The 57671-nt window shown below is 40.3% G+C and carries 44 protein-coding genes (1 of these 44 running past the window's edge); 34 read left to right on the top strand and 10 right to left on the bottom strand.

What is annotated here, in order from left to right; genetic code table 11:
• The 11 genes from AACZ73_RS15330 to AACZ73_RS15280 all read left to right on the top strand — a co-directional run.
• Positions 1–1759: the 3' portion of a hypothetical protein gene (locus AACZ73_RS15330; RefSeq protein WP_339879175.1), read on the top strand. It extends 149 nt beyond the left edge of the window; 1759 of the gene's 1908 nt are visible here — the last part of the coding sequence; its start codon lies beyond the left edge, outside the window; its stop codon occupies positions 1757–1759.
• A gap of 390 nt (positions 1760–2149) precedes the next feature.
• Complete coding sequence (locus AACZ73_RS15325) at positions 2150–4552, top strand: ABC transporter permease (RefSeq protein ID WP_339879174.1); 2403 nt, start codon at positions 2150–2152, stop codon at positions 4550–4552.
• A 351-nt stretch (positions 4553–4903) separates the two neighbouring features.
• Positions 4904–5365, top strand: a complete 462-nt coding sequence (locus AACZ73_RS15320; protein WP_339879173.1) for a PA2169 family four-helix-bundle protein — start codon at positions 4904–4906, stop codon at positions 5363–5365.
• Between the two features lie 419 nt (positions 5366–5784).
• A complete protein-coding gene (locus tag AACZ73_RS15315; protein WP_339879172.1) occupies positions 5785–6111 on the top strand; it encodes a hypothetical protein in 327 nt (108 codons plus the stop codon).
• Positions 6112–6146: 35 nt separating this feature from the next.
• Positions 6147–7130 carry a 2,3-diaminopropionate biosynthesis protein SbnA gene (sbnA, locus tag AACZ73_RS15310; RefSeq protein WP_339879171.1) on the top strand — a complete coding sequence of 328 codons (984 nt, stop codon included), beginning with the start codon at positions 6147–6149 and terminating at the stop codon, positions 7128–7130.
• A 29-nt stretch (positions 7131–7159) separates the two neighbouring features.
• Positions 7160–8974: an FAD/NAD(P)-binding protein gene (locus AACZ73_RS15305; protein ID WP_339879170.1), complete on the top strand. Its 1815-nt coding sequence runs from the start codon at positions 7160–7162 to the stop codon at positions 8972–8974.
• Positions 8974–10410, top strand: coding sequence for a Y4yA family PLP-dependent enzyme (locus AACZ73_RS15300; RefSeq protein ID WP_339879168.1), 1437 nt, complete (start codon positions 8974–8976; stop codon positions 10408–10410). The genes AACZ73_RS15305 and AACZ73_RS15300 overlap by 1 nt, the downstream gene beginning before the upstream one ends.
• An 11-nt stretch (positions 10411–10421) precedes the next feature.
• On the top strand, positions 10422–11192 hold the full coding sequence (locus AACZ73_RS15295; RefSeq protein WP_339879167.1) for a DUF3891 family protein: 771 nt from the start codon (positions 10422–10424) through the stop codon (positions 11190–11192).
• 258 nt (positions 11193–11450) lie between these two features.
• A complete protein-coding gene (locus AACZ73_RS15290; protein ID WP_339879165.1) occupies positions 11451–11654 on the top strand; it encodes a DUF2188 domain-containing protein in 204 nt (67 codons plus the stop codon).
• Positions 11655–11693: 39 nt separating this feature from the next.
• Positions 11694–12194, top strand: a complete 501-nt coding sequence (locus tag AACZ73_RS15285; protein ID WP_339879163.1) for a DinB family protein — start codon at positions 11694–11696, stop codon at positions 12192–12194.
• Positions 12195–12421: 227 nt separating this feature from the next.
• Positions 12422–12772 (top strand): hypothetical protein, encoded by a 351-nt coding sequence (locus AACZ73_RS15280; RefSeq protein WP_339879162.1) that lies wholly within the window; start codon positions 12422–12424, stop codon positions 12770–12772.
• A 25-nt stretch (positions 12773–12797) separates the two neighbouring features.
• Here AACZ73_RS15280 and AACZ73_RS15275 read toward each other — a convergent pair whose 3' ends face one another.
• The 4 genes from AACZ73_RS15275 to AACZ73_RS15260 all read right to left on the bottom strand — a co-directional run bounded on the left by AACZ73_RS15275 (position 12798) and on the right by AACZ73_RS15260 (position 17153).
• A complete protein-coding gene (locus AACZ73_RS15275) occupies positions 12798–14105 on the bottom strand; it encodes a M23 family metallopeptidase (RefSeq protein ID WP_339879161.1) in 1308 nt (435 codons plus the stop codon).
• A 340-nt stretch (positions 14106–14445) separates the two neighbouring features.
• Entirely contained in the window at positions 14446–15159 is a 714-nt protein-coding gene (locus AACZ73_RS15270) for a VTT domain-containing protein (RefSeq protein WP_339879159.1), read from the bottom strand.
• Between the two features lie 395 nt (positions 15160–15554).
• Positions 15555–16781 (bottom strand): hypothetical protein, encoded by a 1227-nt coding sequence (locus AACZ73_RS15265; RefSeq protein ID WP_339879157.1) that lies wholly within the window; start codon positions 16779–16781, stop codon positions 15555–15557.
• The gene (locus tag AACZ73_RS15260; RefSeq protein WP_339879155.1) at positions 16782–17153 is read right to left on the bottom strand and encodes a TlpA disulfide reductase family protein; all 372 of its coding nucleotides are present in this window, start codon (positions 17151–17153) and stop codon (positions 16782–16784) included.
• Between the two features lie 540 nt (positions 17154–17693).
• Between AACZ73_RS15260 and AACZ73_RS15255 the strand changes: the two genes are divergently transcribed.
• From AACZ73_RS15255 to AACZ73_RS15230, 6 genes are all read left to right on the top strand, one after another.
• Positions 17694–19505: a carboxypeptidase-like regulatory domain-containing protein gene (locus AACZ73_RS15255; RefSeq protein WP_339879154.1), complete on the top strand. Its 1812-nt coding sequence runs from the start codon at positions 17694–17696 to the stop codon at positions 19503–19505.
• Positions 19506–19536: 31 nt separating this feature from the next.
• Positions 19537–20967 (top strand): glycoside hydrolase family 76 protein, encoded by a 1431-nt coding sequence (locus AACZ73_RS15250; RefSeq protein ID WP_339879152.1) that lies wholly within the window; start codon positions 19537–19539, stop codon positions 20965–20967.
• Between the two features lie 97 nt (positions 20968–21064).
• The gene (locus tag AACZ73_RS15245; RefSeq protein ID WP_339879150.1) at positions 21065–24295 is read left to right on the top strand and encodes a TonB-dependent receptor; all 3231 of its coding nucleotides are present in this window, start codon (positions 21065–21067) and stop codon (positions 24293–24295) included.
• A 132-nt stretch (positions 24296–24427) separates the two neighbouring features.
• The gene (locus tag AACZ73_RS15240) at positions 24428–26485 is read left to right on the top strand and encodes a RagB/SusD family nutrient uptake outer membrane protein (RefSeq protein WP_339879148.1); all 2058 of its coding nucleotides are present in this window, start codon (positions 24428–24430) and stop codon (positions 26483–26485) included.
• 30 nt (positions 26486–26515) lie between these two features.
• Positions 26516–27328, top strand: coding sequence for a DUF3823 domain-containing protein (locus tag AACZ73_RS15235; RefSeq protein WP_339879146.1), 813 nt, complete (start codon positions 26516–26518; stop codon positions 27326–27328).
• Between the two features lie 72 nt (positions 27329–27400).
• Positions 27401–29605 (top strand): hypothetical protein, encoded by a 2205-nt coding sequence (locus tag AACZ73_RS15230; protein WP_339879144.1) that lies wholly within the window; start codon positions 27401–27403, stop codon positions 29603–29605.
• A 21-nt stretch (positions 29606–29626) separates the two neighbouring features.
• Here the strand turns inward: AACZ73_RS15230 and AACZ73_RS15225 are convergent, their stop codons facing one another.
• The 5 genes from AACZ73_RS15225 to AACZ73_RS15205 all read right to left on the bottom strand — a co-directional run bounded on the left by AACZ73_RS15225 (position 29627) and on the right by AACZ73_RS15205 (position 36527).
• Positions 29627–32146, bottom strand: coding sequence for a DNA-binding transcriptional activator (locus AACZ73_RS15225; RefSeq protein ID WP_339879142.1), 2520 nt, complete (start codon positions 32144–32146; stop codon positions 29627–29629).
• 373 nt (positions 32147–32519) lie between these two features.
• Positions 32520–33287: a LytTR family DNA-binding domain-containing protein gene (locus AACZ73_RS15220; RefSeq protein ID WP_339879140.1), complete on the bottom strand. Its 768-nt coding sequence runs from the start codon at positions 33285–33287 to the stop codon at positions 32520–32522.
• A gap of 10 nt (positions 33288–33297) precedes the next feature.
• Positions 33298–34347: a histidine kinase gene (locus tag AACZ73_RS15215; protein WP_339879139.1), complete on the bottom strand. Its 1050-nt coding sequence runs from the start codon at positions 34345–34347 to the stop codon at positions 33298–33300.
• A complete protein-coding gene (locus AACZ73_RS15210; protein WP_339879138.1) occupies positions 34344–35369 on the bottom strand; it encodes a histidine kinase in 1026 nt (341 codons plus the stop codon). Before AACZ73_RS15210 ends, AACZ73_RS15215 begins: the two co-directional genes overlap by 4 nt.
• Positions 35370–35414: 45 nt before the next feature.
• Positions 35415–36527, bottom strand: coding sequence for a hypothetical protein (locus AACZ73_RS15205; protein ID WP_339879137.1), 1113 nt, complete (start codon positions 36525–36527; stop codon positions 35415–35417).
• Between the two features lie 131 nt (positions 36528–36658).
• On the opposite strand from AACZ73_RS15205, the gene AACZ73_RS15200 reads away from it, so the two are divergent.
• Complete coding sequence (locus AACZ73_RS15200) at positions 36659–36781, top strand: hypothetical protein (protein ID WP_339879136.1); 123 nt, start codon at positions 36659–36661, stop codon at positions 36779–36781.
• Positions 36782–36811: 30 nt separating this feature from the next.
• On the opposite strand, the gene AACZ73_RS15195 is transcribed toward AACZ73_RS15200, so the two are convergent.
• The gene (locus AACZ73_RS15195; protein WP_339879135.1) at positions 36812–40927 is read right to left on the bottom strand and encodes a two-component regulator propeller domain-containing protein; all 4116 of its coding nucleotides are present in this window, start codon (positions 40925–40927) and stop codon (positions 36812–36814) included.
• A gap of 536 nt (positions 40928–41463) precedes the next feature.
• Here AACZ73_RS15195 and AACZ73_RS15190 point away from each other — a divergent pair.
• The 16 genes from AACZ73_RS15190 to AACZ73_RS15115 all read left to right on the top strand — a co-directional run bounded on the left by AACZ73_RS15190 (position 41464) and on the right by AACZ73_RS15115 (position 57603).
• Complete coding sequence (locus tag AACZ73_RS15190; protein ID WP_339879134.1) at positions 41464–42711, top strand: glycoside hydrolase family 76 protein; 1248 nt, start codon at positions 41464–41466, stop codon at positions 42709–42711.
• A 74-nt stretch (positions 42712–42785) separates the two neighbouring features.
• Positions 42786–43340 carry a hypothetical protein gene (locus tag AACZ73_RS15185; RefSeq protein ID WP_339879133.1) on the top strand — a complete coding sequence of 185 codons (555 nt, stop codon included), beginning with the start codon at positions 42786–42788 and terminating at the stop codon, positions 43338–43340.
• Positions 43341–43349: 9 nt separating this feature from the next.
• A complete protein-coding gene (locus AACZ73_RS15180; RefSeq protein ID WP_339879131.1) occupies positions 43350–43694 on the top strand; it encodes an AraC family transcriptional regulator in 345 nt (114 codons plus the stop codon).
• Positions 43695–44369: 675 nt separating this feature from the next.
• Positions 44370–45551, top strand: coding sequence for an efflux RND transporter periplasmic adaptor subunit (locus tag AACZ73_RS15175; protein ID WP_339879129.1), 1182 nt, complete (start codon positions 44370–44372; stop codon positions 45549–45551).
• A 127-nt stretch (positions 45552–45678) separates the two neighbouring features.
• Entirely contained in the window at positions 45679–48846 is a 3168-nt protein-coding gene (locus AACZ73_RS15170; protein ID WP_339879127.1) for a multidrug efflux RND transporter permease subunit, read from the top strand.
• Positions 48847–48874: 28 nt separating this feature from the next.
• A complete protein-coding gene (locus AACZ73_RS15165) occupies positions 48875–50350 on the top strand; it encodes a TolC family protein (RefSeq protein WP_339879126.1) in 1476 nt (491 codons plus the stop codon).
• 240 nt (positions 50351–50590) lie between these two features.
• Positions 50591–51481 (top strand): helix-turn-helix domain-containing protein, encoded by an 891-nt coding sequence (locus AACZ73_RS15160; RefSeq protein ID WP_339879125.1) that lies wholly within the window; start codon positions 50591–50593, stop codon positions 51479–51481.
• Positions 51482–51601: 120 nt separating this feature from the next.
• Positions 51602–52264, top strand: a complete 663-nt coding sequence (locus tag AACZ73_RS15155; protein WP_339879124.1) for an SDR family NAD(P)-dependent oxidoreductase — start codon at positions 51602–51604, stop codon at positions 52262–52264.
• A 225-nt stretch (positions 52265–52489) separates the two neighbouring features.
• Entirely contained in the window at positions 52490–53380 is an 891-nt protein-coding gene (locus AACZ73_RS15150; RefSeq protein WP_339879122.1) for a glycerophosphodiester phosphodiesterase family protein, read from the top strand.
• Positions 53381–53760: 380 nt separating this feature from the next.
• Positions 53761–54129: a hypothetical protein gene (locus AACZ73_RS15145; RefSeq protein WP_339879120.1), complete on the top strand. Its 369-nt coding sequence runs from the start codon at positions 53761–53763 to the stop codon at positions 54127–54129.
• A 149-nt stretch (positions 54130–54278) separates the two neighbouring features.
• Positions 54279–55040 carry a hypothetical protein gene (locus AACZ73_RS15140; RefSeq protein WP_339879119.1) on the top strand — a complete coding sequence of 254 codons (762 nt, stop codon included), beginning with the start codon at positions 54279–54281 and terminating at the stop codon, positions 55038–55040.
• Positions 55041–55087: 47 nt separating this feature from the next.
• Positions 55088–55435 (top strand): hypothetical protein, encoded by a 348-nt coding sequence (locus tag AACZ73_RS15135; RefSeq protein WP_339879117.1) that lies wholly within the window; start codon positions 55088–55090, stop codon positions 55433–55435.
• Between the two features lie 126 nt (positions 55436–55561).
• Positions 55562–56287, top strand: coding sequence for a hypothetical protein (locus AACZ73_RS15130; protein WP_339879115.1), 726 nt, complete (start codon positions 55562–55564; stop codon positions 56285–56287).
• A 147-nt stretch (positions 56288–56434) separates the two neighbouring features.
• Entirely contained in the window at positions 56435–56674 is a 240-nt protein-coding gene (locus tag AACZ73_RS15125) for a cytoplasmic protein (RefSeq protein WP_339879113.1), read from the top strand.
• The gene (locus AACZ73_RS15120) at positions 56675–56923 is read left to right on the top strand and encodes a restriction endonuclease (protein WP_339879112.1); all 249 of its coding nucleotides are present in this window, start codon (positions 56675–56677) and stop codon (positions 56921–56923) included. It begins immediately after the preceding gene.
• 86 nt (positions 56924–57009) lie between these two features.
• Positions 57010–57603 (top strand): hypothetical protein, encoded by a 594-nt coding sequence (locus tag AACZ73_RS15115; RefSeq protein WP_339879111.1) that lies wholly within the window; start codon positions 57010–57012, stop codon positions 57601–57603.
• The last annotated feature ends 68 nt before the right edge of the window (positions 57604–57671 follow it).

Below are 57671 nucleotides of genomic sequence, written 5' to 3'. Positions count from 1 at the left end.
GGAACAACAGGAGTCCGAGTTAGTTACCCTATCAACAGAAGAATTGTTGACAACTTTACCTCTAGAAATCACCAATCACCTCCGGCAGCATCAAAGCTTTGGTTTTGCAGTTTTGGGAGGAATGTTAGTCGCTATATTTTCAGCTATTATTTGGGCTATTATTTCCGTCACTTTTCATTATCAGATAGCTTGGATGGCTATTGGCGTAGGATTACTGGTAGGATATTCAATTCGTTTCTTTGGAGCGGGAGTAGATAAGAAATTTGGTTATCTGGGAGCGGGCATTGCAGTATTCGCCTGCCTATTGGGGAATCTATTGACTGAGGTGGGTTTTTATGCAGATGAGCAATCAATCACATATTTAGAAGTATTGGGTTATCTCACACCTCTGATCAGTATACAGATTATCATGGAAAGCTTTGTCCCAATTGATTTGCTTTTCCTGGGATTGGCAGGGTATGAGGGATATAAATTTTCATTCAGAACTATTCCTGCTACTCTGGAAAACCAGAAAAATTACGAGCCACCGTTTGCAAAATTAAGGCTACCGTTGGCTGCCGTATCTGCGGTCATGATTGGCATATGTATGTTTACAATATCTAGCAGTTCTGAAGCAGAAAGTACCAATTATTATGAATCAGGCAATTTGCTTTCAAAAGGAAAACTCTTGCATGGCATTGCGGATGGTGAATGGGAATTTTACTATGAGGATGGAAGTGTAGTTGCGAAAGGCAATTACTCAAATGGATTGGAGGAAGGTTTCTGGCAATATTACGATGAATCAGGAATGCTCAGTAGCCTTCAGCAATATCAAAATGGTTTTCTCCATGGGATGTTCACTTCGTATTATGGGGATAGCCTAATCAACCAGCAGGGTGAATATAAGTACGATAGGATGGATGGAGAGTGGACTACTTTTTACGAGGATAAAACAATCCAGGATAAGGGGAAATATTACCTGGATATGCCTGAGGGGGAATGGGAATATTTTCATGAAAATGGCGAAATTTATCAAAAAGGGAGATTTGAAAAAGGGGAAAAGAGAGGTGTCTGGAAGACTTGGGACGAGGAAGGGCAACTTTTGGAAGAGGTAAATCATATCTCTGAAAATGATGTGGAATGGATCACCTATAGAAGTACTGCTGACAAGCCTTCTGTGCAAAATGGAAACGGCGATTTTATTTCCTTTTACCCAAATGGAAAAATCTCAGTTTCCGGGTCAGTCAAAAACAAAAAAATGGATGGGGATTGGAAATTCTTTGATGAAAACGGGAAGCACATATCCACTATTCAATACAAAGAAAACACGGAAAAAACATTGACAGTCCGGGATAAAGACGGAGCTGTTATAGTGAATAATGGTAACGGTAGGTTTGTTAGCTATTATGAAAGTGGGAATATGCAAGAGGAAGGGGAATACAGCAACGGACTGAAACAAGGAGAATGGAAGACTTATTTTGATGCAGAGGAAAATCCTATTCTGGGCATTGTTAATTTCAAGGATGGACTAATGAATGGAAAATATCTCGCCTATTTCCCAGATGGTAAAGAACAACTGAAGGGGGATTTTCAAAACGGATTTAGAAACGGACTTTGGACATGGTTTACTATGGAAGGTGAAATAGAATCAGAAGTGCGTTTTGCAGATGGAAAAAAGACTGGAGATCAAATTTTCTATAATGAATTCAAGGCAATTACTAAGAAAGAAAAGTATGATAATGGAGATTTGGTAGAGACCATTCTTCCGGAAAACTTCTAGAGCATTCATGGGGCGAATCAATATTCGCCCCATCTAACTAATCAGCTACACCAGGTATATCTACTTTTTTACAAGTAAATAGGCAAAAGCAATCTAGGATATGTTTAGATTTATATTTGAGGCTACTTCTGTCATGGGTCTTCTGTCTTCCCACCAAATAAGCAAAGAATCTAAGGCGACTTGCACCATTGCGGATAATCGTATTTCTTAAATATTATCCCAGACAATTTATATTTTTTGATCGCTGTCGGTCAATTCTGTCCGAAAAATAAAGCTCTTAATTTTTGCATTGCCCCAATTCGGCAAGCTAGGCAAGTTTTTATTTTCGGTATAGATCTAGAGGTCACTTTCCTCGCTTGCTATCCGAAAACCTCTTTTTTGTTAAACCCTATGTTTCAAAACTATCTTACTTCCCTCTGGAGACACGTTTCCAAAAACAAGGTTTTTACTTTCATCAATATTGCAGGGCTAGCCATCGGGATGTTGGCTTGCATTCTCATTACCCAGTTTGTCTTGCATGAATTGAGCTATGATAATTTTCTGGATAAAAAGGACAGAATATTCAGAATACAACAAGACCGATATGACAAGGGAGAACTCTCCACCCAATGGGCTGCTGGAGCAGCAGGAATTGGGCCTGATCTAAAGGCAAATTTTCCTGAGGTCAAAGCATATACACGACTCACCAACAGGGGAGCTACTCTTTCTACAGGAGATACCTTCTTCAAGGAAGATAACCTGTACTTCGCATCGGAAGATTTCTTTTCTATTTTTTCGATAAAACTTCTGGAAGGGATAGATTCTATGGTGCTAAGGGAGCCTAATAAAATGGTGGTTTCCCAATCCACAGCTAAAAAGTATTTTGGAAGTGAGGATGTCGTTGGTAAAACTTTAAAGGCTAACGGAAATCTGGAGTTTGAGATTTCCGGGGTTTTTGAGGACCTGCCTGTAAATACACACATGAAAATTGATGTGTTGGGGTCTTTTATCACCTTGGAAAAGCTGTCGAATAATACTTTTATGACATGGGACTGGGATGGCTTTCTTACTTACATCCTTTTGGAGGAAAATGCCGATGCGGAATCACTGGAAGCTAAATTTCCGGACTTTGTCCAGAATCAACACGGAGTGGAACTGAAAAAATATAATGCAGGAATTGAATTCCACCTGCAGCCTGTCGCTGACATACATCTGGACTCAGATTATATCATGGAATTTAAAGCCAACGGCAATCGGCAGTCTGTAAATTTCCTGTCTGTGGTAGCACTATTGATAATGATCATTGCCTGGATCAATTACATCAATCTAGCTACCGCAAAATCAATCGAGCGGGCGAGGGAAGTGGGAATCCGCAAGGTAATGGGAGGATATAGAGCTCAGCTTATACAGCAATTCTTGACTGAATCACTTTTTTTAAATTTTATGGCAGTGGTTTTTGCTGCAGGCTTGGCCGTTCTTCTTACACCTTGGTTCAGTAGTCTCACAGGAAGAGAGCTCGGCTATCATCTGTTTTTGCAGCCTTCCTTTTGGATTATTTTACTTGGTTTGATTGTGCTCGGTGCAATTATTTCAGGCTTATATCCTGCATTTGTTCTTTCATCTTTCCAGCCGGTAGCAGTTTTGAAAGGGAAATTCAAAAATTCAGATGCTGGTGTTTGGCTTAGAAAAGGCATGGTGGTTACTCAGTTTATCGCTTCCATCACGCTGATGGTAGGTACATTCACAGTGTATAGACAACTTGTGTTTATGCGGAATCAGGACTTGGGTGTCAATATAGATCAGACAGTAGTACTTAATTCACCGAGTGTAACTGACTCTACTTACAAACAAAAGTATCAGGTCTTCAAACAGAATATATCCAGTCACACAGGGGTGATTTCCGTCACGGCATCCACTTCGGTTCCAGGAAGCCAGCCAGACTGGAATGCAGGTGGAATCCGAAGATTGAGTCAAGCCGAGGATGAGCAAAACCAATACAGAATCATCATGACCGATGGCTCTTTCAACCAAAGTTTTGGACTGGAAATGCTTTATGGAAGAGAGTTTTCCGATGATGTAGCCAATGAGGAAAAGAATGTTCTCTTAAATGAATCTGCCACGCGCCTGATGGGTTTTTCCTCGCCTGAAGAAGCCATCAATGATGAGATTTTCTTCTGGGGTGACACCTTCAATATCGTGGGAGTAATGAAAGATTATCATCAGGAGTCTCTTAAGAAATCATTTGATGCATTAATTTTCCGTTACAACGAGGCACCCAATGGCTTCTATTCCGTGAAAGTAGCACCGGGTGAAATAAAGGAATTGATGGGAAAACTTGAAGCTGATTGGCAGGAAGTTTTTCCGGGCAGTCCTTTTGAGTACTTCTTTTTGGATGAGCACTTTGATCAGCAATATAAGTCTGATCAGCAGTTTGGAACCATCTTCAGCATATTCTCAGCACTTGCCATTTTCATTGCAAGCCTGGGTTTATTTGGGTTGTCTTCACTCACAACCATACAGCGTACAAAAGAGATTGGAATCCGCAAGGTAATGGGTGCTTCACTGCCGGGTCTACTTCAACTGATCACCAAGGATTTTATTATTTTGATTCTCATTGCTATTGCATTTTCAATCCCACTTTCTATCTGGATCATGAACTCCTGGCTTCAGGATTTTGCAACACGCATACCTTTGTCCTGGTGGATTTTTGCTATTCCTAGTTTGGCTGTGGTGATTATCACTTTGATCACTGTCAGCGTGCACACCATCAAGGTTGCAATGATAAATCCTATAGAGTCTCTAACCTATGAGTGAGTTTAACACCTTTCTCACGGCGGATCTATGGGTTATAATCAAAATCACCATATAGTTTTTTGTTTAAAAAGCGCTATTTTGTTCAGAATATTGAGCCTTCAATTGCTGTTAAATTTAAGGTCTTGATAAGGAGTTTTGGAAGGAAGGGAACTAGAAGTTAAGCTTTCTATAAAAGGAAAAATCTTCTACATGATGAGGTTAGTTTTCCTAAAGATTTTTGATTGATTGTCGGGCTTTAAACAATTGATATCACTTTAATCCCTATTAAAGAGGGGCATAGCCTAGTTTGGTCAGCATGGTAAATTGTTTGTATTGAAAAAATATATTCAAACAATTTAAAATAACCACATTATGAAAACCAACAATGAAACTGCCGAAATTCTAAATGATCTGGTACAGATTAACAACGACCGAATCGAAGGTTACCAAACTGCTATTGACAACCTAAAAAGTGAGGATAACGATTTGAAACCTTTGTTTGTATCACTTATTGGTGAAAGCCAACAATGTAAGCAGGCACTTTCCAAGGAGCTCAGTTTGCTAGAGGAAGATACGGATGAAGGAACAACTACTAGTGGTGCTTTATACAGAGCATGGATGGATGTGAAGGCCGTCTTTACCGGACATAACAGAAAAAGCATCCTGGAGAACTGTGAATACGGAGAGGATGCTGCTCAAAAGGCATATAAAGATGCTGCGAAAGAAGAAGGATTGCCAATGCATCTGAGAGAATTGATATTGGAGCAGAAAGCTACTTTGAGACAGTCGCATGATAAGATAAAGCAATTGAGAGATCAGCTAGTAGAATCTTGATAGAGTAGCAATCTTTTCAATCAATCACGCCCTAATTCCATTGTGAAATAGGGCGTGATTTTTTTTGTTCGGTGATTTATTGATCATCTCTCACAAGAACAATTTTACCCCATCAGAAGGAAGTGTGATTTATTTAGGCACCTATTGGAAAAAACTATAAGGATGAAACAATGGAGTCGGTTCTGTCTAATACAACTTCTTCGACGGAATTATTTCAGTTAGTCTTAAAACAAATTACCTAAATAATTTAAGGCCTGACTTCTACAATATGAGTATTTATTTCCCTCAGAATTATAGTTGATCCAGTAGCTGTATCCATAGCAAATAGGCTCTGTTGTGTTCTGGATGCAGTAAATGAACTTTTACCTAGGATGGCTAAGTATTTGGATTTGTTAGGTTAGGAATTTAACCTGACCCTTATGACTAGTCTGACTCCTCTGAAAAGCGATTATATCCGGGTGCTGGAGCAGTGCATAGCTGATTGCCAGAAGTTTGTCAAGAATCACAAATACACTAGAGGTATGGAGAAATGCATAGATGTATGTCAACTCTGTATCGGAGCTTGTGTGGAATGTCTTGCAGCCTGCGAAGCTGGCCGACCGGATCGTGGGAAGATGATGCACATCTGTATGAATGCCTGTCAGAAATGTCTTGATGAATGTGAAAAGCACAATAATGAAGATTGCCAACGCTGTGCGCATTCCTGTAAGAATTGCATCGAGGAATTCAAATACATAATGGCCTAGTAAAGCCAACCAAACCTTTTGTAAAACTACCAACTATGACCTACCCACACCAACCTTACTATTCCAGAATTCTGGATGCAGTAGGATTCACGCCTATGATTAGGCTTAATCGATTATTCGCTGATTCCCAGTTTAAGATTTTTGCTAAAATGGAGTCTTTCAACCCTGGAGGAAGCATTAAAGACAGAACTGCATTACAGCTCATCACCCACGCCATGGAAAATGGCAAATTGAAAAAGGGCGATACAGTCGTGGAATCCAGCTCCGGAAACATGGCCATAGGACTAGCGCAAACCTGTAAGTATTTTGGATTGAATCTGGAAGTAGTTGTAGACCCTATGGTTAATAAGCTGAATGTCAAAATTATTAAAGCTTATGGAGGAAAAGTGAACTTTGTTGACACTCCTGCGAAAGTGGGTGGTTTTCTACAAGCTAGATTAGACAGGGTACAGGAAATCCTGGATTCCAATCCGAGAAGCTTCTGGACCAACCAATATGGGAATATCCAAAATCCAGCTGCCCACAAGCAGACCATGCATGAAATCATCAAAGACTTGGGACAGGCTCCCGATTATCTCTTTGCAGCTACCAGTACCTGCGGTACACTCATGGGATGTGTAGAGTATATCAAGGCCAATAGGCTTAAGACTAAAATTATTGCTGTCGACGCTTTAGGAAGTGTTATTTTCGGATTACCACCTGGTGAAAGAAAAATCCCAGGTCATGGAGCAGGCAGAAAATCCCAGTTCTTAAAAGTAGAATCCATTTTTGATGTCGTTCATGTAAGCGATGCGGAATGCGTGGAAGGTTGTCATAGATTGCTAAATACAGAAGCGATACTCTGTGGAGGATCTTCAGGTGCCGTCACATACGCTGTACAAAAACTTATTCCTTCCTTACCCACTGGTTCTACCGTCGCCATGATATTGTGTGACAGGGGAGAGCGTTATCTAGACACCATCTATAATGAAGATTGGGTAAGCGAAAATATCACCAAGCTAGAAAAGGTTCTGGTTTAACTATAAATTATCAATGAAAAACCAAATCAATGACTGAAGAGCCTTGCAAACTGAGAGTTGGAATAATCGGACTTGGTCCTAAGGGGCTTTACGGGTTGGAGCGTCTACTAGCCAATTTAGCTAGGATGGATGATCCTTTGCCTGTTGAAATTCATCTCTTCAACAAGTCGGATTCTTTCGGATCAGGATACGTATATGATAGCAGTCAGCCTTCGTATTTGATGATGAATTATGTAAATGGCTACATCAATATGTGGCCAGATCAGGATCCAAAGCCCATTGTTCCAAGTCCAAAATCTTTTGTTAACTGGCTTGAGGAGAAAGAGGGCGAATTTCCTGAGGCGAGTGCATATACTTTTTCTTCAAGAGCCACAGTGGGCAAATACCTATCCGAGGGTTTTTCAGACTTGTTGAATGCCTGTCCAGCTCAAGTGATTATTCATAAGCACATTGGCGAGGTTAAGGACATAGCAAAGCAGGAGGATATTTACCACATTAGCTACCAAGATTCTCTTTCGGGAAAAGTTATTTCAATCGAAAATTTCCATAATCTTCTTATAGCAACAGGACATCCCTGTGTAAATGATCCAGAATCACAAACACAAGCTAACCACATTGATTTTATTTATCCCGTGACGCGGCGCTTATCGCAGATAAAAGAAAGAAGTGCGGTTGCCATCAAAGGTAAGGGGTTAACTTTTATCGATGCAGTTCTGGCATTGACGGAGGGAAGAAATGGCAAGTTTGAAGAGGACGAAAAAGGAATACTTTCCTACATCAAGTCTGGCCAAGAGCCTTCAATAATTTATCCATTTTCCAAATCCGGTCTGCCAATGATTCCAAGAGGAAATACCTTTGGGAAACCTGATTATTCTCCCTTTTATTTTAGAAGTGAATCCCTCGAATATATGGAAGCCTGGGACGGGAAATATGATTTTGAGCGCCAGCTTTTGCCGTTAATTGAAAAGGAATTCACCTCTGTTTATTATTCCAAACTGTTTAAGGAAAAAGGAATTGAGCTTACACTTTCGCATGATTTCACCCAAGTAGAAATTCAGATAGAGAGCTTTCTTGAAAAGCATCCCGACACTCCGCGATTTGATTTTCATGACTTTCTGGAATCTCGTCTGCCTGATTCTGATGTTCATAATGCTACTGTGGAATTTATTGAAAAAGGTATTTTGGAAGCGGAGATCGGTCCGGAGGAAAGCGCTTTGGCTGCTACGTCCGAACTGTGGAGGCATCTGAGTGACTTCTTTAATGAACTTTACAAATTCGGCGGCCTAAAGCCGCAATCTCAAAAGGTATTTCTGGAGAAATATGCAGGCCACTTGAACAGGATTTCCTATGGGCCACCTATACAGAATATGAAGAAAATCCTGGCTATTGCGAAAGCCGGATTAATCGATTTCTCATTTGCCCAGAATCCGGAAATAGAAAATTCTAATGGCTATATCTTATTAAATAAAAATAAACAAGATGTGCATGCCGATTATCTGGTGGATGCACGAATACCCAAAATTCAATTACATAGATGCGCAGGAGAGTTCTTCGGAAACCTGCTGGAAAATGAGTTAATTTTTCCATACGTAAACCGTCAGGAAGGAAGACTCGATTACCGTCCCGGTTGTATTGCCATCAATGAACATGGAAACCCTATAGACAAATCAGGCTTAGCCAATACCTCCATCACATTTACTGGAACTCCCACTGAGGGCCTTACCTATGACAACGACACTCTTTCCCGAAAGAGAAATGATTTTGTTTCGGATTGGGCAAAGTCACTAGTGGAAAAATTATCAAAGATTCAGGAAGAATCAGAACTCAGATCAACATTTTATTAATGTCCAACCTACCCACATTAACACCCATCACTTCTCCATGGATGCATGAGCTCATGGCTGAAAAAAGCCTTTTGGATAAACTGCTTTCAAAATATGGTTCTCCAATCAACATTCACCATGCTGATTCTATGGAGGAAAACTATAAGTCCTATCAGACGGTATTTGAAGAATTCGGGCTGAAGTATAAAATCTTTTTTGCACGAAAAGCTAATAAGACAAAGGGAGTGGTGCATAAAGCACAGGAATTGGGAATGGGCATAGATACAGCGAGCCTTCAGGAATACACCCAGTGTCTGGAAATGGGAATTGCCCCGGAGGACCTCATCGTAACAGCTGCAGTAAAAAACACAAAGTTGGTGGAAAAGGCTGTGGCAAACGGAAGCGTGCTAATTCTGGACAATGTGGACGAATGTGAGCTGGTCCAGCAGGTAGCAGCAGAGCAAAATAGGAAAGCAAGAATCGGATTCCGTTTAAGTGGATTTTATTGCAATGAGAAAAAACTCTACAGCAGATTTGGATTTGATGTGCTTGATATACATAAGTTTATAATTGAAAATTTTGTGGAGTCGAAAAGATTCGATTTGCTTGAATACAAAGGCCTTCATTTTCATCTGAATGGTTATTCCATTGAGGAGAGGTCTATGGCGCTTAATCAGTGTTTGTCATTCTCCCAACTTCTTTCCAACAATGGTTTAAAAACGGAATTTATCGACATAGGAGGAGGTATTCTGATGAATTACCTGAAATATGAAACCGAATGGGATCATTTTAACGAGCAACTCCGCAATGCTGTAACTGGAAAAGTCGATCCAATTACTTTCGGAAATCAGGGATTGGGATTTGAAAGGTTGGATGATAATCTATACGGAGAGCTAAAAGCTTATCCTTTTTGGAATCCAGTCACTAAAGGCGATTTTCTACGGGAGATCCTTTCTTATAAAAACCCAGTGGAGGAATCCTTAGCTTCACTTGCAAGTAATCTGAATATCGAATTAAGAATGGAACCTGGACGATCCTTGCTCGATCAGGTTGGTATTACTATAGCCAAAGTTGCCTTTCGAAAACAGGATTCACTGGGGGATTGGCTTATAGGGCTGGAGATGAACATGACCCAGATGCTGAGTGGAAGCTCCGATTTTCTGTTGGATCCCTTTGTTTTATACCAGCAGGAGGAAGAAGAAATTCAGCCTGTGGACGTTTTCTTTACTGGTGCCTATTGTCTGGAAAGAGACTTATTGTTAAAGCGGAAAATAACCTTACCTAGACTTCCGGAAGTTGGGGATATAGTTGTCTTCGTAAATACTGCGGGTTACATGATGCACTTTTTCGAATCCAGCGCACATCTATTTCCATTGGCCACCAATCTTATATGGAATAGAACTACGGAAGACGGCAAAATCGAATTAGCTCACTTTCAAAACGATGCAAATCTCTAAATAACTATACTATGATAGTAAGTCCAATAAACAAAGGCTGGAAAATCATCTTTCACAAGGCACATGCTCTTCTGGCAATGGACATAGGTTTAAAGTTGGACCGTTCACTTTGGGCTATTCCCAAATACTGGGCTGCCGGAATGGAAAGTATAGGTGAGCACGACAACGATCAACCCAAGTGGAACGGACGGGACAATCTCACAGATTCAGGCGCTCCATTGGACTACCGTCAGCGCAAAGAGGTGGACTTGAAACAAGCAAAAGCCGTAGCCAAAAGTGCCAAATATAAGTCCGGTTTCATCGTGTTGATGGTTTCAGCACATTTTCACCAGCTATATGGGGAATCAAAAGAGTTGAAAGTTCTTAAATTTTTGGAGGAAATGGAACATAAGTGTGACGATATTCGGATGAATCTAGGCTTGGAAAAGGACCTAGTGTCACAGTGTTATAGCTTCATTAGATTTTGTGATGAACTCTCACTTGCCTTGTGCCAAAATGACTTTGAAAATCAAAAGGAACCAGTGAAGATAAAACCCATAGTGGGCGAATCAGAAATTTACCTAAGCCAACTTCCATCTGGTGAATTTCAGATTGAACCCTGGATTTTTGCGGAGGATAAGGTGGAATTCAACACTGAATGTTTCACAACCACTACAGATTTTTATAGCGAAGATGAGGAGCTGAGAAATGACCTGGACTTTCTTCATCCATCTGAGAAAACCTTTTTATTTAAAAAGAAAGATGTTGTTATAAAGTCTTTATTAGTGGAGGAAGAACATTAAAGTACAAGATTATCCGTAATGATGCTATTAGCTCTTCTAGATTCTTTACTTATATGGTGGAAGACCGAAGGCCGAAATAGCCCCAATTATAAATCTAAACATACCCTAGATTGCTTTTGCCTCTTGTATGGTATAAAAGCGGGTACACAAACTAGAGTTAAAAGCTTTGCAGTTTTACAGTAGATATTATCCTATAAAGCTGGTTTTCTCATTGCGCTTAAAATGACAAAATATTAAATTGGTTGTAAAGAATTGATTATGCCTTGGAATAATAATGATTACCCGCCATCCTATAAAAATCAGCCTACCCACATCAGGAATAAGGCCATTGAGATTGCCAATGAAATCATGAAAGAGAACGATGATGAGGGATTAGCAATTGCCACCGGGCTAAAGAATGCAAGAGAATATTTCTCGGATCATCCGGAAGAAGTAAGTAAAGCCAAGCGAAATTCAAAATAAAAAAATAGCTGTATTCAAGCGCGTTAAATAGACTGAAATATGATAGACTATTTGATACAGGAATTTGAAGATGAAGTCCTCAAAACCCGTCAACTATTGCAGGCAATTCCTGATAATGACTTGGGGTACAAACCATCTCCCACATCCTGGACTATGGCTGAGCTCGCTCAGCATATTGCCACAATATATCATTGGTATGAAGCAACTTTGACGCAGGACGTATTCGATATCACTAAAGATAACCTGGAACGTGGAGATCCAAATGATACCCAAGCTACCTTAACGCTATTTGAGCAAAATGCGGAGAAAGCCAGAGCTGCCCTAGAATCGCTCACTGAGGAAAAACTACAGGCTGACTGGACTATGAAAGCAGGGGAGAAGACCATTCTCGGTCCCAAACCTAGGTGGATCATAGCTAGATCTTTTCTTTTTAATCATATTTATCATCATCGTGGAGAGATGATAATCTACTTGCGGGCCACCGGTAATAAAGTACCTGGACTCTACGGACCTACATACGAGGAGGGAAAGGAGTCTTAAAAATCTTTCATTTGAATTTTAAGTGGATTTCCAAAATAGAACATGTTGGTGAATGATTGGAGCTCAGAACGTGCTCGAATTGTGGAGCTAATTTCCCTGGATGGAATTAATTGATATCACTTTTAAAGTCAACTTTTGCAGCAACCTATTGATTTACCTCAGGCAATACTATTTCATAAGTTTGCACAAGTCTTGTATTACTTTCTACATAACATTAGAAAGAAAACATGAGACAATCCTATTTTATACCTGAACTGCAATCCCTTGGTAAATTTATTCAGTTCTTTACCATTCCGACTGCATTGCTGGCATCTCTCTCCAATGAAAGATCCAATGCTGAATTTTTAATGAAAGTTGAAGAAAAAGATCCTCCGTCTGAGGATTTTCCAATGCCCGATGGAGATGAAATAAATCCGAATAAGGAGATTCCAGAAGAGGAGGAGTATTTGCCGGACGAGCAGGAAGTACCTGTGCAAGAACCTCCTAAAGAAATTGAAGAGGATCCTTATTTTCCCAGAAAGGGTGAAGGATTGCCACCAGAAAGAGAGGATGAGTTTCCTAAGACCGATCCAGTTTAGTAAAAGTCTATCGTGGAATTTACGTTTATGGCCTTTGCCTGTCAGAGGGCAGGTAAAGGATATTTTCATCCTTATCTATTATTACATCAAAGTTATCGTAGGTCCCTATTTTGCTAAACTGATCTAGATTTACCAGCAGGCTATCAGCGCTACTAAAGGAAGGAATATGGAGTGCATACGCGGAAGATTCTCGTAGACTAATCGGCGACAATTCAGAAATTAGACTTTTGGAAATAAATCCTGTTAATCCATTAACAGTCATAATCTGATACCAATCAGCTGTACCTCCAAGGATAAAAACTGGTGTTTTGGCAGGTAGAGTCGTTATTATAGTAGATCGTGTATTGGGCATGTCTCGAAGATTAGTCTGGGATATGCTGGACATCATCGTGGAGTATTGCTGATCTGGTAGGGGAGATGCGGTCTGAAAATCCGTTCTTATAGCTGGAAGTGGATTGATGGCTCCATTTTGATAAATTCCAAAGTGTAGATGCGGAGCGGTAGTTCTAGCGTTACCGGTATTTCCTACCAAACCAAGGGTATCTCCTGGATTTACCCGTTGTAGTTCATTGACTGTCTGGCTATCCAAGTGTGCAAAATAAAGCCGCCAGTTCCGCTCATTGTCCCTAAGCCATACTTGTTTACCTCCTAATCCTCTGTCTCTCACTGCTGTGACTATGCCGGCCACTGGTGCAAGAACAGGAGTTCCTCTTGGAGCGAAAATATCAACTCCTTCATGCGATCTAGCACCTCCATCCCTTTCAGCTCCCCAAAAACTTTGTATAGCGGCACTTTTCTTTCCCATCACCGGAAAAACTGCATAGGTTTGAGTTCCATTGACGACTATCTGATAATTACCTTCGCCAAGTAGTTCAGGCTGTATTCTAATCACATATTCACCTGTATTATCCGCTTCAAAATGTAAGGAGTCCAACTGAATCAATTCCGATTCGATTTCTTTGCCCTCAGAACTTTCCAGTAAATCCACAATTAATCTGCTGCTATCCACTGGTTGCCAATTCACCTCAATTGAAATTGATTCTCCTTGCTCCAGTTTAATTTTCCATGCATTTGCCTCAATACTTTTGGCTTTAAAACTTCCTTGAATGGCAAAAGGCAAATCCAATAAAGGAGCAGTCAATAAGACAGTATTTCCTTTTTCCTCCCATTCTTTGCCAATTTTAGTAGCACTGATTCCCGATCCTTGAAGTGTATTTACATATTGCTCTCTTGCTGAACTGGATTTGAAAATTCTAATGGATTGATTGGTACAGGAGCTTGCCAAAATACTGAAAATGGCAATTGCTATGATCGGTAGTTTAGAGGGCTTCATGTGGATTTATTGAGGTTGGACTGCGAATATTCTATCAGAAGATAATCTGAAGTGATCTTTACGCTCCAAAAACATTCCAAACTATCATGAAATAATCTGTCTTGAGATACAGGCCATTACAAAATCAAGCTATTTAGGGTATAGGTGTTTTGTAAAGAAAGTTTAGTATAAATGTGTCCTAGAGGAAATTATAGAAGTACTCTTCTTGGAAACGATGATGTCATCTGTTTTCCTCAATTTGAGCATAAATGTCAGGTGAATTAATTTTGTTGGCCATAAATAAATCCTGTCCAGCGAGCGACAAAATTTGATTACTCGCATCAGATCAAACCAAATCCATTCACTTCTTACGAGTTCTTTTTCGATTTCTATCCCAGAAAATATAGCCTGCAAAAATTAAAACACACACCAGCGAACCCCACATCAAGCCAGTTTTGAGGGAATCTGTATTTTCTCCTGTCACAGCTATCAGAAGGATAAGAGGGGTAATACCGAGCGCTGTAGCGCCAATAAACTTGCTGTAGTTCATTTTTAAGATTCCAGTGACAAAACTGATTGCATCATTGGAAAGAAACGGATTAATCCTGGTAATACTTACCGCCCAAAAACCATATTCCTCTATAAACTGACTGATTTTTTGGATAGTTTTTTCGCCTAAAAGTCTTATCACAAAGGATTTACCAAGTAATCCCCCGATAAGGTAACCCAAAGAAGAAGCAATGATAACTGAAGTGAAACTAATGACTGAACCCCAAATCGGACCATAAGCGAGCACTGCCACAATCATCAACAAAAGTGAGGGAATCACTAACAGGAACATCTGCACTACCATAGCAAGGATTATAAGCATTGGACCAATCCAGCCAAAATCTTCAACCCATTTTTTAATGGTTGCTTCATCATCACTGGTAAGCACACGCCATGCAGTCTTTATAAATTGATTGAAATCAGGTATTGCGAAGTAGCATACCACCAATCCTGTGACCAAAAGAATAGAAAAATAGAGTGGTAGGTTACTCTTTTTTGATGGTGTGCTGGACGTGGATTCTTTCATTCGTTGTTCTCGCTTGACTTTTTTAAAGTCTACTTACAAAAGTCAGGCTTAGTTGATTTTATTTTTAGTAAATAGAATTTTGATAATTATAATCTCAAAAGTTCTAAAGCATAATTTCCCTTTTTTAGCCTATAAAAAGCAATCTGGTTTCTTTCCATAATTATGTCAAAACTAATACTTAGTTCAGCAAATATTTATCCAGCTTGCTAGACAATAATCGTTCTTATTGATGCTTAGGTGAGTAAGGGGGGATTAAACCGTTACTTTTTTTGCCTCAGGACTAGTTATGTCTCCAATTTGGATGCTTCGAATGGCTCTAAAAACTAAAACTAAAATTCAGACAGAGGCATAAAAATCAAAGGCTTCGAAAAAGAGTTAGAGAAACTTCACTTTCTTCACTCAAATGCTGCGGTGGGCATGGTGGCTGTCTTTACTTGGGAAGTTTCCCCGTCTATTTCCGTCCATGCGAAGTAGACCTTGTCACCATCTATTTCCATTTGGGGAAAACCACTTTTACGTGCAGGATCCATTTGGGAAATTGCTATAGTCTTGCCCATTCCTGAATTAGTCACTTTAACTGCTTTAAAATAGCTTGCATCCTTGTCAGATTCCATCCAGCTTAGGATAGCTGATTGATCTTCCAAAAGAGCTACATCCACTCTTCCCAATGCATTTGTACTATTTACTTGGATTGGTTCACCGAATGATTCACCGGCATTTGATGAAAAAGCAACCTTCACTGTAGGCGAATCATTCACGCCCGTAAACCACGCTACTACTACTGCCTTGCCATCAGCATCCACCTTTGGTCCATTTACAGGGCAACCATTTATTTCCCAGCCATCAGAATGCACTGGCTTTGGTGTTGTCCAGCGTTCATTCACTAGTCTGGTGATGAAAATGTCCCGAACCTCAGTGTCGGAGCGATCTCGGTAAACTACGATAGGTCCATTCTCAGTCATGGCAGTGGTAGTCTGGCAGCAATCACAGGTTCTGGCATCCAGCTCAACCTCATCTGTGATACTTCCATCGGATTTCACTGTTGCCGCCCTGATGGTCATCGAGCCTCCATGTTCAGTATGCGCATTTCCTGCTGCCATACCGGTGTTTCTCCCATCCAGCCAGGTGACAACGAATGAATCAGCACCATATGGTACAGCGGACACAAAACCATGTTCGGTAAAAGTGGAATCTGTATTCAGGGCCAAACCTGTTTTCCATTCCTGATTCCCATTCTCCAAAATATTTAGCTTCACATCATAGGAATACTTTCCTTCCGATGATTTTTGAAGAAAATGAGTTAACAAGCTTCCCTTGTTTTCAGAAATTAAAGGGAAGTCTGCCCAATTCAAGAACCAATCTGATCCCTGGGTAATCTCCTTTGGTTCTTGCCATTTGTTCCTTTCCAGATGTGAATATCGAAGTTGGGATGTGGAATCATCAAGCATTTTGACCCAAGAAATCATGGGGCCTTCTGATCCCACAAAAAGATGGGGAAGAGAAGTCTGCCCAGTATCAGGAAAGGGGATAGTGTCGAGTACGGGTATGTTTTCCTTGGTTTGAGCACATGAAAACAAACTTGCTAAGGCAAGTACTAAACCAAGGTTTTTAAGAAACTTCATTTAATCAAGAGTTAGTATTTGCTGAATCTCTTCTTCTGAATCCCAAGCTATTCTTCCGGATTTATTGAAGATTTTGTCACCATGTTCATTAAATACAAATGTGGCAGGAAGGGCATGGATTTGTAGTTCTGTAAGAGCGCCGATATATCTGGCGGATTCCAATGGGATCCCCTTCTTGTTCAGATAAGATGCGATGTCTTCAGCCGATTCTTCCGATACCAGTATAACTCTAAACTTATTTTCTTCCAAAGTTTCCTCTGCCCTTACCAAAGCAGGCAATTCCTCCAGACATGGCTTGCACCAAGTTCCCCAAAAATGCAACAGGAGTTTTTGATCCTCGGATTCGGAAAGCGTTAAAGGGTTTCCATTCATGTCCTCCAGATTAGCCATAAGCTTCCCAGCTTCTCCAGTCGAAAAATTCTTTTGACAGCCAGATAGTGCTAGAGTTAGAAAGAAAAGGAAGTAAATGCGATAGGACAATGTTCTAAATTAATGATGGTAAATATTCAAAACTTACAGGGATGTTCCAACATTTTGGTTATAAAAACAACCATGAAATGCTCAAATCTTTCCAATTCACGTGAGCCAACAGAAATTTAAGACTACATATTTTTAAAATAAGGGAGATGATAAAGGCGGTCAAACTTAGCTAGGTTACCACGCGGCTTCCAGCTGTAAGTCCATGCCTGTGGAAATAATATGTTTCAAAAAATGGAACACACATATTAATTCATCTATAGCAACGGCATATATGCTGCTCAATTGTTGGATTAACAAATTTTTATTGGCTTTTAACCCTGATTTAACCAATTAATTAACCGCATCGCTTCTATTTTCATCAGTATCAATTGCTGAACTGATAAGCATTTCTGGTCAATTGGTATTTCAATTTAACCCATAATATCCTAACAGATGAGTAAAAAATTACGAGCGATAATTTACTTCGCCTTGTTGAGTACGTTTGTAGTATTCACATTCTCCTGTGTCGAAGAAGATGAGCCAAACGCCGAACCGCGAGGCACTATCACCGGTACAGTTACTGATAGCGAAGGTCAGCCTATTTCTGATGTAAATGTCCTGCTGGCAGGAATAGGAGAGGAAGAGATTTCTGTCACTACGGGAAGTGACGGGAAATATATTTTTGAAAATGTCACGTTGAAAACACGTGCAGTGAAATTTTCCAAAGCGGGTTGGCTAGCGGTCAGCCTGACCGTAAATCCTGATAAATTCAATAGTGAAAATATTGCCACAGCGGATGTCTCTTTGGTTTTTGCTTCCGCAAAGATCTCAGGGATCATAAAGGACGGCAAGAATGGTGATGCTCCGCTGGAAGGAGTGACCGTCAGCGTGGGAGTAGCCGGCACAGTGACCACAGGAAGCGATGGTGTATACATGCTCGAAAATCTGATTGTGGATGAATACACTGTCACCTTTACCAAAGCAAATTATGAGACGGTTACCAAAAATGTCAGTGAAGCTGATTTTGTGGATGGTGTCGCAGCACTTGACATCGTCATGGGAAGCAGTGAAATATTGCGGGGATTGACCTATGCAGATCTGCTGACAGCCGAAAAGTGGTATTACAATGAATATCGCGGAGGCAGGAATGCCGATGCTTATCCACGATGGGACTGGGCTTGTAATTATATGTCTGCGCTAGATTTCAGAGGCGCATGGCAGGAGCAGAATGAAGGTACTACCCTTCAAATCAGAAATAATGAAGCGGATCGCAGCAACCCTGCTGACCTCAATGTATTCGATTCCTATGTCTATGGAAGTAAACTGATCACGGAGGACAATAAGATCTTGTCTTTGAGAGTCAGCACGCATAATGCAGACGAAGCTAACCCTGCTTATTTCGGTGTTCAGATAGTGGATATGTCCGATGCCCAGCCTACTGCGGTGAAGATAGGCGAAAATAGAACCTATGCATCCGGAAGCTATGGAGACATAGAATTTGATTTAAGTGAATATGTAGGCAAAGAGGTAATTGTTGCAGTGGGTATCTACAGACAATCCACAGGTGATTATTGGAAGCAGTTGGTGCTTCGAGCGATCCGCTTTGCTGACCGAAAAGTGGAAAATTGGGATTGGCTACCTGGAACTGAAGTAGTAGAAGGCTGGAAACTGACTCAGGAAACTGTACGCTCCACTATGCCACATACCAAGAAGTCCTTTACAGGAATTAGCCCGGTAAGTGGAAACAGGGACAATTATGTGGATGCTTACCGCGCATGGAGAACAGTGGATCACGTGGCTGCTGAATGGTTCTTTGTCCCGCTGAAAAAAGATCCTGAGGTTTTTCCTTCTGAAGGCTATCTAATCAAGACCCGCAATACACCGGAAACTAGTACTCAAGTTCCTGAAGCCTATCTCTATTCGAAGTTTTCTATCAGCGCCGGAAGCAACCAGCTGACATTGAGCACCCGCAATTTCGGAGACAATTTTACCTACTTCAAACTTACTTCAATAGAAGACGACGGTACCGTGACCCATCTGGATCCACAGTCCAACACAGCAGATGAGGCTAGTGCAGCAGAAGAGGGAGTTTGGGAATTCAAGCACGGAGACGGAGGAGCAGGCAATCCTGAGGGTTACGCATCTTTCGTGTATGACCTTGCCCAGTTCAATGGTAAGGATGTAACTCTTTCCCTAGGAGTGTACAACGTGGAAGCCAATTCAGGGGAGAATAAACTGGTCATCCACAGGATTGATATGAACTAATACAATGAATCTTAACATGATACAAAATCGAATGATGATTACAATTTGGAGTTTGTGTATGCTGCTGTTTACGGCATGCACCGATAACTCGACTGACACCGACCCGACCGTCCCTCCAGTGGAGGTGAACGTTTCAGAGCAGAATCTTACGAGAGCGATGGAGCTAACTGATAAAGCTATTACTGCCCATTTTACAGGAACCGGAATGGCCATGGCCAGGTATTACAATCCCTACACGGGAGTTAGGTCCGATGAGACCGGTAGTGTGTGGATGTACACCTCTGCGATAGAAGCCGTGAATGCAATTCTTCAGGGTCTGCAGGTACAGAAGGATAATGGAAATACTGCAATTTATGATCAAAACTTTAATCGTTATGCTGAACTTCTCGGGCAGCTATACGACAATGTTGACTACTACCAAGGGACATTTGAACTGGTATCCTATACCCAGACAAAGGAATGGTCTATTTATGGAGTGAACCGTGGAAATGCCAAAGGAACAGCTAAAGTTGAAGGAATTGAGAATGTTTACGATGACCAAATGTGGCTTGTCCGTGAATTGCTTGAATCTTATAAAGTAACGGGAGAGGACGCCTATTTGGAAAAAGCAGAATACCTGACTGCTTATGTATTGGATGGATGGGATAGCACCCGGAATCCGGATGGAACTGAGCGAGGCGGTATTCCTTGGGGTCCTGGATATGTGACTAAGCATGCTTGTAGCAACGGTCCTATGGTAAGTCCATTGGTGTGGTTGCATGAAATTTACAAGGATAAAAGTGACGAGATCACCTACCGATATATCAATGCTGACGATCAGGAAACCCGGGAGACCACGTCAGTAAAGAAAAGCGCCTATTATGCGGATTTCGCGAAGAAAGTGTACGATTGGCAGCAAGATAATTTGCTTCGTTCGGATGGAGTTTATGATGATATGAGAGGTGGATGTTCTCCGGGAAATCCTCAAACAGAAACCATAGACGGGACAGTTTACCGCAAAGGAATCAATTGTCAGGATCGGGTAGGACCTGCAATTTCCTACAATACCGGCACCATGTTATCCGGAGCAGCGGATCTGTATAGAATGACAGGAGATGGTGCTTACCTGCAGGATGCACAAAAATTGTCCGACGACAGCTTTAATCATTTCGCAAAACTGGGACAGAATCAACCAGAGCTTTATTCCTACGATATCAGCGGATTTAATAACTGGTTCAACGGAGTCTTGATGCGTGGCTATGTCGATGTGGAGCCAGCCTACGGTACTGCCGCAGATTACATTGATACATTCCAAGAGAACCTCGATTATGGATATGAAAACTTCCTTTACGAAGGATTTCTACCTACCAACTTACTGGTAGGATGGAGTCTGACTCCTAATAATAACCGGACAGAGGGGATGTTCAACTTTGCGTTTGCAGCAGAATATGCCGTTTTATCACGGTACGAGCTTGCAAAATGATTTCGGTTTCCGGCTTCCTATTGAATTGGGAGCCGGGATTTTTACATGTTGCTACTGCCTCTGTGAGGCGACGATAAACCAAAATAGCCCAAAACATATGCAAAAGATATATAAGCATTTTTGCAGAGCATTGATCAACACTTCCCTATTGGGAGTGGGTTTACAATGCTTTGTATTTACACCTGTTTTTGCTTCAGATCTTACCACAAATAAGTATTCGATAGAGAAGCTTGGAACGCAGGAAAAAGATAGAATTGTCACTGGAACAGTGACCTTCTCCGAAGACGGTACCCCCATGCCTGGAGTAAATGTTTTACTTAAGGGAACAGTGGTAGGAACTACATCGGACATTGATGGAAAGTACCGATTGACTGTTCCCGATGAAAATGCCGTGTTGACATTTTCATTTATAGGATATGAAACCCAGGAGATAGTCGTAGGTGCTCAATCCATAATAGAGGTGTCCATGGTGCCAGACACCCAGCAATTAGGGGAGGTTGTGGTCGTAGGATACGGTATGCAGGAAAAAGTCTCAGTTACAGGTTCGGTAGCCAATATAAAAGGTGACGAGATGCTACGCACCAAAAACGAAAACCCTCAAAACATGCTCACAGGACGGGTAGCGGGGGTTCGGGTATGGCAGAAAAGTGCGGAGCCCGGTACTTTTAACGCCAGTCTGGACATTCGGGGATTAGGATCGCCTTTGATAGTAATCGATGGTATACAGCGTACCATGGCGGATTTTCAGCGCCTGAATCCTACGGATATTGATGAATTGTCGGTATTGAAAGATGCCTCGGCTGCCATATACGGAGCTCGTGCGGCAAATGGTGTAGTACTGATTACTACCAAGAAAGGAAGTCAGACTGGAAAAGCAACCGTCACCTATAACGGATCTTATACATTACAAAGTCCTTCAGGATTTCCTGAGCTTTCGGATCCTTACCAGACCATGACTCTCTATAACGAGATGGCCATGAATAATATCAATGGTGGAAATCTCATTTATGGGCCTGATGATTTCGAAGCTTTTCAGACAGGACGACGCCGGACCACAGACTGGAATTCATTACTGATTAATGAATATGCGCCACAAAGCCAACATGACATCAGCATTACCGGTGGGACTGAAAAAACGCAATACTACATAGCTGGTGGCTATATGTATCAGGAAGGATTTTTTAAATCAGGCGATATGAACTACAGCAAAGTCAACCTGAGATCAAACATCACTACTGAGATTGCAAAAGGATTAAAGTTCAACCTGAATCTGAGCGGAGTAGCCGATCAGCGAAATTCTCCTTATTCCAGTGCAGTGGATATCATTCGTAACTACTGGAGACAAGGAGTTCTTTTTCCGGCTTATGCAGATCCTGAAAATACCATGTTGAATTACGAAGGATTGGACCTGGAGCAAAACACGGTAGCTATGATGAGATCTGATGTGTCTGGATATAGAAGGTACAAGCAAAAATACTTTCAGTCATCTGCCTCGCTGGAATATGATATAGGAACTCTCACTCATGTGTTGGAAGGATTGTCTGCAAAGGGCTTGGTCAGCTATGATTATAGAGGTGACGATAATGATATTTATCGAAGGGAATATTATCAATACATGTATGATCCGGTGACGGATACGTATTTGTCAAAACTCTATAACAACAGTTCCCCAAATCAGATCAGACGGGAGCTGTATAGCAAGCAGCAGTTTTTAGGACAGTTTCTACTTAATTACAAACGGACGTTTGGCACAAAGCACGATGTCTCCGGACTATTAGGCTTTGAAACCCAAAACCGTAAAGGAGATAATTTTTATGCACAGCGGGATCTGGCATTTGCCATGGAATACCTAGCTGGAGGTATGAATGAAAATCAACAGGGAGGAATGCAGGGGGGATCTGGTGACTTGTATGAAATAGCCAACTCAGCCATGTTTGGTAGAGTGAATTATGGCTACAATGACCGATACATCGCTGAGGTCCAATTCAGATATGACGGCTCATCGAAATTTGTCAAAACAAACCGTTGGGGATGGTTCCCTTCAGCTTCTGTAGGCTGGCGTCTGTCTGAAGAGCCATTTTTCAATTCTATTTCAGCATTATCCTTTATTGACCAACTTAAATTCAGAGCCAGCTACGGGATGACGGCCGATGATGGATCACTGGCTTATGACTGGTATCCTGGGTATATCTATCCGGCTACCAGTGGCAATGCACAGCAGGGATATTACAATCAATATGCACCGGGATATATCCTCAATGGTGAGTTTGTATATGGTGCTTCAGTAGTAGTTCCTAATGAAAATATCACCTGGTGGACAGCCAAGACTTTTAATATAGGATTGGACTTTGAAGCTTGGAGAGGCAAGTTCGGATTCTCTGTAGATTATTTCGACCGTCGTAGAGATGGTCTGTTTTCTACACGTTCAGGAGATGTCCCATCTGTGGTGGGCACCGGAGCACCTAGAGAGAATACAAACAGTGACCGCCAATTTGGGATAGATCTGGAACTTTCTCACCGCAATACGATCGGGCAGTTGTCTTACGGATTAAAGGGAATTGCCACTATTACACGTAGGCAGCATTTGGTTGCAGCGGAAAAAGGACCTTACGGTAATTCTTATGACCAATGGAGAAATGACAACCTGACTAACCGTTACCAAGGCGTACAGTTTGGATACGAATCAGCAGGAAGGTATACCGATTGGGAGGATATCTGGTCTTATGATATTTACAAAGACCGGGGAATTCTTCCTGGGGATTATAAATACCAGGACTGGAACGGGGATGGTGAAATAAATGGATTAGACGAACATCCATTTGCTTACGACCAAACGCCTTGGTTAAACTTCAGTATGGCGCTGGATGCCAACTATAAGAATTTTGATATGAGCGTATTGTTCCAAGGTTCAGCATTGGGCTCCATGCAATACCAAGAGCCACTTTACTCTATCTGGGGTAGCAATGGAGGGGGAGCTTTGGAACAGTATCAGGACCGTTGGCATCCTGTGGATCCTACAGCAGATCCATACGATCCGGAAACTCAGTGGATAGGTGGCTATTATGGGTACACAGGAAATTATCCGTTTGGAAACTCTGATTTTAACCGTGTGAGCACTAATTATTTACGTCTCAAGAGCATTGAAGTAGGATATACTCTCAAGCCTTTCAATAGACCTACAACCAACATTAGGTTCTTCGCCAATGCATATAACCTGCTGACTTTCACAGGTGTGAAGTTTGTAGATCCTGAGCACCCAGGTGATGAGCTTGGACGCATGTATCCACTTACCAAAACCTATACGGTCGGTGTAACTGCATCTTTTTGAGAATAGATAATTCAGACTTTGAAAAATTAATTGATTGATACAAGAAATCTAGGACGCCAAAATCCAAGCAAAGCGAGATGATTTTGATGATTATGCGATTTCACGTAGCCATTGATAAAAAATTATAATCATATGAAAATAAGAATCATACTATTGGTATTCAGCTTACTGTACATATCCAGTTGTACAGATCTGGATGTACCACCACCGAATGTCATCGGCGATGAGACGCTGATGACGAGTGAATCCGGCATGGATGTATACATAGCTGGCATGTACAGCAAGATGCCTTTTGAAGATTTCAAGTACATGGCGCAGTGGGGAGTGGAATATAACTCCTGGCTAGGTTCACTAGGAATTGAAGGTACAGGTGAGGCTGTAAACAGGGATGGAATCAGTTCTGCCTTTACAGGCGAGCGAACTCCTTATTGGGGGATGGCTTTTGGTTTGCTTCGTGAAGCTAATTACCTCCTGGAGAAATTACCTGAATATGCAGATGCATTTCCTGAAGTAACTTATAACCATTACTTAGGCGAGGCATATTTTGTGCGAGCTTTTGTATTTTCAGCTATGGCAAGACGCTTTGGCGGCGTGCCTTTGGTGACAAGTGTACTGCGATATCCTTCAGACGAGGCTGAACTGGAAATTCCCCGTTCTACCGAAGAAGAGACTTGGGATCAGGTATTGGCGGATTACAATCAAGCAATAGAGTTACTTCAACCAGTAAGTCCTAAGCCTGGCTATTCTAATAAAAACGTTGCACTTTCTTTCAAATCAGAGGCTATGCTCTATGCGGGAAGCGTTGCTAAATACAATGAAACTGTCCCAGGCCGCCTTACTGGTACCGGGCTGAAGACAGGCGTTCGTGTAATAGGATTTTCTGAAGCTACTGCTCAGGAAGCATCCGCCAGATATTTTAAAGAAGCTTATGCTGCTGCCAACGAAGTAATCAACAGCGGTCAATACTCGCTTTACAAGAGAAAATGGGCAGCTAACGATCCTCAGGCACAGTACCAAAACATGGTGGATATGTTCAGTGATGCGACCAGTCCTGAAAACATCTACGTAAAGCAATACGATTTTCCAGTGGCCACTCATGGCTATGATGCTTATAGCGCGCCATTTATTTTCAAAGCTCCATTAGCTTCAGGTACTTGTCCTACACTTGATTTTCTCGAGTTGTTTGAAGGTTTTGATCGATATCCGGATGGTACCATTAAAGTAACAACAGGTTCTACCAATACAGATGGGGATTATTTGATGTATGATACCCCTATGGATTTCTTTGAAAATGCAGAGCCGCGTCTTCGTGCCTATGTGATTTTTCCAGGTGATATGTTCAAAAATCAGGAAATCGAAATCCGAGCTGGAGTATATACCGGACCTGAGCCGATTGATCCTTTGTTCAATGATTACAGTTATGCTACAGCAGAAACTCGCTATCAGCAACTTCCAATTTATACCCAAGCGCCTAAAAATCTTTTTCTAAGTGCGCGAGAGGGTGGTAGTCAGGAACTGGTTTCGTTTCAGGGTGAACAGATCACTGCTGCAGGAGCCAATGGACCTTTCTTTAACAATGGGGAAAGTACCCTTACAGGACTGTATGGCCGTAAGTGGCTGAACCCTGATCCTTCTTTCGAAGCTGGAGAAGGAAGATCTTCCCAGCATTTCATATTGATGAGATATGCGGACGTGTTGCTTAATGCTGCTGAAGCCGCAGTGGAATTGGCGCTCGCTGGGCAGCCTTCTCCTGATGGCTCTGATATGCTACAGGTAGCTACCGCTGGCATCAATGATATCCGTGAGAGAGCAGGAGCGACCTTACTTACTGGAATGATTACGCCGGATTTGGAAGGAAGAAATACAGTAAGGAAAGAACGTAGAAAAGAGCTTGCGCTAGAGCATAAGACCAAATGGGATTTGCGCAGATGGAGAGTGCAACACTACGAAGAGCGAGATGGGTTTTGGGGTGAAACCAGGGATAAGGAAGATTTCAGTATGAATTCCCGCTACCGTTTCAGAGGACTCTATCCATTCTTGTCTACCGAAAGCGGCAAATACTTCTTTGATGCACGATTTCAATGGGTAAGTCTGAAGACTTTCGAATACAATATTATCGACTACTATTTCGCTATCCCAGGCGGGGAAGTATCGAAGAGCGCGGTGATCGATCAGCAACCCAACCGATAAGCCCATATCAATAACCTAGAATACCAGAAAATGAAAAAGATAACATACCTAATACTATTCGCACTGATTTCACTCAGTTCTTGCAGTATGTTCGAAATGGATAATTACGATCTTCCTGCGGAAACTCTACAAGGCGAAGTAGTGGATAGAGAAACCGGAGAACCTGTGCTTACAGATCAGGGGAGCGAGGGAATACGTGTACGACTGACCGAACTGAGCTGGAGTGACAATGCAACTCCAAACCCGGATTTCTTTTGCATGCCCGATGGGACTTTCCAGAATACCAAACTGTTTTCAGGAACATATAATGTACGAATTGATGGACCATTTATTCCTCTCATAAGGGAGGATGATCGAGGTGTGCCGCTTGCGGACGAAACCCAGACTATGGACATCGAAGGGGTTTCGAATGTCAGATTTGAAGTCCAACCATTTTTGAGAGTGGAATGGGTCAAAGATCCTGAAGTCGTCAACGGGAAAGTTAGGGCTCAAGTGCGGGTAACACGTGGTGTTTCTGAAGATGAGTTTCGGTCTAAAATCGAACCTATGGGTGGTTACAGCAATAGCTTTCAGAATGTCACTGATATCCAGTTGTTCGTAAGCTACTCTTCTACTGTGGGCTACCGGGCACGTGACGAGAGATGGTCCAGCCAATTGGAATTTTCAGGAACTTCTTTCAATTCAATGCTTGGTGAAACCATTACTATAGAATCCAACGGTACGATTCCAGAGGGAAGAATGGTCTTCGTGAGAGCGGCTGCAAGAATTAACTTTGACACACCTAGAGGTAGCGGAACAAGACGTTGGAATTACAATGAACCACGTCAAGTACTGGTTTACTGACTATATTAACTAAAAAGCCATCCCGTGAGTGGGATGGCTTTTTAAGCTTTACCCTCTTTCCATTCAATTCCTATGAGACAAAATTTCTTCCTATATCTGATTCCAATTTTTTTAATTCAAGGCTGTGCCCAACTTCCTCAAAAAGAAAGTACTCCAGAGAAAGGGCCAAGCGAAAAAACAGCTTTCCAGACTTCAAATCCTTGGAAGCCTGTGACAGATGTCAGGGCAGACGTAGCGATTGTGTACAGTGTAAAAGATCATCACGGTAAAGCCGATATGAGCTTTGAGCAGCGGGTGCAAACTTGGAGAGATAAAGGATATACCACGCATTTCATGAGTGGAATTGCATGGGGAGAATACCAAGACTATTTCACTGGGGAATGGGATGGTGAATGGCATCTTGACGAAGGGCAGGTCACACAACAGGGTGACACACTTTGGCATGGACGTATGGTTCCTTATATCGTTCCCTCGATGAATTTTATCGAATACATGAAGGAAAAGGTAATCAAGCGTGTGATAGATACGGGAATCGATGCCATCTATCTGGAAGAACCGGAGTTCTGGGCTAAAGCTGGATATAGCGAGGCATTTAAAAGGGAGTGGAAAGAATATTACGGTTTTGATTGGAGACCACAGCATGAGTCAGCAGAAAACACCTACCTAGCCAACAAACTCAAGTATCATCTCTACTACCGTGCGGTGGAGGAGTGTTTTTCTTATGCGAAGGAATATGGAAAAAGCAAGGGCATGGATGTACGTTGCTACATTCCCACTCATTCCTTGGTGAATTATTCCCAATGGATGATCGTAAGTCCTGAGGCAAGTCTTGCTTCACTGCCGAGTGTGGATGGATACATTGCGCAGGTATGGACCGGAACTTCCCGGGAACCTAATTTTTACAACGGACAGGAAAAAGAGCGGGTATTTGAAACAGCTTTTTTGGAATACGGTTCCATGGAATCCATGACAGCGCCTACGGGAAGAAAGGTCTTTTTCTTGACTGATCCGATAGAAGACTGGCCTCGTGATTGGGCGGATTACAAAAAGAACTATCAGGCGACTTTTGCTGCACAGATGCTTTATCCCATGGTAGCTGACTACGAGGTGATGCCATGGCCGGACCGGATTTATGAGGGTTTATATAGAACAAGTGCTGACAGTGAAGAGAAAGCACAGATTCCCAGATTTTATTCTACCCAAATGCAGGTAATGATCAACACGCTTAATGATATGCCTCTTTCTGACAACAGAGTTAGCGGTTCGCAGGGTATTGGAATTCTAATGTCCAATTCCCTCATGTTTCAGCGTTTTCCCACTCATCAGGGGTATGATGATCCCCAGTTGTCAAATTTTTACGGGCAGGCTTTGCCTTTGTTGAAAAGAGGAGTTCCTGTCAAGACAGTACACATAGAAAACGTCTCGGTTCTTAAGACTTGGGAGGATGTGAAGATTCTTGTTATGTCTTATTCCAATATGAAGCCGATGGAGGAGCAAGCTCATGGCTACATTGCGGAGTGGGTGAAAAAAGGTGGGATTTTAGTCTATAGTGGTAGAGATGAAGATCCCTTTCAAACGGTACAGGAATGGTGGAATACCAACGGAAATAATTTCAAAGCTCCATCTGAGCATTTGTTTGGAAAGTTAGGGTTAAAAGCACCATTTGAGGCCGGAGAATATACTGTAGGAAGGGGCAAAGTAGTTATCCTGCGCAACGATCCAAAAGAGTTTGTTTTAACGGAAGGCAATGATTTGGAATACGTCAGCACCATAAAAAAGATGTATGATTCGGATTCTAGATCCGAAGATCTGGAGTTTAAAAATCACTTTTCGCTCACAAGAGGACCATACGAGATTATCTCCGTAGTGAATGAGAATGAAGACCAGTCCGCATATACAGTTAAGGGTAAGTATATAGATTTATTTGATCCTGAGATTCCGGTATTGGATGAAAAAAAGGTGAATCCTGGAGAGCAGGCGTTTCTGTACAATATACAAAGTGTCCAAAACGCTAAAACTCCGCAGGTTTTGGCAGCAGCAGCAAGAATCTACGAAGAGAAGTATAGTGATACTGAATATTCTTTCCTAGCCAAAAGCCCAAAAAATACCACCAATGTAATGAGAATTCTACTTCCTGAAAAGGCTGAGAAAATTGAAATCACCGATCAACAGGGTAAAGCTTTACTAGCAGAAACATCCTGGGATGAGTCAAGTAAAACTTACTTTCTAAGTTTTGAAAATTATCCGGATGGAGTTAAGGTAAAACTGAGCTGGTAATTTGATTAATTCTCAAGCGGTCTAAGATGTCAAGCTGGAAATCGAATGATGAAATTCCTTGCCTGTAACTCTCCTGTATTCTATCATAAAAGTCCTGAATGCAATAGTAGCCTCTTCATTCATTTTAAGTTTTATCATAGCTTTAATCTGAAATGCCAAAGCTGTCTCATGTAATGGATCGATATGAAACAGTGCTTCAGCAAGCAAAATAGTGGTCTGGTACGACTCCAAGGCAAAGCTCTTTTCAATTTCCACTAGTAAGACAGGTTCCAGCTTGGTCTCTGCCTCTTCCTTGAACGAATCGAACAAAGGATCATCAGACAGGTACAGGAATTTTCCTTGTGATACAATTTGCGCAAACTCATTTCTATGTTCTGCCATTTCGTGCGAGGAAATGATCTGCAGGCATCTCACATAGTCACAATATGCTTCATCATGAAGAATGAATTTATAATGCCCTTTTTCATGCACAAGCTCTATTCCTTCCAGCTCACTGAGTGTTTTGCGAAGGTTATTGATAGTTACTCCTCGTGAGTTTTTGACTTTGTCCGCAGGCTTATCCGGCCACAATAAATAGCTGAGATGCTGCGAGGAAATACCTTCTTCTGAAATGCTATATTGAAGAATGAGACAAAAAACCTGCTTCAGCTGTGTGCTAAACATATAGGTGATATCTCTGTTTTTACTGTCACGAGCCGTAAAATTCCCAAATAGCTGAATGGAGTTGGGTCTTGTTTTATGTTCCGTTTTTGGGATTCTGACAATCTCTTCAGCTTCTTCTACATTTCTCTCTAATTCTGGTGTTACCGGCTTAAGTTTTTTGTACAAAAAGAAACCTATTCCTAATACTCCTACACTGACCAGAAGCACTATGAAAGGGGTTTTGCTACTTTGCTTATCCGGGAAATTTGATAATTCTTCTTTGGTGATGGCTGGAAATGCCAAGGAATAAATTTTCAATTCGGAGGAAATATCATCTTCAAATTCCTGAACTAAAGCATATAGATTATTAAGACCTTTGTCAAAATAGAGGTTGGCATTTGTGGTTATTTTGTCTGATCGGATCGGAATGGAATCTCCAAGTATTTCATAACTGCCATCTTTCAGGGAAAAGCGGTATAATCTTAATGAGGATTCGGAGAAATGTTCAGGATAGCAGAGGGTATATAAACTGGAATCGTTCACCAGCACCATCCCTCTTACTGGAACTACGTTGTCATTTTCCCAAGGAATTTCCCAAAGTTTGGTAACTCTCTTCGAGTTCAAATCAACCTGATACAGATCGTAATAATATTGTCTTCCGACAGATTGCTCCCCAGACTCATTTCCCATACCGCCCAGGATATAGAGGCTGTTGTTCTCCGCCTGATACCCCAATGATGAAAAATAGCGGGGAGAAATAAAATCACCTTGGTATTCTTCTTTTGCACTCCAGGTTTTTTGATTCAAATCGAATGCAAAAAAGTTCTTGCTATACCTCATGTTTCCAAAACCTCCGAAAATAGTATATGTCGAGTCAGAGTAATCTAAGTAAGAGCCATGGTGGTGAAGTTGAGTAGGGAGTTGCTCATAGCTTTCTTCCGACCACTCATAAGAATCAAGATCAAGACTAGCTATCGTTGGCCCATCATAAGGTGTGTCATAATATACTTCATAGGTATATAGCTTGTTTTGCAGGGTGTCGACGAAGTTAGTTCCCAAGATCAGATCGACGGGATTTTTCTCTTCGAATACCCTTACTTGAGTTTCGCCTGATCTGACATGGTATGTCCAGATTGAATCTTTGTTGTAGTAGTATATTTCCTTTTTTTGAGGATTGTAGTTCGCTCCAGCGACGGACTTGGATTTCAGGGATGTTTGATGTTTCCAGTGGTAGGAATAATTTTTCAGCCAGTCTGGATTGGTGACATTTCCAATAGCATTACCGTCTGCGTCATGGACGATATTTCCTTCATTTTCATATAGAGGAAAGCTGTAGGTTTCGTCACCGATTACCGATAGGTTTTTGATTGCAAAGGAAGGGACATCTATGATATGATCACTTTTTCCGAACAGAATAACTGGACTATAAGTGTCTGCAAGATTCTGATTTTCAGCAGTAAATACCTCGTTGTTAATAGAGAGTGAAATAGAGTCTCCAATTAAATCAAAAGAGATTTTCATGTTGAACCACTGCATGTTGAGCAATTTGTCCCTGCTCATATTAGCGACAATCAGGTTGCTTCTGCCTTCTTCGTTAAATTTAAAAACTAGATTGTCGCCCTGACCATCGTAGAATAAATTGAAAATTCTTCCGTTTGACCTGTTTTTGATTCTTAGAATATAACCTATTTCTGTCACTGGACTGAGAGATAGACTGAAGTCCACATCGAATCGATCCGGGAATTCTACCTCATGATCCCCAAAAATATCATAGGAAGTACGTTGATTTATAGCCTGCTCACTTCCATGGAATTTCAATCCACCGGATAATGAAGTCTGCAGAATAATAAAACCTAGTACAAAAGAAAATAGGAAATGGATTTTAGTAATTACGGGCATTAGCGATAGTAATAAAGCAAACTCCCAGAGGGGTTATTCATTTATGGGTTTATAGTATTTACAGGTCAGAACACCAGTAATTGCAATATTAGGAGATTCTTTCCTTTCTGACACATTGGAATGAAAATCAATCTTGGACCTGAAGTTTGATCTCAACACATTATGCGTTAGTTCTTCAAAGTAAAACAAAGAAAGATCATTACAACCTTCCTACTGTCTAATTTAATAGAGAAGATTATATTAATTAGTTTTCATGGAAAGATCTCCGCATTTAAAATACAGGAGGTTAACTATCAACAAACCATAATTAGTTGTTGGAAAAATTTAGGCTACTAAGTAATAGATGGTCAACAATTTATCAGACTTACTGAGATCAGGAATCGCCAGCTCCACCCAGCCATTCTTTGAATTTATTTACCCGATCCCGGCTTACGATGATTTCTTCTTTAAATGGGATTTTTGGATTGATTTTGAGTCTGCTGTTGGAGTACACCAACACATCTTTGATCGCATTTAGGTGAATCATGAAACTACGGTTGACCCGGAAAAAAAATATAGGGTCCAACATCTCTTCTAAGGATTCCATTTTATAATCGGTGATGAAGCGTTTTCCATCCTCCAGAATCAGATAGGTATTTCTGCCTTCCGTATTGAAAAGTTGTATGGAAGCTGTGGGAATGGAATGGATGTGTTCTCCAATTTTCACCATAAACCGTTCTTTGTAGGTGGGCTTTTTAAAATACTGCCACAGCTGGTTATTCTGATTTTGGTTCAATGTTTTTCCGCTCAGTTGCTGGAATTTGTCCAGTGCTGCTTCGAAGGCAGAATAGCGTATAGGCTTTACCAAATAGTCAATTCCATTTGCCTGAAATGCCTCCAATGCATATTGACTATGGGCCGTGATGAAAATTACCGGTTTGAAAAAAGAAACCTGATCCAATGCCTGAAAAGACAAGCCATCTTCCAGCTGTACATCCACCAAAAGCAAATCAGCTTCTTCGCCATATGTTCTCAGAAGAGGAACAGCTTCCGCTATCGAGGAAGCAACTCCCAGAATAATAGAATCTGGCTTATACTTTTGCAAAAAGTGGCTTAATTTATCAATTGCGGGGAGTTCGTCTTCAATAAGAATTACTTTCATTGCATGCGTTTTATACTGGAGACTGGACTTTAAATGGACGCTCCAAAGGAATATAAATAGAAAATATACAGAGGTCTTGCCAGTGCAAACTGTTATTTAGCCAGCCATATTGTGATTTGATCACCCTCAGCGTGTCTATTAGTAAATCGCTTTTGATCAAGGAAAAATTGGACTCAAACTTAATGATGATTTCATTTTCTGCAACTTCTAAGCTGAATGGCAGAGGCAATGAGTCTGATGAAAGTTGTGAATAGGCGATGGCTTCCAAAATTTTTGTCAAAGTGCGCGGTACAATTAGCAAATCGTTGCCTTCAGGTAGTATGCTTAAACTGATGTTTTTACCTACAAACTGTTTAAAAAAACTCTGTGTGCACTGCATAGCTTGAAGCTCTTCCTCAAGCGGAACTAATTCTTCCTGGTTTTTCAGGGAATGTCTGTATATATCCGCTAATAACAGAATTCCCTCATCTGCCATTATCAAATTCTTTTCCTTGATTTTGATCACTATGGATTCAAGCCCTACCAAAAGAAATTCGGGATTGATCATGTAGTGAAAAAGATCTTTGTTTTTATCCAACAGCTCTTTTTCTCCCTTTTCCAGTTCCAGCTCTTTCTGGAATTTGTTGTGGATAAAATAATAACCGGCATAATGTCCCTGATACATCAGCGAAACAAAGAGGTAAAGCCCATTGAAAATCTGTAATTCTGTGGAATAGACCAAGGGGTCGGTCATGTTTTCAAACCAGGAGAAGTAGGAGATAAGCATCCCGCTGGTCAAGACTAAGCTTCCTGTGATAGTGAAAATAACTAATCGTATTACCTGTTTTTTAAATTCAGAAGATGAGGTCAGTTTTGACTCTAGCAAATTGATCAGAAGCCTGTTGCCTTCCAGAATCAAATAGCTGCATACTATACAGAAAATGAGTTCACGGGTGAAAAAATCCTGTAGAGCAGTCCCGACCGTATCGAAAGCAAGAAGGACACATAAGTATACCAATGCCCCCACTCCCAACGGAAGTAGCAATCTAGTCAGAGGATTATATGTAAGAACTTTGGTCATTTATGGCTACTTGGAAAAATAAAAGGCAAATTCACAAAGAAACAGGCCTGGGATTCCTGGATTGAAATCTGCTGCTTACCATATAGTTTGTAGCGGCTTTTCAGATTGGTAAGTCCTATTCCGATAGAAGGTATTTGCTCCGGCTTACGGGTGATAGTATTATTAACCACTACCTTATCCAGATCTGCAGTGATGGTGATTTTTAGCGGACTTTCCTGAGTGGCTACATTATGCTTAAGTGCATTTTCTACGAGTAGCTGAATAGCTAATGCAGGAAGTTGATATTGAAGAGCTTCCGGTTTGATGCGCTTTTCCAGGATCACTTTGTCTCCATATCGCACATTCATCAAGTGCATGTAATTCTCTACGATCATCAGTTCCTGCTCCAAAGAATTCAATGGCTGTATTCCGTTTTTTATCAGATGCTTGAAGTTATAAGCCAATTTCCGGATAAAACTCTCCGCCTGATCAGGATTAGTTGCGATCAGATTAGAAGCTGTATTAAGTGAATTAAAGAGAAAATGCGGGGTCAATTGGGAGCGGAGCAGTTTGTATTGCAGCTCTTCTTTGCTTCGTTCGTTTCGTAAGTGTTGGATGGTATTTTTTGAAAATTGTGCATAGGCTATCCAGGAATAATTAATCCAGACGATTAAAATAGATATTATGAGACCCACGATACTACCTTTCAAGGTCAACCCTTTTCCGATTCCTAAGTCATTTTCACCTAATCCGTAGGTCATCAGGCTTTCCAACAAATAGGAATAAAAGCCAAGTATTCCCCAGGTCAGTAGGAACAGTAAAATATACAAGCTCTCGTTTCCCTGCTCCCATGAAGGATTTTTTTTCACAGCTGTACTGCCAAAATGTATCCCCAATCCTGCAGCTAAACTAATCAGAAGAACAGCTCCCTGATATAAGGGAACTGTTATTAGCCAATCGATCAAACCGCCATTGTATAATAGATATAGGCCTAAACTTAGAATTAATAGCAATGAGAGAAATACCGAAAGTGCTCTTGACATACTATGCTGCTAGATTCTGACTACAAAATTTACCGAATCTTTTCATTAAGAAGCGCATCTAGCGACTTCGCCAAAGAAATGGGAGGAATCGATGTTGTTTTTCGCAGTTTCCATGATTTTCGCTTTTACTTTTTCGGAACCCTGTTTTCTGCATATGTATATTAACATTTCTGACTTGAAGTGGTCACTGTCTATACTTTGTACGCCATCCAGAAGAATCAAAGCTCGAGCTTCACTCATGTTTCCTTTATCTGCAGCGGTCTTTAAAAGTTCATTTTTGAAATGGTCTGAATCTATTGCTGGTACCAGTTCATTCACTAGAAATTTCAATTCCTGATCCGAAAGCTTACTGAATGAAATGGTTTTGGCGATTTCAGTTTTGAAATGATCACTGTCCACCATTTTAATTAATCTGATGGACTCCAGTCCTTTGCCCTCCATTACATTAGTTTTGAAAATTGGCTTCAGAAGTTCTGTTTTGAAATGATCAGAATCCAAGGCACTAACTGCTTTATTCAACTGGTTGATATCTTTAAAATAGCCGGGATTGACGGATTTGTATACTTCCAGTTGGTAATGATCAGAATCGATTTGAGCTGTAGTTTTATCTATGCAGGCGGAGATTTCAGATGGACTTAGATCCTTCTTCATTAACAATCCAAGATAAGTTGATTTGATATAATCCCCTTTCAATTGATCCACTTTGGCTAGCACGGCTTTGGCACCTCCGTTTGCATACATTCTGTCCACCCGATTTTCGGCTCCAAAAGTTGTGGTATTCATCAGTTCAGGAAGCATTTCTGCTAGCCAGGCTTTCCCATCCGGATCAAATGGCTTGCTTCTTCCGCCTTCTTTGTAATCGTGCTCTAGGCCCGAACCGTCGTTTTTGATTGTAATGGATCGGGAGTTGCCAAAGATGGTCTTTTCGATTTTAAAACTACCTCCCGGAGAAATGCTGGAGATTGATTTTTCATCATTGCTGATTTCAATCTTACCGTTCGATTCTATTTTTAGTTTTTGGTTGTCGTCTTTATAGACAAAATTAATGCTGTTGGTTGTCCTGCTGGTGGAAGTGCTGATAGTTTGGGCTTGGAGCAATTGCATCGAGGCAAGTAGAACCAACAGAGTCCAAAGTAAGTGGGATTTTGAAGTATTCATAGTTTAATTGTGTGTTTCTAAGTTATACTTCAAAGATGTCAGATGGTAGGTTGGCTTAAAAATGAAAAGTAATCAACTGTAGTATTTTTGGAGTGAACCGTAATATAAATGACTTGAAAAATTGGTGCCTAATGAGAATTCTCGATTTGAATGATCTACAAAAGAGATCTAACGTATTGAATATCCCATTTGACTACAAGAACCTGATCAATACAGGGCATCCGGTAATAGGATTGGCGCGCTCAGAGAGATAAGTAAAATATCCACCTTATCACCGCTTTCATTTACTTTTGCTCCTGATGTTGTCTTAATTCCTGCATGTATTGTAGAGGAGATTTTCCATATTTCTTTTTGAAAACTTTGGAAAAATTGGAGCTGCTTTGTAAGCCGATTCGCTCTACCACCTTGTTTAAAGGAATATCCTCGTGAGTCATGATGTGAATCGCTTTTTTGAGGCGGATGGTTCGGATAAAATCCCCTACGGATTGATCTGTAATGCTTTTGATCTTTTGATAAAGCTTAGTACGGCTTATATACAGGTGTTTACATAAGAAATCTACATCTAAATTCGTATCCTCAATGTTCTCCTCAATCAGTTTCAGAAGCGTCTCAAAGAAGGATTTGTCCTTTTCCGACTGGACTAGTTCGGTGGCTTCCGAAAGGTAATCATTGGTGTACTTAAGTTTCAATTTTGCGCTTTGTTCGAAAATGTTGTGAACTGTTAGCAGAAGCAAATCAATACTTAATGGCTTTGCAAAATAGTAATCAGCACCCGATTCCATCCCTTCAATTTTTGTTGCCAAGGCATCTTTGGCTGAGAGAATTATAAACGGAACATGACTGGTTTCAAATCTCTCTTTCACGGCCTTACAAAACTCTATTCCATTCATTCCAGACATCATCACATCACTTATGATAAGGTCAGGAACTTTCTCAATCGCTATCTCCAATGCAGCTTGGCCGTCCTCAGCTTGATAAATGGTGTAATTTTCTTCAAAAGTCTGTGTTAAAAAAGTTCTCAACTCCTGATTGTCCTCTGCAATTAGAATTTGCTTTTGGCCAAATGAAGATGTTGGAATATCTATTTTACCAGGGGCTTTCACTGGTATAAGTTCAGAAAGGTCAACCGTTTCCAACCCCGGATTTTGTTCTTTACCAACTTCTTTTCTTTCCGATTTAGTGTAGTTTTCTTCACCGAAAGGAATTCCGATGATGATCTCAGTTCCTTCATCACGCTCGCTATAGATGTATATATCTCCTTTGTGTAGTTGAGTGAGGCTTTTTACCAGTGCCAACCCAACACCAGAACCAAGATGATCTTGACTAATTCTATAAAAACGATCAAAAATTTGTGTTATGGAATCGCTAGAAATACCGACTCCTGTATCCGCTACCCGAAAATAAAGGTATTCATGGGCACGGTGTGATTCATTCTGCAAATTGAATCCGGCGGAGAAAGTAGGAATAAAGCTTTCTAAATCCTTAAAAATTTCAAAGTAAACCTTGCCTTCAGCGTCCGTGTATTTAAAGGAATTATTTAACAGGTTAAGGAGGATTTTTTCAAGAATCTGCGTGTCAAAGAAGCCTTTTACAGGTTGATTTAAATTTTTTCTGGTGTGATCAATGAATTGAAAATCAATGCCTTTTGCTGTTGCGATGGGTTGGAATTCTGTGACTAGATCCTGGCAAAACTGGGTGATGTCCAATCGCTGAACTTGTAATTTGATCATGCTTTCTGCCACCTTTCTAAAATTCATCAGCTCACTGATCAAGTTAAAAAGCCTTTTCGCATTTCGTAACATCAGTTGATATGAATTATCCACTGCTCCATTTCGATTCTGTCGAATCAAATTTTCCAGTGGGCCTAGGATGAGGGTCAGAGGAGTTCTAAACTCATGCGAAATATTGGTGAAAAATGTAAGTTGCTGCTGATAGAGTTCTTCCCGTTGTGAATACAATTCCTCGCGCTTTTTTTCTTTTACCTTTCGAACTTCCATTTCTCTTTTCAGGCGATACCATCTCGCCTGATAAATGTAAATTCCCAAAATAACTGAAATGACTAACAGCGCATACATGACTTTTGCAAGGGTGGATTTCCACCAAGGAGGCATGATCGCAATGTTTATTTCTGCCCTATTTTCACTCCATATCCCATCATTATTAGTAGCCTCTACTAACAGTTTATAACTTTTGTAATCCAGGTTGCTATAGGCTGCAGTAGGCCGCCTTCCATCGGTGTAATTCCATTCATTGTCAAAACCGATCAATTTGTAGCGATATTCACATTTCAGAGGATTGGCGAAATGCATGGCAGAGATGGTGATCACAAAATTGTTCTGCAAGTGATTTAGCTCGATTTCATTACTGTATCCTATCGCCTCCTTAAGGTAGTTTTGCGCCGAATCTCTTTCATAGTAATGAGGTCTCTTATTGTTGATCAGGATATCAGTGAGAATGGGCTTGGCATCAATGGTATTGGGTTTGATCTGCTCTGGGTAAAAGTAATTCAGTCCATTTACCCCTCCGAAATACAGTCTTCCATCAGCTCCTCTTTCTGATACTCCTACCTTGAAGCTATTGCCTTGTAGTCCATCATCTTTATTATACCTGATAATTTTCTGCGTTTCTGGATTTAAATGAAGCAGTCCATTTCCACCCATCCAGACGTCCCCGTTTTTATCAATTTCTACACTTTCTATATCATTGTAATCTCCGGATTGGTTACCAAAAGAGGTGAACGCATAGGAATTGTCCTTGATATCCAATGAAAGCTTGTTAAATCCACTTCCTATTGTACCAACCCAATAGATGCTGTCATTCTCGCGGGTGAGCGCTGTCACATAATCAGAATTTATGGAGCCTTTCTCTGCTGAAGCATTGTAATTAAAAGTTTGTGTAATATTTCCTTCACTGTCAACGAGGATCCGCTTCAAACCATGCCTGCTGGAAACAAACAATTGAGGCTTCGAAGGGTCGGGTAAAATGAAATAACCTTCGGTATATATCTTGACAGAATATTGACCTTTTGCATTTTTCCAGATCACACCAAAATTATCCAAGTTGCCAAACCAGATGTTGCCAAAATAGTCTTTGGCGAGTGTACTAACATAGAAGTTTGGGAATTCATCATAACCAGGCGGATACAAAAGCTTTTTCCGATCCGGGCTTAAAATTTCAATTCCTGTCCTACTGCCAATCCATAGGTTATGATCTTCGTCAAGAGTCAAGGCTGTAATTTCATCATCCTTGAGCGTGACTGGGTTACTTTTTGTGTTTAAAAAAGAGAATTGCTTAGTCTTTAAATTATAAAGATTTAATCCCTGAGCATAGGTCCCGATCCACAAGTCATCACCATCTTCAAGAATAGTCCTTACATTGTTTCCGCTTAGGGAGTTAAGCTGCCCAGAATTATGTTTTAAAGTGTAAAAAAGCTTTTGATTCAGATCTAAATAATTTAACCCCCCACTGGAAGTTCCTATCCAAAGGCAATCCGAGCGATCGATAAATGAGCTTAATGCTAAATTGGAATTAAGACTATTAGGAGTGTTTTGTTGATCTATTTTTTGGATAAAATTCAACTGAGAATCCAGTCTTGTCAGACCATCTCCAGTGTTAATCCAGTAATCCCCATTTTTGCCTACTGAAATAACCTGAACCGATTCCGCACCAGCGATGGAATACTGTTTTTTCACAGCAAAAACAGGCGAATCGTTGGTTTTAGACAACTCTTGATTTGCGAGAAAAACATTTGTTCCGGATGCTAGAAGGACATTGTTTTGGTTGTCAAAGAAGACCTTTGATAATTGCAGGTCTGGCAAACCAGTCACGGGAACTCGGATGAATTCAAGATTCTCATCCAATCGCCAAAGCCCTGTATTACTCGCAAAATGAAGTATGCCTTGTTTATCAGCTTGCATGTCAAAAATCTGTATGCCTTCGGGCAAACTTATTTTTTGCTCTTCAAGAATACTTCCTTTAATCCTGAAGATCTTAAAAGAATTATCCAGATATCCATAAACAAGATCACCCGCAGGCTTGTAAAAACTCCAAAATACTGGACTGGGCTGACCCTGACCCGCGCTGAAATCAGTGAATGTTTCCGTTTTGGGATTGAAGCGATGAAAACCACCCTCTGTGCTCAGCCAGATATTATCCTGTTCGTCGGGGTATATTTTTATGATGCGGTTTTTAAACGCATTTTTGATCGGTTCATTGTTGTTGTAAAATTTTCGGATCGAGTACCCATCGTATCTATCCAAACCAAAATTAGTACCTATCCAAATGTATCCTTTACCATCCTGCACTATATCATTGACATCTGTGTGGGACAGTCCTTCGTCTACCGTCAGGTAATTAAATTTATAAGGAAATGACTGGCCAAAAACCTGGCCTGACATCATATGCCATAGTAGACTTATAAATAAAATCCTCCGGGATATACGCATACTAATGGGTGTAGGGCATCTATTTATCGGCCAACGCATTTTCACAAAGTAAGAATAGGGTAATTTTTATTACTTCAAAAAGAAAGGTACTAAATGTACCAGGGTACAAAAAATGTGAATGTATGGACAAAGTTATTAGAAGGACAGATTATACCGATAGCACTGTTATTCATCAATAAATGTACGAATGGAATAAAAATATGTACATCCGCGTAATTCATCCGCTCTTTAAAAATCGGTTCTTTGGGGAGATAGATAAAGGTGATTTGTTAAAACAAAGAACTTGTTAACAGTAAGGATCTCCTGCAGATCCTTACTTTAGTTTTCTAGTCAAATCAATTTAGAGAGTAACTTAAGAAGAGAGTCGCTTCAATTTTCGCCCTAGAATATTTAGGTTAGCTGACGTTTTCATTAATGCACGAACGGATATCTGAATAGCCATGATATGACGTTATTAACCTAGAATTTCTAATCAACCAGCTTAATAAAAGATGCACAAGATCAATTTACTTATCCTTTTCTCCCTACTGTTTGTTTTTTCTTATTGTGGAACGAAGAGTGATGGCAAACAAAACCCGGACACTGACCAAAACTTAAACGAGTCGAATCTCAGCGAAGGGACGATGGATCAAGCCTATTGGGAAGATTTGGCGGAAGGCATGAGTCGCTCATTAATCAAACATTATTGGGGTGCAAACTTTGAAGGTCATGAAGACAGGTACTACTTCAATTATGGAAGTGATATGTCAAACATGACTACGAACCATTATTGGCCGCAAGCACATGCTATGGATGTGGTGGTGGATGCTTACAAACGAACTTCTGACGAATTTTATCTGGATTATTATCCACTTTGGTGGGAAGGTGCACCCAAATACAATTTTTCAGGTAGAGATGAGGATCCTTGGTGGAATGTGTTTGTGGACGACATGGAGTGGATTGTTTTGGCGCAGCTTCGTATGTATGAATCCACAGGAGATGAAAAATACTTTGCCAAAGCAAGACAAATGTACAACGACTGGATTTGGACTAACTGGGGACCGGAAGGTGAAGAGCCTTGGAATGGAGGGATTACCTGGAAAACTGATGTGGAGAAAACAAAAAATGCCTGCTCAAATGGTCCGGGTGCTCTGGTAGCTGCGAGAATCTATAGCATGTATGATAAAATAAGCGAACCTGGAAGTAAGAATAAAAAAGCCTATTTCGAAGAAGCTGTGAAGATATATTCCTGGCTGAGAGATACACTGTATGATCCTACAGAAGGGAAGGTGTACGATAATATGGATAAGAATGGCGGTATAAACAAAGCCATTTATACGTACAATCAAGGAACATTTATTGGCGCTGCCCACGAATTGTATAAGATCACAGGTGAGAAACACTATTTGGAAGACGCTATAAAGGCTTCCAATTACGTGATCGATCATATGTCTACAAACAACGGTGTCCTTTCAAATTCTACTTCCGGAGATGGCGGTTTATTTCACGGAATTTTCTTCCGGTATTTTGTCCGTCTGGTAAATGAGCCTGATCTGGATTTTGCCACGCATGAGAAATTTCATAATTACATCACCAAGTGTGCTACTGTGATGGCAGAGAATGGATTAAATAAAGAAACAATGCTTTACGGAGGAGACTGGTGGAATGCACCCGGCAATAATGACCCTGTGGCTTTGACTCCAATGCTTTCGGGATGTATGCTCGCTGAGGCTATGTGCATATTGAAGCCATTAAAATGATCAATGGATTTACTTAGACGGGATATTGCCTTTAGTTTATCTCTTGAAAAACCCTATTTACGATTAGCTTGATTATGAATGCTTATTTCCACAAAGTCCAAATTGAACAGATTAAGTCATTTAATTTTAGGAATGAAGGAATTGCAGAGTTTGGGGATTTATTCCACTTTCATCCTGAGGTAGAGTTACGCTATATAGAAAAAGGTGAGGGGATTCAATATATTGGAAATGATGTAAGTACCTTTTCGGAAGGTAGCTTGTTTTTATTGGGAGAAAGTTTACCTCATGCTTGGAGATTCAACAAGGAAAGCATCCAAAATGAGGGACATATAAATCACGCATCACAGGTTATAGAATTTTCTACCCAGTTTAGTTTACAGCTTTTGAATATCCCTGAAATACGAATCCTAAAAAGCTTATTTGATCTGGCCAAGCAAGGGCTGAAAATTGATGGATCAGCCAAGTTGAAAATAATTGATTTGCTGAAGGAGTTAAATGGAGCCACTGGCCAAAGCAGCATTTTACAACTGTTTCAAATTATTAAGGTCTTGTCAGAAACGGATGAGTTTACTATCATTTCACCAGGTTATTCATTTAGTAATATAACCCACGATCCAAAACACCAATGACTGGAAAAAGTGTTTTCATTTGTCCAGGAGCATTATAATCAAGAGATCAAATTAGATCAGGTGGCTACTTTGGCTAATTTTGGAGTGGGAGCTTTTTGTCGATTTTTTAAGTCTATTACCAATCAGACATTTTTTGAATATCTAAACAAAGTTCGGATTTCCATGGCTTGCCGGAAACTGGTGGAGAGGGATGCTTCCATTGAAATGATATGCTATGAGTGTGGTTTTAATACCCTGTCAAATTTCAATAGACTATTTAGAAGGACTACAGGAATGACACCTTCGGATTACAAAAAGGTAAATTTTAATGTGCCGGCCTACACTAGCGTATTGCATGAAAATTACATGTCCTAGTCCTGCATAGGTATTGTAATTTGCACTTTTATCTAAGGATGAAAACTCACCAAAAAATTCCGGGCAAGCATTCAACTTTTTCTTATAACTCAGAGCTATAGGGGAGTTGCACCAAGGTTTATAAAAGTAGTCCAACAGCTTTCCTTCCTTAAGATCACTATCATTTGTTGCTTAGTTAGGGTTAGCAAAATCTATTTGAATGTTTGACAGTGTCCATTGAGGAGGTTATTGTTATTTGTATATACTAGAGTATGCTATTTATATTTTTGCAGAAAATGGACATTCTAGCTTTTTAACTTCTTTTCAACCCATCGAAGAATGGTGCCTCATCTCAAAATTTCTAAAGAATCGATTTTCTAAAATAGAAAGCAGTTGGAGGCTATCTATGCTTGATTAGTACTTTAATTCAATTGTTTAAGACTCGAAGTGAGCTTTTCCATAGCTTATTTTTTCCTGAGACTATTGAAAATGCTTGTCATTTCAATGCCCATGGAGTAAGAAACCAGCATAAAAGTGCGGACTTAATATTTTGGTCATTTATGGAAATATTATGGTCATTCGAATGGGAAGAGGCGAAGTAATTTTACATCATCAAAAAAACATTTTATCTGAAGATTAGAAATTAAAAAGATCATGGAAAAATTGAATTTAAATATTAAAAAAATCGTAACGCGAATGGCAATTTTTTCGGCCGTTCTACTGATGCTATTAATAGGACTGGCCTTTACTACATCTGACGAACAAACAGAAGAGCAGACTGCGGAAACCGCACCTGCAATGCCAGTGGAAATAGGATTTCCGATACATGAGGAAATTACTGAATGGGATGAATACACGGGTAGATTCGAGGCAAGTAACCGCGTAGAAGTCCGGGCTCGGGTAAGTGGATTTATAGAAAGTGTAAACTTTGTAGATGGACAAATTGTCAAAAAGGGAGATGTTCTCTTTACTCTGGACAACAGACCCTATAAAATTGCGCTTGATCAAGCCAATGCGGATTTGGAGCAGGCCAAAGTATCGTTAAGAACTGCACAGGATAACTACGAAAGAGTAGAATCGCTGAAAGAATCTGGTGCGGTGTCCACTGAAGAATATGACCGAAGAAAACAGGCATTGGAATTTGCCAAAGCTAGCATTCAATTGTCACAGTCAAAAGTTGATAATGCAAGGTTAAATCTTGAATTCACCAAAGTGACTGCACCAATTTCAGGACTGGTAAGTAGGGATAAGGTAAACTTGGGAAATCTTATCGATGGCGGGTCTTCCAATTCCACTTTGCTAACTACAATAGTAGCGACAAGTCCAATTCATTTTTACTTCACTGGAAGTGAATCGGATTATTTAAGATATGTGCGCTTGGCTAGAAATGGTGAAAGAAGAGCAGCTCGTTCAGAAGGCATTCCTGTATTTATCAAACTTCAGGATGAGGATGATTTCACCCATGAAGCGAAAATGGATTTTGTGGATAATGAGCTGGACAACAGCACAGGTACAATAGAAAGCAGGGCCGTTTTGGAAAACAAAGATTTACTGCTGGAGCCTGGTATGTTTGGTAAGGCAAGAATCGTAGGTAGCGCTGAGCATGAGGCTATAATGATCCCTGATGACATAATTGGGACAAATCAATCTCTTCGTTTTGTCTATGTGTTGGGAGAAAATGATGTAGTAGAAGCTAGGAATGTGACCTTAGGTCCCCTGCATTCCAATGGGTTAAGGATTGTAAGGGATGGAATAAATCCTAAAGACAAACTGGTGCTGAATAATATCCAGAAAATTGCCCCAGGCACCCATGTTTCCCCGCAATTAGTTTCAATAACTACTGATACCCAAACATTAGCTACGGCTCAAGTGAAGTGATGTTCATCACTTTTTAGACAAATCCGCTAACATATAGCAATCCCCATTATTGCTCCTTATAAGCCTTTAAACAGGGTGAAAAGGAGCAACAGGGACTGCTTATTCCAAAAAATAAAATAATCATAGAATGAAATTCAGTCGAATATTTATAGACCGGCCCATTTTCGCTGCAGTATTAAGTGTACTGATAGTAATTGTGGGTGGATTGGCATACGTCAGCTTGCCAGTGTCTCAATTCCCCGACGTTGCGCCACCAACTGTTGAAGTGGTTGCGATATATCCGGGAGCTAGTGCGAAGGTGCTGTCAGAATCAGTCGCATCACCCCTTGAAAAGGAAATCAACGGTGTTGAAGGGATGATTTATATGACCTCTCAATCCACAGCAGATGGCCGTGTGGTTTTGCAAGTCGCATTTGAATTAGGAACTGACCTGGATAAGGCTCAGGTACAAGTACAAAACAGGGTAGCTATTGCGGAGCCAAGATTGCCGGAATCAGCCCGTAGGTTAGGAATAACTACCAAGAAAATTTCCCCGGATATAATGTTGGTGGTGAATCTAATTTCTCCAAACCATACTTATGATCAAACCTACATGGGAAACTACGCCACCCTTCAGTTGAAGGATGAATTGGCTAGGATAAAAGGGATAGGTGATATTCAGATTTTTGGAGCTGCAGACTACGCCATGCGTATCTGGTTGGATCCCGATAAAATAGCAAATTTTGATATGTCAGCGGGGGAAGTGGTAGCGGCTCTCCGTTCACAAAATATCCAGATTGCTAGTGGTACTTTGAACACTTTACCCTCAGGAAGTCAATCTGCATTTGAGATTAAAATCCAGACAGAAGGCAAATTGATCACTACTGAGGAATTTGAAAATGTGATCATCAAATCTGAAAGTAACGGTCGTATAGTTCAGTTAAAAGATGTGGGCCGGGTCGAACTAGGAGCGCAAAATTATGCGACCAAAGGTTATCTGGGTAAAGAACCGGCGATTGCCATGCCTATTTTCCAACAACCTGGTGGAAATGCATTGGAGACTGCTGAGGAAATCCAAAATAAAATGGAGGCACTTTCTAAGAATTTTCCAGATGATCTTGAGTACAAAATAGCATACAATCCCACTGAGTTTATTCAAAAGTCGGTAGATGAAGTTTATCATACCATTTTTGAAGCGGTGATTTTAGTGGTTTTGGTAATCTTGTTGTTCCTCCAGTCCTGGAGAGCGGCCATCATTCCCATATTGGCAATTCCTGTTTCTTTGATAGGAACCTTTGCAGTCATGCAGGGAATAGGGTTCGCTTTGAACAACCTTACGTTGTTTGGTCTTGTACTGGCAATCGGAATTGTGGTCGATGATGCCATCGTGGTGGTGGAAAATATGGAGCGGTATTTGGCCAAAGGCTTTTCACCAAAAGATGCAGCTATCAAAACCATGGATGAAGTGGGAGGTGCATTGGTAGCAATTGGTCTGGTGCTGGTAGCTGTATTTATCCCTACGGCATTTTTGGAGGGATTTTCAGGTGAGTTTTACAAACAATTTGGAGTTACCATAGCGGTAGCAACTACGATCTCGGTATTTGTATCATTGACATTGAGTCCTGCGGTAGCGGCTTTGCTGATGAGACATGAGGAGAAAAGTAGCAGCAGTAATTCATCTATGCTTTTAAGACCATTTGTTTACATAGGAAATGGTTTCAACAATTTCATGGACAGGATTTCTGAAAGCTATGGAAAAAGCGTTCAGAAACTGGTTCGGACAAGTGTACTGGTATTAGTTGTATATGGCGGGTTGGTGGCACTCACGGGTTTTGAATTCAACAGGGTTCCCAAAGGATTTATTCCCGCTATGGACCAACAGTACTTCATCACCTTGGTTCAATTGCCACCTGGCTCTTCCCTGACCAGAACTGACGCAGTGGTGAAGAAGGTGCTGGACATAGCTTTGGATATTGATGGGGTGGAAACGGCTGTTTCATTTACAGGATTTGAAGGTGCGTCTTCCACTAATGCATCCAATGCAGCAGCAGTGTTTCTAGCCTTGGAAGACTTTGATGTTCGGGTAGATAAAGGCTTGGAGTACACTGATTTGTTGGGAACAATCAATGCGAAATTGGCTCAGATAGATGATGCAATAGTATTTGTTATTCCCCCTCCTTCGGTCCGTGGAGTTGGGAACGCGGGTGGATTTAAAATGATGGTGCAGGATAGGGCCAATCTGGGTACAGATGAATTGCTAAAAGCTACCTATGCCCTGGCTGCGGCGGCTAATCAAGACCCGATATTAAGCAACGTATTCACCTTTTTTGATAATCAAACCCCACAGCTATTCCTGGATATAGATAGAGTGAAGGCAGAGAAATTAGGTGTAAATGTCGGAGACGTGTTTCAGTCTTTGGAGATTTTCATGGGGTCTGCGTTTGTGAATGAATTTAACTATTTGGGCAGAACTTTTCAGGTAACTGCTCAGGCGGATGCCCCTAACCGATTGACCCCGGATGATATCTCCCGGATTAAAGTCCGAAATGAGACCGGAGAAATGGTTCCGGTAGGGACGTTTTCAACCCAGGAAGATATTTCAGGTCCTGCCCGAATTCCCCGGTTTAATTTATATCCTGCTGCGGAATTGAATGGGGATTTTGCTCCGGGGCATAGCTCGGGAGAAGGATTGGCGAGGATGGAAGAACTGGCCAGAGAAGTCTTACCACAGGGAATATCTTTTGAATGGACAGAACTTGCCTATCAGGAAAAGCAAACAGGAGATACCGCAGCGCTTGCGTTCTTATTGGCAGTGGTTTTTGTCTTTCTTCTACTCGCGGCTCAGTTTGAAAGCTTGGTGCTTCCTCTCGTAGTAATATTAATTGTCCCGATGGTATTATTGTCCGCAATGATTGGAATTGATCTGGCAGGTCTGGATAACAACATCATGGTTCAAATAGGATTGATTGTTTTGGTGGGATTGGCTAGTAAAAACTCAATCTTGATTGTGGAATTTGCCAAGCAACTCGAGGACCAGGGAAAGGATTTGAAAACTGCGGTTATTGAGGCTTCCAAATTACGTCTTCGTCCAATTCTAATGACAGCCCTCGCGTTCATTTTGGGTGTAGTGCCTTTGGCTATTGCTACCGGGGCAGGAGCAGAACTACGTGTGGCATTGGGAATTGCGGTCTTCAGCGGAATGCTCGGAGTTACGGTTTTTGGAGTATTCCTTACGCCTGTGTTTTATTATTTGGGTAGGAAATGGTCTACAAAACCTCAAAAGGTAAACGTGCTCCGACCTTCAACCCTTAGTTGAATTGCTTTAAAAAATTAATGTAAATACAATGAAAAATCTACTAGGTATTTCAATAATAACCCTTCTTTTGATAGGGTGTAAAGTGTCCAAGCGGGATTTTGATGTGAAGTCAAATGTTGAGATTCAGGATGGATATCTAACAGTTGAAGAAGCTGACTTTGCGATAGCTAGCTCAGAACCTGTAAAGGAATGGTGGTCTGAATTTAATGACCCCATTTTGGATACACTTATCGAAAAAGCCAGAAATAATAATCTGGATATCAATTCCGCAGTGGCGAATTATTATGCCTCACGAGCCTACTTGAAGGAGTCTAAATTTGATAGATTTCCTACAGTAACTGCCAATGGGGATTATACGAAAACCCGACTTGGTGAAAATGTTTTTGTACAAGGGACTAATCCTACATTCAGTACGTATAACGGTAGCTTTGATGCCTTTTGGGAAACTGATCTGTTTGGCAGGGTTTCTAACCGTATTAAAGGAGCCTATGCTAACGAGCAACTGACCCTTAACGAAATGCAGGCAGTCTATGTAAGCATATTTTCAGAAGTAGCCTATAGCTATTTGGAACTGAGAGGAACCCAATATTTGATAGACATTGCTAACCGTAATTTAAAAGGACAGCAAGAGGCTTATGACCTAACGGTAGAATTATCAGGTTCGGGCACAAGTAATAGTCTTGATGTGGCACGAGCATTGGCCCAATTGGAAAATACCCGAGCCACCATTCCACCGCTAAGGGCAAGACTTGAAGCGCTAAAAAACGGCTTAAGTGTTTTGGTAGGAGAAGTGCCCGGTAATCTGGAACCTGACGTCTTAAATACGCAGCCACTGCCAAGTTTACCGACTTCTGTTGCGTTAGGGGATATCAATGAGATGTTAAGACGAAGACCAGATGTGCAAAGAGCAGAAGCGGAATTGCAAATTCAAATTGCAAAATATAATCTGTCGGTAGCGGAGCTTTATCCTAAAATACAATTTGGAGGGTCTGTAGGGTTCTCTGCGATAGATTTTGCAAATTTTGGAAGTAAGCAATCCTTCACTTGGACAGTGATGCCAAATATTAGTTGGGCAGCATTTAACCTGGGAAGAGTGAAGCAACAGATAAAACGCGATGATGCACTGACCTTAGCTGCATTCAACCAATATGAAAAAGCAATTTTGGTTGGGTTGGAAGAGATTAAAACTGCATTGAGTAATTACTCGAATGAATTGCAAAGAAGGGAAATCCTAAGAGTTTCCTCAGGGGCAAGTGCAGAGGCTGCCAAATTTGCAAAGCAGCGTTTTAATGCAGGGTTGGATAGTTTTCTGGATTATTTGAGTGCAGATAATACTTTACTTGTATCAGAAAACCTGCTGGCACGAAGTGAGATATCATCCGCCACCTCATTAATTGCTATTTATAAAGCATTAGGTGGAGGTTGGGAAATTATTACTGAAAATGAACTAGAGAATAAGCTTGATAAGTTAAAGATTGAGCAGGAGGCTGCCTTCGAAAAGTAGGACTCAGTTAAACTTTGTGGGAAAGGCGATAACCAGATTTGGTTACCGCCTTTCTGCATGAAATTGTTGGAATATTTTGCAGGTGGATAGTTGAGAATTCCAGGTTTCCTTGGATTTTTAACGGAATGCTATATTTAGCATGAGAGGAATGGGATGTTTTATAGAATAAGGAAACTAGTAGAAATGACTGGTGCTTTTATAGGTTTTGATCAGCCTGGAGGTGTAATTTAATTTTGTATTATGAAGAATCTTGATATTCCTGTTTTTGAATCCAGTAACGATTTACATGAAGCTATTGAGTTTCCTCATCGAACTCATATCCCAAACTTTGATATTTACACTCTGCAAAGTATGGGGCAATCTGTAAGGAAATGCATGCCACCATACAGGCAAAGATTTTTTCAAATTGCGATCATGAGTGATGTAGGGGAAAGCAAGTTGAATCTGAACACGGACTTGGTTAATCTAGATGGACTTCCTTTGATATTTGCGGTGCCCGGACAGATAGTGTCTTGGTACAGGGACAAAGAAGTTAAAGGATATCATATCCTCTTTAAAAAGGAATTTTTGAAAAATGTGGCTCCTAGTTTAATCGAGGATTTCCCGTTTCTCAAAATGACTGAAAGCAATGTCTTAATGATGACAAAAGCTGAGCACGAAACGCTATTGATAGATGCCCAAAGAATGCAGTCGGTATTTAATAACCCGCATCCTTATCAGGAGAAAATGCTTGAAGGAATGCTTCTTTCTTTTTTGTATTTCTGCAGGGCAGTTTATGAACGTCATAAGTCATCAGAACACAGTCTGACACGGGCGCAGATCATTACCCAGGAGTTTGAAACTCTTGTGGACAAAATGTATGTTGACACTAAGAATGTTAGCGAATATGCCGAGCAACTTAATATAACGCCTAATTATCTGACGACAATGGTAAAAAGCCTTACCGGTAAAAGCGCTAAGGACATTATTCATGAAAGGGTTTTACTGGAGAGTAAAAGTCTGTTGAAATATTCCGGGCTGGACGTTGCTGAAATAGCATATAGGCTTAATTTTCAGGAACCTACCCACTTTACAAGGTTCTTTAAAAAACTAAGTGGAGTGACACCCAACAAATTCCGGCAACAATCATGAGGTCAGATATCTTGATTCACCTAAACAGTTTAATCTCACTGTTTTGGTCATTAATATTACGATAGTGGTTCTTTTTTGAGTAAGCAGTGGAGTAAATTTGAATGTTTAAAAAACAAGGTTATGGAACAGGACAGAGTAGCGGTTATTACAGAATCTGGCAATGGTTTAGCAGAATCATTTGCCAATATTTTATTAGCCAATAAGTACACGGTAATCCTAGCCGCCAGCGAAAAGAGCTATGATATTCTTTCCAAAGGAGAGAATATTTCAAAAAAATACGAATTAATTGAAGTTGATTTTAAGTCCGAAGAAAGCCTTTCACAATTAGAAGCTTTTATTAGTTCACGTTATGGACACTTGGATCTTTTGGTCAACAACGCGGAAATAGCGAATGGATTTGGTCAAAAAATTGATCAGATCAAATTGGAGGAAGTAAGGGAGCTGTATGAAGTGAATTTATTTTCTGTGATCAAGCTCATTCAGTTGTTGAAGCCATTACTTGAAAAGAGCGATGATCCAAGCATTATCAATATTTCCAGCTCGATGGGAGACATCAATAAAATGAGTGACCAGGAATTCTGCTACTCAGATTATTGTATGACTGCCTATGCTTCCTCAAAAGCTGCACTGGAAATGTACACTCATTTGCAAGGCAAAGAATTCAAATCTTCAAAGATTTACATAACCACCTTTGATCCCATTGTCCCAAATAACTGCACGCATAATTCAGTGAAAATCTGCGATGGCATTGAAAGCGAATTTATTTCCTTGATAAAAAAATAAATCGTCCGATTCGGTTGGGGGTATAATTTGCTGACCTGGTGAAGTATTTTTTGAAATAGGCGGTTGTAACAAGCTATGCTATTATCGATTAGCTAAGATTGACGTTAATTTAAAGTCTGGATAATATCTTGTTTATATAGGGAGGTTTATTTTGGACTTTAAAAATGGAATAAGGAATACTTGCCGAAGGTCCCTGACTCTCATTTTCAAATCTAATTTTAGCTAATGCAGATATTAAAAAGCCTTCCCCTCCTTTTCTTAATTCTGAATCTATCCGTGGATGTTTTGGGGCAGGATAAGTCCGACCGAATCCACCATTATTTGAATTTTAACTCGGCAAAAGACCTTCAGGAATTTTTTAGCTATAAGAAAGATGATATGCCATTGATTAGTGGGCATCGAGGTGGGAGTGAACCTGGATTTCCTGAAAACAGCATTGAGTCTTTTGAAAATGTATTGCAGTACACTCCAGCATTTTTTGAAATAGATCCCAGACTCACAAAGGATAGTGTGATTGTTCTGATGCATGATGCTACGTTGGAAAGGACAAGTAATGGAGTTGGCAACTTAAATGAATTGACCTGGGAAAAGGTGAAAAAACTGAATTTAAAAGATGCAGACGGGCATATCATGCCCTTTCAGATTCCAACCCTAGAAGATGTGATTGAGTGGAGTAAAGGCAAAACCATCGTTAATTTGGACCACAAAGATGTTCCTATGCAACTGACTGCGGATCTGGTGATAAGGCTAGATGCATTTGACCATGTGATGATTACTGTCCATAAGCCTTCTGAAGCCAGATTTTATCTGGATCAGCACCCGGATTTTATGTTCTCCGCATTCATCATGAGTTTGGAGGAATTTCAGGCCTATGAAGAAGAAAAGATTCCATGGGATCATCTTATGGCCTACGTGGGTTCACTCAGTAAACCGGAAAATATGAAGCTGTACGAAAAACTCCATTCAAAAGGAGTTAAAGTGATGGTTTCAGCCGCACCGTCCTATGACAAGATGGAAGCGGGTGAGGAACAAGACGAGGCATATAGAAAGGTTTTTATAGACGGGGCAGATGTGGAGTCTGATTATCCCATTCGCGTGGCGAAAGCTATCCAGTAATTTTTTTTACTTTATATTCCTTAAAAGAGGAAAGTGAACAGTTAAATGCATTGAAACTGTGGAGAAAAGCAACTCCAATTTCTAGGCGACAGTGCATACCCTTCGTCGTAGTTTTGCCACCAATTTATTGCAGAAGGTACCAATCTGCGCTGTGGAGAGTTACTACTGGGACATGAGAGAAATAAGACAACGGAAATCTACACTCAAATTCTTTCAATTTTGAATAAAAATATTCTAAGCCCACTAGATGGGATCGACGAAATTCTTAATTTGGTCAAAATAGTATCCTGAAACCCTGTGTACAATTGCGATATAGACGCAATAGGGTAGGGGTAATGCTGTAACCACAAGTGTTAGTGGCAATTTTATAAATATCAAATATGAGACATGCAATTCTAGTTATTGCTCTTATAATGAGTTCTTGTGATTATGCTTTAGAGCAAAAAGTATTAGTGCTAGATAGAAAAAGTGAAAATCCAATAGAAAATGCTAGGATTGACATTGAAGGTTATAATTGTATCACCGACTCAACAGGGTTTTGTGAAATTAGAGAAATAACAGGTCTTCTTTCTGACCGAACAATTCTTGTAACTAAGGAGGGTTTTTTAACATTTGAAATTCAAATAATCAGAGAAAGAAACGAATGGCAATATTTCCACAAAATTGATTCAACATATAAACCAGTTAACAGTTTTGGGATAAAATCTGATACACTCATAGTCTATTTAGAGGAGGGTAGGATAAACTGATGCTAACAAGGCATATAGCTTATGACGGGTGAATATCTGCCGGCAAGGCTTTCCCTCTATAACCAGATTTGGTTTCGTTGGACAGGACAGTGCTTCGAAACCGCCACAAGCCATATGCAAACCGTTGTAGCCAATGAAAAAAGACACGAATGAGCAAAGATGATTGGTATAGAAACACGGATTGGAACGACCAAATCGAATCCGAATTTGAAGCTCGACTGAATCGTTCACGTGGAAACTATTATAAAGCTCAATATTTAAGAATTCAAGCCGGCTACCTGCTATACTCTTCAAAGACTGAAAATCAGAAAAAAGGAATTCAGCTTATGGGAAGAGTCATTAATGATTATCCCGAAGAAACTTTTAGTACAATACACGGAAACGAACAACTTGGCGACTATTACCTGAAAAACGGAGATTATGAACAAGCTGAAAAGTATTTTAGAATTGTAACCGACCATTATCACTCGAACACGCGTAGCGGCACAACTGGACTGGCAGATTTGAAATTAAGCGAAACCGTTTTGCTTTCTGACCAAGAAGACAAATTTCAAGAAGCTTATGAACTGTCGACCATAAAATTTAACCAGAAAGGTGGCGATTTGGGACTCAATGACCAAAAATTCTACTATGCCACATTAATGGCAAACTTGTGCTTAAGAATGGGAAAAACTGAAGAAGCTTCGGAATACGCCAATTCAGCTTTGAAACTTTCGACAATAACAGAACCTCAATTCAGTCGACATAAGACCGTTGGAATTATTAAGGCAGACAAGAACACAATTGAAAGACTGAAAAAAATAAATGAAAAATCACTGGCTACAACAACACCTATAAGCAAGCGGGCGAACAGTGGTAAACGAAACAGTAGTACATTTAATAAACTTTGGTCCCGGCTGACAGGAAAGTAGCTTTTAAAGCCCGCCTGTTCATAGCCAAGACGTTAGCCCTAATTTTAATGAAACTAATAGATTTACATACTCTTTTAGACGAACACTCCAGACTATTAGATTTGGCAACCATAGCTGAAGAAAATTGCAAGCGGCTTTTAGAAGAAGAAACTAGGGACAGTCAGAACGAGTGGAATGAATTTGGGATAAATAACTTGATATTTCGACTGATTGAGCAAGTATTTGTATTTAACCACATTCTATGGCAAACACCGCACATCAGAACAAAAATTGGAATCTACATTAAAGACCCCGATAAGATTCATTTCATGGACTTGGAACAAGTAGGTTATTATCAGCTCGACACCATAGAAGACGGCGAGGCCATTGATGATTGGCTTGTCTATGAAAAGTAAGTGGTACTTAAAAAAAACTAGGGCTAACAAGGCATAAACGTCAGCCTTCGGCCGACGGCCTCGCCCGTCGTTTATACTAGACGTTGTAAGCCATTTTGAAAAACCACACAGCACACAGATTAGCAAATGAATTGGTTTGATAAAATAAAGAAAAAGATAGAGAAAATTGACGGTAGTCGAGATTTGAAACGTGGTGAGATTAAGACTGTCTTGATTGATAATTTCAAGCAGCAAATTCCTGACTTTCCGTTTCTGGATTATAAAAATGGTGTTTATTTTTTTGAGCGTATTCGGAGTATTGACAACTATAAAATCTATGAAACGCTTCACTTGTCTTTTGGATTAAAGGATAAAAATTTTTCATGTTCAGTTTCTTCGACTCTAAATCCCACTTATAGATACGTTGGAACTTATAATAGCGGGATTTTGACCCAACATGTGGATTTGATTGTACTCAAAAAGAATAAAGGAAGTATTCCGATTGAAGAAGCCTACTATTTTCATAACGGCAAAATTGACACTACTACCAATATTGTAAAGACTATTGTTGATGATTACAAACAATTTGGATTACGATTTCTTGACAAAAGGTATAATGACTTATTTGATAATAAAATTTTCGATAAAGGATTACGCCTATTAGAGAATATTACAATTGATAAAACAGTACTTAAGGAGCAAATCGAAAAGGAACTTAAACAAGTAGATTATGTATCGAGTAGATTGAAAAATAGTGTATACTTGGACATGAAAGAACAATTACAAGCAGTTCCAAAACAGGATAAAGATTTGAGACAAAAGATACCAGGATTTGCTTATTCTTTATTGGAATATTATTGGGAAAATGAATAAAAAACGGCTTACAACACACAATATAAAACAGTTGGGGTTCAGTGGTTTGCGAGGGTTTGGTTCTCGCATCGGCATTCTTGTCGGTGGACAAGAACGCACTCCGAAAACCCAACCGTTTCATATTGTCAAACGTTGTGAGTAAATAGGATGGAAATTAAAAAGGCATCAAAATATTCAATTTACAATATGGCTGAATTGGCCAATTCAAACCTTGCTGGGTGCTACTATTGCAAGTCAATTTTTAATGCAATTGAAATCAAAGAAACCGCTGATGATGGGAAAACAGCGTTATGTCCTAAATGTGGTATTGATAGCGTACTTCCCGAATCTTCGCCTTTTAAACTTAATTCTGAAACATTGTCTGCTGTTAACAAATATTGGTTCTAAATGAAGATTACCAAGACAACAAATCCAATTCATTTTGGAGACTTAGAACCTATGAGGTTTGAAGACTTGGCTTTTAATTTACTTTATCGACAAAATAAATGGCATTCCATTAATCATCTTGGACGTTCTGGTAATGATGGTGGAATCGATATTGAGGGAACTGAAATAGATTCTCAGACAGAGTTAAAAAAATGGATTGTACAATGTAAAAGGTATAAATCATTTAGTCTAAAGAAGCTGAATCGGTAATTGAGGGTCTGAAAACAATATATCCTTCGAACAACAATTTTTTACTCATTATTTCATGCCCCTTTAGTAAAACTGGACATGATAGATTGAAAAAACTAAAAGAAAAACTCAACATTGAGGAATTGCAAGTATGGACTAACTCAAACCTTGAAGCAGAGCTTTACCATAATCATCCAGACCTTTTAAACATTTACTTCGGAATTGCCATCGGAACTTCATTCGATTTAAGACTTGAATTGATTGAAAAAAGGAAAAAGATCAGAAATGATTTGAAAAAAGAACTTTTAAAGGAATTTGATTCATCTAAACCAATTATTGGACCGCATAGATTTCATCACAGAAAATTTATTGTTCGCTCAGTAATGGACGATGATCATGAAACTTACCAAGACAACTTTGGGTGGTATAGTTATTTTGGAGTACAACCACATTATATCGGGGATTTTGGTATAACTGTAAACCTAGAATTTGATTATGGCTATTTCAATGAAAAACAAGAATTCGTTAGGTCAGGGAATGTGGTGGAAAAAGATCGAAAAACTATCATTAAGAGAGCACACCTTCCGTATGAAAATATTCTAACTTATGATTTAGATAATGATGAATGCAGACCTATGTTTTATTGTATTTACAAAGGAGAAAAAGGTCCATTTGATAAAATTGAATGGGAAATTGAATAAAAACTCATAACACTGTGTTCCATGAATAATCAAAAGTTCATTTTCTAGCATTTTTTCTTTGTTTTGGC

It is taken from the genome of uncultured Algoriphagus sp., assembly GCF_963974835.1.
GTDB lineage: Bacteria > Bacteroidota > Bacteroidia > Cytophagales > Cyclobacteriaceae > Algoriphagus.
Note: the sequence above shows the minus strand (reverse complement) of the source record. Positions and strands in the feature narration are given on the sequence as shown.

Excerpts from the sequence above, each read along its gene's own strand:
- AACZ73_RS15185 (WP_339879133.1), top strand. The coding sequence starts at position 42,786 with ATGAATGCTTATTTCCACAAAGTCCAAATTGAACAGATTAAGTCATTT.
- AACZ73_RS15125 (WP_339879113.1), top strand. The coding sequence starts at position 56,435 with ATGGAAATTAAAAAGGCATCAAAATATTCAATTTACAATATGGCTGAA.
- AACZ73_RS15220 (WP_339879140.1), bottom strand. The coding sequence starts at position 33,287 with ATGAAAGTAATTCTTATTGAAGACGAACTCCCCGCAATTGATAAATTA.
- AACZ73_RS15120 (WP_339879112.1), top strand. The coding sequence starts at position 56,675 with ATGAAGATTACCAAGACAACAAATCCAATTCATTTTGGAGACTTAGAA.
- AACZ73_RS15160 (WP_339879125.1), top strand. The coding sequence starts at position 50,591 with ATGAAGAATCTTGATATTCCTGTTTTTGAATCCAGTAACGATTTACAT.
- AACZ73_RS15145 (WP_339879120.1), top strand. The coding sequence starts at position 53,761 with ATGAGACATGCAATTCTAGTTATTGCTCTTATAATGAGTTCTTGTGAT.
- AACZ73_RS15215 (WP_339879139.1), bottom strand. The coding sequence starts at position 34,347 with ATGACCAAAGTTCTTACATATAATCCTCTGACTAGATTGCTACTTCCG.
- AACZ73_RS15150 (WP_339879122.1), top strand. The coding sequence starts at position 52,490 with ATGCAGATATTAAAAAGCCTTCCCCTCCTTTTCTTAATTCTGAATCTA.
- AACZ73_RS15255 (WP_339879154.1), top strand. The coding sequence starts at position 17,694 with ATGAGTAAAAAATTACGAGCGATAATTTACTTCGCCTTGTTGAGTACG.
- AACZ73_RS15200 (WP_339879136.1), top strand. The coding sequence starts at position 36,659 with ATGAGAATTCTCGATTTGAATGATCTACAAAAGAGATCTAACGTATTG.
- AACZ73_RS15175 (WP_339879129.1), top strand. The coding sequence starts at position 44,370 with ATGGCAATTTTTTCGGCCGTTCTACTGATGCTATTAATAGGACTGGCC.
- AACZ73_RS15130 (WP_339879115.1), top strand. The coding sequence starts at position 55,562 with ATGAATTGGTTTGATAAAATAAAGAAAAAGATAGAGAAAATTGACGGT.
- sbnA (WP_339879171.1), top strand. The coding sequence starts at position 6,147 with ATGACCTACCCACACCAACCTTACTATTCCAGAATTCTGGATGCAGTA.
- AACZ73_RS15170 (WP_339879127.1), top strand. The coding sequence starts at position 45,679 with ATGAAATTCAGTCGAATATTTATAGACCGGCCCATTTTCGCTGCAGTA.
- AACZ73_RS15285 (WP_339879163.1), top strand. The coding sequence starts at position 11,694 with ATGATAGACTATTTGATACAGGAATTTGAAGATGAAGTCCTCAAAACC.
- AACZ73_RS15315 (WP_339879172.1), top strand. The coding sequence starts at position 5,785 with ATGACTAGTCTGACTCCTCTGAAAAGCGATTATATCCGGGTGCTGGAG.
- AACZ73_RS15320 (WP_339879173.1), top strand. The coding sequence starts at position 4,904 with ATGAAAACCAACAATGAAACTGCCGAAATTCTAAATGATCTGGTACAG.
- AACZ73_RS15225 (WP_339879142.1), bottom strand. The coding sequence starts at position 32,146 with ATGCCCGTAATTACTAAAATCCATTTCCTATTTTCTTTTGTACTAGGT.
- AACZ73_RS15245 (WP_339879150.1), top strand. The coding sequence starts at position 21,065 with ATGCAAAAGATATATAAGCATTTTTGCAGAGCATTGATCAACACTTCC.
- AACZ73_RS15235 (WP_339879146.1), top strand. The coding sequence starts at position 26,516 with ATGAAAAAGATAACATACCTAATACTATTCGCACTGATTTCACTCAGT.
- AACZ73_RS15290 (WP_339879165.1), top strand. The coding sequence starts at position 11,451 with ATGCCTTGGAATAATAATGATTACCCGCCATCCTATAAAAATCAGCCT.
- AACZ73_RS15195 (WP_339879135.1), bottom strand. The coding sequence starts at position 40,927 with ATGATGTCAGGCCAGGTTTTTGGCCAGTCATTTCCTTATAAATTTAAT.
- AACZ73_RS15280 (WP_339879162.1), top strand. The coding sequence starts at position 12,422 with ATGAGACAATCCTATTTTATACCTGAACTGCAATCCCTTGGTAAATTT.
- AACZ73_RS15270 (WP_339879159.1), bottom strand. The coding sequence starts at position 15,159 with ATGAAAGAATCCACGTCCAGCACACCATCAAAAAAGAGTAACCTACCA.
- AACZ73_RS15325 (WP_339879174.1), top strand. The coding sequence starts at position 2,150 with ATGTTTCAAAACTATCTTACTTCCCTCTGGAGACACGTTTCCAAAAAC.
- AACZ73_RS15260 (WP_339879155.1), bottom strand. The coding sequence starts at position 17,153 with ATGAATGGAAACCCTTTAACGCTTTCCGAATCCGAGGATCAAAAACTC.
- AACZ73_RS15210 (WP_339879138.1), bottom strand. The coding sequence starts at position 35,369 with ATGTCAAGAGCACTTTCGGTATTTCTCTCATTGCTATTAATTCTAAGT.
- AACZ73_RS15205 (WP_339879137.1), bottom strand. The coding sequence starts at position 36,527 with ATGAATACTTCAAAATCCCACTTACTTTGGACTCTGTTGGTTCTACTT.
- AACZ73_RS15240 (WP_339879148.1), top strand. The coding sequence starts at position 24,428 with ATGAAAATAAGAATCATACTATTGGTATTCAGCTTACTGTACATATCC.
- AACZ73_RS15295 (WP_339879167.1), top strand. The coding sequence starts at position 10,422 with ATGATAGTAAGTCCAATAAACAAAGGCTGGAAAATCATCTTTCACAAG.
- AACZ73_RS15135 (WP_339879117.1), top strand. The coding sequence starts at position 55,088 with ATGAAACTAATAGATTTACATACTCTTTTAGACGAACACTCCAGACTA.
- AACZ73_RS15305 (WP_339879170.1), top strand. The coding sequence starts at position 7,160 with ATGACTGAAGAGCCTTGCAAACTGAGAGTTGGAATAATCGGACTTGGT.
- AACZ73_RS15250 (WP_339879152.1), top strand. The coding sequence starts at position 19,537 with ATGATGATTACAATTTGGAGTTTGTGTATGCTGCTGTTTACGGCATGC.
- AACZ73_RS15190 (WP_339879134.1), top strand. The coding sequence starts at position 41,464 with ATGCACAAGATCAATTTACTTATCCTTTTCTCCCTACTGTTTGTTTTT.
- AACZ73_RS15300 (WP_339879168.1), top strand. The coding sequence starts at position 8,974 with ATGTCCAACCTACCCACATTAACACCCATCACTTCTCCATGGATGCAT.
- AACZ73_RS15165 (WP_339879126.1), top strand. The coding sequence starts at position 48,875 with ATGAAAAATCTACTAGGTATTTCAATAATAACCCTTCTTTTGATAGGG.
- AACZ73_RS15155 (WP_339879124.1), top strand. The coding sequence starts at position 51,602 with ATGGAACAGGACAGAGTAGCGGTTATTACAGAATCTGGCAATGGTTTA.
- AACZ73_RS15140 (WP_339879119.1), top strand. The coding sequence starts at position 54,279 with ATGAGCAAAGATGATTGGTATAGAAACACGGATTGGAACGACCAAATC.
- AACZ73_RS15265 (WP_339879157.1), bottom strand. The coding sequence starts at position 16,781 with ATGAAGTTTCTTAAAAACCTTGGTTTAGTACTTGCCTTAGCAAGTTTG.
- AACZ73_RS15275 (WP_339879161.1), bottom strand. The coding sequence starts at position 14,105 with ATGAAGCCCTCTAAACTACCGATCATAGCAATTGCCATTTTCAGTATT.
- AACZ73_RS15230 (WP_339879144.1), top strand. The coding sequence starts at position 27,401 with ATGAGACAAAATTTCTTCCTATATCTGATTCCAATTTTTTTAATTCAA.